Genomic DNA, 57,671 nt, shown 5'->3' on the forward strand with positions numbered 1-57,671 from the left:
TAGAGCGACTTCTTGAGTCACCCGCTCTTCACCTCGAGCTTGTAGCCGACGCCTCTTATGTTCTTAATCAAAGAACCGTCGTCGTCGTCGTCGATTTTTTCCCGCAACTTCTTAATATAAACGTTGACAGTCTTGTCGCTGCCGTAGTAATCGTATCCCCAAACGCGTTCCAGGATTAGATGCGGCGTTAAGACCTGTCCGGGATTCCGCAAGAACAAGACCAGGAGATCGAACTCCTTCGGCGTGAGCGCCAGCGCGCGGTTATCGCGGAAAGCCTGGTGGGCGCGGACATCCAAGGTAAACGGTCCAACCGACAACTCGGGCGGCTCTTTCGCTGGGCTCTCTTTGGCGCCGCGCCGCAGCAAGCCGCGGACGCGGGCGATGACCTCGCGTAAGCTGAAGGGTTTTGTCACATAATCGTCGGCGCCCAGTTCCAGCGCTACGACCTTATCGGTTTCGGTGTCTTTCGCCGACAGCACAAGAATCGGAGTGTCGCCGGACTTTCGGATCTCCCGGCAGATGTCTTCACCTGACAGGCCCGGCAACATAAGGTCAAGAATGACCAGATCCGGCGGGCTCGACTGAAACCGGCTCAAACCCTCATCACCGTCGGCCGCCGTCGCCACCTCGAAACCCTCTTTCTTAAAGGCGTAAGAAAGCGAATCGGCCAGTGACCGCTCATCCTCAATAATCAGAATCTTTTTAGGCATGTGTTAATAATACTTCGTTTCAAGACACATGGCACCCGATGGAAAACCACTCCAGCCCTCCAAAGCGCTGAAGTGCCTCTAAGCAGCCGCACTCTCATTCTCTAGAGAATGAGAGTGCCATAATCTCACAAACTAGAATTATGCACCCTGGTCAACCGACTGTAGTACTACTGCTCTTTGGAGAACGGGAGTGACGTAACGTTAGACTTGCGCAACGAGCCGTGAGTTGGCCCCCTCGCCTAACCTCTCCCCGACGGGGAGAGGGAGACTTCTCGATTCGCTACGCTCATTCGAATAGCAATTTTGCGGTTGGGCGCGTCGCCGCGAGTAAGACTAAGAAAGTAGCTGGCATTTCCCGAGGAAGGCAATAAAAACGATAATTGACCAGGCCCACTATCGTGCCCTGGAGCACGATAGTGTTCCCCTAATAAGTTCGAAGTCAATATTTAGGGTGGCCGGGACAATAATTCAAATCCGCTTGCGCCAATCGTTAGGGCCTGCCTGCCGACAGGCAGGTGGGGTGGGACTCCAATGCCGGAGGCAAGGCGCAGCGGGTGACGTGGTTTTTTTATCGAAGGGAGCATTAAACTTCGATAACCCTCAAACAGGAATCCACTTTTAGCGAGCTATCGGTGAAAAAACGGCGGCAGGACCCGCGCGCACTATCTTACAGCGCTTCCTTGTCGGCGGCGTCCAGGACGTGGTCGATGTATTTCTTGAGGACGGGCGGCAGTCCTGGAATCTCGATGTTCAGGAACCCGCGGGTAATGGCTGACATCGCTTCGTCCTTGGTCAGGCCGCGCGTCTGCAGATACTCGACCTCTTCCTCGGCGATGGGCGAGATGGCGGCTTCGTGGGAGAGCTCGGCTTGCGGCGCCATCTCCGCGGCTAGCGCGGGAATGGCCCAGATCTTGGCCTTGTCGCCGAACAGGATGCCGCGGCAATCCAGGTGCGCCCGGCTCTCGTTGACCTGGCTCAGCAGATCGCCGCGCGCGTATATCTCACTCTCGTCGTAAGCGACGGTGCGGGCGATGGATTCAGCGCTTGTGTTCTTGCCTTTCAAGACAGCACGTGAGCCAACGTCGATGTAGGAATCTTTCTTGCCCGCCAATATGGTATTAAACCGCGCGCGGGAACCGGCGCCATTCAAGTAAGCCGCCGGGAACATCTGAATCGATTTTACCGGTTTCATCAGGATGTAGTTGTTGACGAATGTCGCGCCTTCGTCACAGATTGTCCCGCTGCGCGGCCGGACGTCAAAGGTTTCCGCCCAGTTATGGATCATCGTAAACATCAAACTTGAATTCTTTCTGAGGAAGAACTCGGAAATCCCGATATGCGCGCCGCCCGATACCTCTTCTTGAACCGTACAGCCGGTGATGATCTGGGCTTCGGCGCCCTCGTCCAGAACGACCATGTTGTGAACGTTTTGGCTGACGTTGTTTTCTGACAGCAGCAGGCAAGCCTGAATCGGCGTCTCGACTTTCTGGTTCTTGAAGACATGGATGAAGTAGCCGTGGGTGTGTTTCAGTTCCGCCCGCGCCGTGAATTTATCCTGGTCAAGGGGGACGGCGGTCCACCATAAATCTTGCGCCCACTCGTACTTTTCCAGCGCCTCGGCCGTCGACATGATTTCCAGCTGGCCCTTGTACATCTCCTGCACCTTGTGATAGATGGGCGAGTAGTCAACCTGGAAGTAACTGCCGGAGCGGAACGTTTCCGAAGTGTCGATGCCGGCGTAGAGCGCGGCTTCCTTCATCTGTTTGCTCAAGGATTTTAACGAAGTGACTTCCTGCTTCGCTTGAGGTTCCTCAAAGCGGGCAAAGTCGACGTCCGGGCCGAACTTGGCCGGTTTGTCCTTAACGGTTTCCGCAATCGCGCGCCACTCGGCGCGCTTTTTGGCCAGTCTGTCCTTTACCGACATTTGCGGCACCTCACACACGCTTCATAGCCGTTCTCGCGAATCTCGGTGAACAGGTCCCGCGGATTGCCTTCGCAGACGATCGTGCCATGCATAAAAACATGGCCGAAGTCGGCGTTGACGTACTCTAAAATGTGTCCGGTGTGGGTAACGATGAGGCCGGCTTTTGTCTGCTTGCCGGTCTTGCGGGCTTCCTTTCGCTCCAGGATGTCGGCCATCGCGCCGCCGACAATCGCCATATTATCTAAGTCGACGCCGGACTCCGGCTCGTCGAACATGGCGAAAAGAGGATTCTGGGCCAAGAGCTGTAGCATCTCGCCTCGTTTTGCCTCGCCGCCTGAAAAGCCCTGGTTGATATCCCGGTCCATCATTTCGGTAAGATTCAATTCCGCCGCCAGCCTGTCCGCCGCGGCTTCGTCCTTCTTGCCCATACAGATCTCTACCATCTGGCGCGTTTTTACGCCCCTGACAACCGGCGGACGCTGGAACGTCATACCGATGCCCAGACGCGCGCGCTCGTCGATCGTCGCGCGGGTGATGTCTTTTCCCTTGAAAGTTATTTTCCCGCCGGTTATCTTGTATCGCGGCATGCCCATGATAGCCATCAGCAGCGTCGTCTTGCCGCTGCCGTTCGGACCCAGCAGAGCGTGCACTTCGCCCTCGTTGATCCTCATATTGACCTTGTTGAGAATCGGTTTGCCGCCGATTTTGGCGGACAGGTTCTTGATCTCGAGCACTGGTGTCTCCCGGATTCGCCTATAATTTCTGATTTATTATCTCTTATTTGTTATTTGATGGATAGTGGTGGCCGCTTCACGAGCAGTCGTCGTTGGGGCAAGACATTCACCCGGGCACCTTACTGGGCGAACTTTCGCAGCCGCCCAAAACACCGATCGGCGAGAAGACCTGAGCCAGCTCATCGCTGCCGCATAACGGACACTTTGGTCCTTCCTGCTTCTCTTTCATCGTTGCTCTGATGGTGACCGCTTCGCCGCAGCCGCCGCAGACAAAATCATATTCAGGCATTTTTCCTCCTTGTTAGGCATGAGCCATAAGCCGTGAGCCGCGAGTTGATAAAGTAACTGCAAAGAGCCAAGACACCGAAGCTGCCTCGTGGCTCAAGGCTCGCGCCTCGTGGCTTTCTTATATTTGCGTTAGATAGTAGATTCCGACGGCGATTAAGATAATGCCGCTGGCGATATCGACATATTTCTTGGCCGCTTGGGCCTTCTTTAACCAGGCGTTGGCAAAGCCGGCAAGGGTCCCAAGAAACAATAACGGCAATCCGTGCCCAATCCCAAAAATAAACAGCATCGTCGCGCCATACAAAACATTGCCTTTCTCCAGAACAACCGTCAGCACCGGCATCAAGAACCCGATGCCGCAATTCCCCATAAAAACCGCGCCGAACATGCCGAGGATAAACGCGCCGACGACGCCTTTACGCCTCGTCGGTTTGGGCGCCGCGTTCATGAACGCCGGTAGCCGGATCTGGTAGACGCCCAGGAAATTCAGGCCGATCAAAACAAGCATAATTCCCGCGAACAGAGATATATAGCTCTGCGAAACCGGCAAATTACCGCCTACCAGGGAAACGGCTACACCCATGGCCGTATAAACGAGTGTCATGCCGGCAACAAACGAAGCCGACAAGACAAATCCCTGGCTTTTAGGCGACTCGCCCTTGGCCGTTTCGTGGGCTACGTAGCTGAGAACTATGGGGAACATCGCCCACATACAGGGGCTGAATATTCCTGAGGCGGCGGCCCAGAGAAACGCGCCGGGATAGGTAGCGATAGGTATGCCGCTTAAAGCCTGCTGCCAGGTCATCGGCTACTTCGCCAGCTCTTCCAGCTTCTTGGATAAAACGGTTTTGTCGACTACGCCCTCCAGAGAATCCACAGCATTTCCGTTCTTGTCAAAAAGTATCGTCATCGGCACGAATTGCACGTTGAATTTCTCGGCAACCGGAAGTTCTTTTTCTTCGTCAACAAAGACAGCCATGAAATTGATTTTGCCGTCGTACCGCGGTTTTAGCTCATCGACCAACTGGCCCATCGTGACGCAGGCCGGTCAGTTCGAGGAGCGCAGAAGCAAAAGCGTCGGTTTCCCGTTCTCCAAGGTTTTTTCGATTGCCGGCAGCGACGATCCTGCCGACGTCGAATTCGCTCCGTCTGTCTGATTCGTCCCGATCATCTTGGGGACGACTATAACCGCCGCGATTACGATAACGCTTATGACGATGACTGCTTTCCAAAAGTTGCTCATACCGTATTCTCACATCCTGATTTTCCCCGTAGCTCGTTATGGATTACACTGCAGAACCAGTTCAGTTTCTCGCCGCAAGCGGAATAGAGGATGCTGTTACCTTTCCGCCGACAGACGACCAGGCCGACCAAACGTAAATGACGAAGGTGATGCGAGGTCAACGGCTGCGATAAACCCATGTGCGCGCAGATGTCGCCAACGCTCTTTTCTCCCCCTCCAACCAGGTAAAGATATATGTTGAACCTGTTCGAATCGGACAGATTCTTGAATATCGGCAATAGCGTTTCGGCTTTCATATATAAAGTATATAAATATGTCTTTATATTGTCAACGGCGCGAGGCCCGGTTGCTTTTCGCACAATCAGGAGTAGAATTATAGGTTGATTGTTTTTAGGGGGATTTTCATTGATTGGATCTCTGACCAACGCTATCACCAGTTCCATCTCCGTGTGGGGCTATCCTGCTATATTCGTCCTTATGACTCTCAGTAGTATGTGTATGCCCGTCTCCAGCGAGGTCGTCATCCTTTTCGCCGGTTTTCTGGCTTATCAAGGCCAGCTGGACCTATTCCCCATCATCATTTGGGCAACCGCCGGCAACCTGTTCGGCTCGATAATTTCGTATTATGTCGGCCTATACGGCGGGCGGCCTTTCATCGAGAAATACGGCAAATATGTTTTTGTTAAGAAGCGTGAGATCGACTGGGCGGATCACTGGTTTGACAGATACGGCCACGAAACCGTTTTCTTCGGCCGGATGATCCCGGTTGTCCGCGCCGTCATCAGCGTACCCGCCGGCGTGTCCAGGATGAACATGGGCAAGTTTCTATTATATTCGACCCTGGGCGCCCTGCCCTGGGACACCGGACTGGCTTTCGCCGGCTACGCGCTTGGTTCTCAATGGCACAAGATAACCAAGTATTTCAACGCTGCCACAATAATAGTTGGAGTCATCTTGTTAGCGGCCGTCGCGTACTTTGTTTACGCGCACATAAAGAGGAGAAACGGGCTGCGAAATGGTTGACATTTCGTCACTGACGCCAGGCGAGACTTATAAAGAACTGAATACTTCCCGCCGGGGTATGACATCCGAAGAGGCGGCTAAGAAGCTTAGCGAATACGGTCCCAACGTGCTAATCGCGCAGAAGTCCACGCCCATTTACTACCGTCTGATCGCTCAGTTCACAGACCTCTTTGCCGTCCTTCTGGAAATCGGCAGTCTGATCGCTTTTGTGTCTTATTTCATCGGCCGCGACATATACCAACTTTATGTGGCTATAGCCATTATCATGGTCGTCATCTTAAACGCGATCATCGGCTTTTTCCAGGAATACCGCGCTGAAAAAGCGACCGAGGCCTTAAAGAAACTCGTGCCGGTCTTCGCGCGTGTCGCGCGCGACGGTGAAAGAATACAGATTCCTGCCGAGGAAGTTGTGCCGGGCGACCTACTGGTCCTGGAGGAGGGCGATAATATAGTCGCCGACGCCAGAATCGTCGAGGAATTTGAACTTCGCACAAACAACATGACGCTGACCGGTGAATCCTCTCCAGTAAAGGTCACCTCGGAACCTATCAAAACCGACGGATTGGCCAAGACCGACATTAGAAACCTCATCTTCATGGGCACCAGCGTCGCGACCGGTAACGGCGCTGCCGTCGTCCTTCATACCGGTATGTACACTCAGTTCGGAGAGGTCTTCCGGCTGACCACAACAGCCAAGGAACCGCCTAGCCCGCTAGAGAAACAAGTTGATTTCCTGGCCAAGCGAGTGGCGGTTATAGCCATTATCATCGGTTTCATCCTGTTTGGGGTGGCCTTACAACTGAGCATGGGGTATGTCGAAGCGTTTCTGTTCGCGCTCGGCGTCATGATGGCGCTTGTTCCGCAAGGCTTACCGGCTACCATGTCGGTGTCGTTGGCACTTGCTATTCAGAGGATGGCCAAGTCCAACGTCCTTATTAAGAAGCTTTCCGCTGTTGAAACGCTGGGTTCGACCAATGTTATCTGCACGGATAAAACAGGCACTTTAACAAAAGCTGAAATGACAGTCAAGGAAATGTGGATCAGCCGGCGACGCTTGGAAGTCGGCGGCGTTGGCTACGAACCAATAGGCGTTTTTTCCGAAAACGGGCGCGAGCTATCCGCGCAAGAAGTCCTGGACGCGGGCGGCTTGATGTTTAAAACGGCCATTCTGGCCAGCACGGCCCGTCTGGTCGCGCCGGACGATGAAGTGAAGAATTGGACCATCCTCGGCGACTCGACGGAAGCTTCGCTAATCGTCGCCGCCGCTAAGGCCGGACTAAATCAGGATGAGATCTTGGATGTTCATCCCAAGCTTTACCAATTCCCATTCGAATCGGTTCGCAAGAGGATGTCTTCCATCCATCGTTCGCCAGACAGCCAACAGGTTTTTTCTTATGTTAAGGGCGCCCCCAAGGAAGTCCTCGGCCATTGCGTGAAAATCCTCATAAACGGAAAGATAGAGAAGCTGACCGACGAACTCCGGTCGGAGGTTCTAGAAGCCAATGACGCCTACGCGCGGGAGTCGCTGCGAGTTCTCGCTATGGCCTACCGCGAAATGTCATCCACCGCGCATAAGTTTACCCAGGAAGAAGCCGAGAAAGACTTGGTATTTATCGGCCTGATGGCCATGGCGGATCCGCCGCGTCCCGAAGTAGCCGACGCGGTCACCAAGGCCAAGCGAGCCGGTATTCGGATTATCATGATTACCGGCGACTACGGGCTAACGGCCGAAGCCATTGCCCGCCGTATCGGCATCGTGACCAGAAACCACTGCAGAATCGTTACCGGTATTGAACTGGAAGCGATGTCTGAAGACGAGTTCGCCAAGGTTCTGGAGACCAACTACGAAATCATCTTCGCTAGAGTAGCGCCGGAACAGAAATTACAGATATCTCAAACCTTGCGCGAACAGGGCAATATCGTGGCGATGACCGGCGACGGTGTCAACGACGCCCCCGCCCTCAAGGCGGCTGATATAGGCGTAGCCATGGGAGTGAGCGGCACAGACGTTAGCAAAGAAGCCGCCGTCATGGTTTTGCTTGATGACAGTTTTGCCAGTATCGTAACGGCGATAGAGGAAGGCCGCGGCGTTTACAGCAATATCAAACGGTTCGTGCTCTATATTTTCAGCCACAACCTGTCCGAGCTTAGTCCGTTCTTGTTCGCCTCGTTTTCAGGCATAAACCTGATTCCGATGGGAGTGCTGCAAGTCTTGACTATTGACCTCGGCAGCGATGTTCTGCCGGGACTAGCCTTGGGAACAGAACAGCCCGAACCCGGTATCATGGATCAACCGCCCAGGCCCCGTAATGACCGGCTTATGAACGCTGCGGCCGTCAAACGCCTGCTATTCCTTGGCCTTATCCAGTCTCTCGGATCTGTCGGAGGATTCCTGCTCACTCTCTATCTCGGCGGCTGGCACTGGGGGCAGGCTCTGGACATTAACACCTCGTTGCTTTACCGGCAGGCAGTGACCATGACTCAGGGCGGCGTTGTTGTCGGCCAATTCTTCAATGGATTCGCCATTCGCACGGACAAGGTGTCGGTCTTTAGAATCGGATTGTTCAGCAATCGCAGACTTATCTATGGCGAAATTATCGGCTTAATAATCTTCGCGCTTATCAGTTATGTTCCGCTGTTAAACAATGTCCTGCACACGGGGCCTTTAGGTTTGGTGCATTGGCTGATTCTATTCGGATTTGGGATACTTCTCTTTGTCGCGGAAGAAAGTCGAAAGGCGGTCGCAAGATGGCGAGACAAGAACCAAGTTAGAATAGATAAATGAATGTTCAAACCTTTTCCTTAACTGAAGCCGCCAAGAAAGAAGTTCCGCGCGCTCCGAAAGATGACGTCCTAAAGCTTCTTGAGTCAGAAACATCAGGCTTGGAATCGGACGAAGTCGCGCGCCGTCTGGAAACTTTTGGCTTAAACCAGCTTGCCGAGCTCAAGAAGAAGTCGATTATCCTAAAATTCTTAGAAAACTTCTACCACCTTTTCGCCATCCTTTTGTGGATCGGTGGCGGCATGGCGTTCGTAGCCGACATGCCTCAGCTCGGATATGCGATCTTCGCTGTTATCTTTATCAACGCCATTTTCTCTTTCTGGCAGGAATTCAAGGCCGAGAAAGCCACCGAAGCCCTGAAAAGGATGATGCCGAGTAAGGCCAAGGTGGTCAGAAACGGCGAGGTGCAAGAGATTATGGCCATCGACATCGTCCCCGGCGATATCCTCGTGCTCGAGGAAGGCGACAACATTTCTGCGGACGCCCGTCTAATTGAAGAGTTCGACTTGCGAACGAACAACGCCACTCTTACCGGCGAGTCGGAACCGGTCAGAAAGACCAGCGCTCCGGTTACCGGCGACAAACTGACGCAAACCGAGATCCCCAACCTGGTTTTCGCGGGAACGTCGGTTGCTTATGGCTCGGGGCGGGCGGTTGTCTTCGCCACCGCCATGCACACGGAATTCGGCAAGATCGCCCAGATGACTCAGGCCGTCAAGGAAGAGCCGAGTCCGCTGCAGAAAGAAATGACCAAAGTGACCCGTGTCGTCGCGCTTCTGTCGCTGGGCACAGGGGTATTATTTTTTGTTCTCGGATATTTCGTCGCCGGCTTATCACTCGCCGAAGGATTTTTGTTCTCCATCGGAATCATCGTCGCCCTGGTTCCGGAGGGCCTACTGCCAACCGTAACGTTAGGACTGGCCATGGGCGTCCAAAGAATGGCCAAGCGCCACGCTCTGATCAAGAAACTGTCGTCCGTCGAAACGCTGGGCTGCACCACTGTTATCTGCACCGACAAAACCGGGACCCTGACGCAAAACGAAATGACGGTTCGCGAAATCTGGGTTAACGGGGAGCACATCCATGTAACCGGCGTCGGTTATGAGCCGACCGGTGAATATGCCCACAAAGATCAGAAGCTTACCAAGGAAAAGCTTGAGGCGATTTCGATGCTTATGCGGTCGGCTTCGTTCTGCAATAACGCCAGGCTCATTCCGCCGTCAGACGAATCCAGGGGCTGGACGGTTCTGGGCGATCCCACGGAAGGCGCCTTGCTGGTGGCCGCCCAGAAAGCTGATTTCGACTACTCTCAAGAACTGGCCTCGGCCAAACGCGTATATGAACTCCCGTTTGACTCGGTCAGAAAACGCATGACGACGATTCACATGCATCATAAAATCGGCAAGATCGGCTACGTCAAAGGCGCACCGAAAGAGATACTTGGGCTGTGTACACGGCTTGCCAAACCGGACGGCATCGTCCCGCTTGACGAAAAGACCCGCCGCGCGATCATCGACCAGAACGATGCCTTCGCCAAAGAGGGATTGCGGGTCCTGGCCATGGCCTACAAGGAAATCCCTAAAGGAATGAAAGAATTCTCCCCCGAGACGACCGAGAAAGAGCTGGTTTTTGTCGGCCTAATGGCCATGATGGATCCGCCTCGTGAAGAGGTCGCCAAGGCCGTCGAGCAGTGCGCCACAGCGGGTATTAAGGTCATCATGGTTACCGGCGATTATGGTTTGACGGCGGAGTCGATCGCCCGCCGTATCGGCATCGTTAAAGGCGCCGGCGCGAGAATCGTGACCGGGAACGAACTGGAAGGCATGGACGAACAACAATTAATAGATGAGCTTAACAAACCGAATATCCTGTTCGCCAGGGTATCGCCTGAACACAAGATGAAAATCGCCAGAGCGCTTAAGGACATGGGCCATGTCGTAGCCATGACCGGCGACGGCGTTAACGACGCTCCCGCCTTAAAGATGGCCGATATCGGAGTGGCCATGGGCATCAGCGGAACCGACGTAGCCAAAGAAGCGGCCGAGATGATCCTGACAGATGACAACTTCGCGAGCATCGTCCACGCGATCGAGGAAGGCAGGGCGGTCTACGACAACATCCGGCGGTTTGTCATCTACATCTTTACCAGCAATTTTCCGGAGCTTGTGCCGTTTCTTTTGTTCGTTCTCTTCAAGATCCCCCTGCCTTTAACTATAATGCAGATACTGGCCATCGACCTCGGTACGGATATGCTGCCGGCTCTCGCTCTTGGCACGGAAGCGCCGGAGCCCGGGGTCATGACGCGGCCGCCCCGCGACCGCAACGAGCGATTGTTGAAAGCGCCCGTTTTGGCTAAGGCGTATCTCTTCCTCGGTCCGATACAATCCGTCGCGGCGATGTCAGCTTTCTACTTTATGTACCTCATGAACGGCTGGCGGCCGGGGATGGCCATGGCGGCTTCCGGTTTGGTTTATGTTAAAGCCACCACCATGACACACGCGGCGGTTGTGACAACGCAGATCGGCAACGGTTTTGCCCAACGCACGAACAGGGAGTCCATCTTTAAAGTCGGCTTCTTTTCCAACAAGTTTCTGCTTTGGGGTATCCTGGGCGAGTGCATCGGCATATTCGTATTGATCTATGTGCAACCCTTCCAGCGCATTTTTGAACATGGCCCGCTTGGCCTTGTCGACTGGATATTCCTGTTTTCTCTGGCGCCTTTACTATTGATCGCCGACGAAATCCGTAAATACTTCATACGGCGAAGCCTTCGGATGAAAGATAAATCATCTAACCCAGCTTCGTAGTTGGCGCGCGATGATTCTTGTATAATGAAAGCAGCCTGCCTTCGGCAGGCAGGTTCTACCATAAGGAGCGACTGATGAAGATAATTATTGCCGGTTGCGGAAGAGTCGGCGCCACTCTAGCGAAAAAGCTCTCTCTGGAAGGCCACGACGTCAGCGTCGTGGATAAGAATCCCGACGCGTTCGAGAGGTTGGGAAAGACCTTTAAGGGTCAAACCGTCAAGGGAATGGTTTTCGACGGCGAAGCGTTGAAGAACGCCGGTATCGAGAGAGCCGACGCGTTTCTCGCCGTTACCAGTGGAGACAACTCAAACGTCGTGTCCGCGACGATCGCGAAAGACGTCTACCGCGTGCCGACTGTCGTCGCGCGAATTTACGACCCGAGGCGAGCCGAAATCTACCGGCGCTTTGGCATTCCGACCGTCGCCAGCGTTACCTGGGCAGCCAACGAAATATTGACTTTCCTTACTTATACCAGCATGATCCGCGATATCTCGCTTGGCGACGGAGAAGTGCAGGTTACCAAGACAACGATACCGCCCAGACTGGTCGGACGGACAGTCGGTGAGCTAACAGTCCCTGGAGAAATAAGCGTTGTCGCGATAATCCGGAACGGAAAAGCCTTGATTCCCGGACCGGGAGACATATTCAAAGAACATGACATTATTGAAATCGCCGTTCTGACTACATCCATGTCACGGCTTAAGAAGATGCTGACCCCTTAGGGGCTATAAGGAGATAACATGTATGTTGTCATAGTAGGCGGAGGCAAAGTAGGTTCTTATCTGGCCAAGATGCTCACGGACACGGGCTACGAGGTCACCCTGGTCGAAGAGCGCAAGGAACAGGTCGTGAAAATCCGCGAGGACATGCCGGAGCTAAATGTCATCCTTGGCGACGGTTGCGAACCATATATCCTTGATGAATCGCGCGTCTTGAAAGCCGACGCCGTCGTCGCGGTAACCGGTCACGACGAGGACAATATCGTAGTATGCATGCTGGCCAAACTCGAGTATGAGGTCCCCAATACCATCGCCAGAATCAACAACCCCAAAAACGAATGGCTGTTCCGCGAATCCTTCGGCGTCGACGTAGCGCTCTCAAACACCCACATGATCGCCAAACTGCTGCAGGAAGAAATCGCCCTTGGCGACATCGTTACGTTATTAAAGCTGCGAAAAGGCGACGTAAGCCTGGTAGAAGTCACGCTAGCGGACGACAGCGCGGCTGTCGGACAAGCCGTAAAAGACTTGTCGCTACCCGCTGAAGTCGTACTGGTCACAGTTATTCACGGCAACGAGCTTATCTTGCCAAAGGGCACTACGGTGCTGCAAGCCGGCGACGAGATTCTTGCGGTCACGACCGGGACGGGCGAAGCGGCTCTGCAAAAAACTCTGGGTTCATCCAAATAAGTCGATGGCCCGTTCTCGGGACACCATCTTCGGGCAAAAAAAGAACGTCTTCTGGCTGGGCTTAACCAGCCTCTTCACCGATATCTCATCCGAAATGGTCTATCCTATCGTGCCCATCTTCGCGACGACCGTTTTGGGCGCGCCGGTCACATTCGTCGGCCTGGTCGAGGGAATCGCCGAGTCGACCGCCAGCTTGCTTAAGGTTTTCTCCGGATGGCTGTCGGACAGGCTGAACGGACGTAAGAAGTTGACCGTTGCCGGCTACGCTCTGTCCGCCTTAGGGAAACCCATTCTGATCTTCTCCACGGCTGTTTGGCAGATCCTCGCGTATCGATTCGTCGACAGGGCCGGCAAAGGCATCCGGACGGCTCCCAGAGACGCGTTGATCGCCGATTCCAGCGATTGCGACAACTACGGCAAATCCTTCGGCTTCCACCGGACGATGGATACCATCGGGGCAATGCTAGGCCCGACACTCGCGTTCCTGCTGCTGCCTGTTTTCGCCGCGCATTCAACGTCCAAAGGCTATCGGGAACTGTTTATGCTGGCGGTTGTACCGGCCGTCATCGGCGTTATCATTATCTTCGCGTTTGTTAAGGAGAAACGGATTGCCGTCCCGTCCGATTGCCTAGAGCCGCCGGCGGCGCCCAAAATCAGCCTCAAGCCGTTTAACCGGCGCTTCAAACTTTTTCTATTGGTTGTCCTTGTGTTCACTTTGGGCAACTCCAGCGACGCGTTTTTGATTTTGCGCGCCAGGAATGTCGGTCTGGCTGTAGTTCTGATTCCCCTGGCCTATCTGCTTTTCAACACGGTGAACGCCGCCCTGGCCACGCCGGCCGGCATCATATCCGACAGGTTGGGGCGATTCTGGGTGATGGCGCTGGGGTTTCTTGTTTTTGCCGGCGTCTACCTCGGATTCGCGCTGGCCGACAGCCAGAGCATTATTTGGCTTATGTTCGCGCTATACGGATTCTACTACGCGTTTACGGAAAGCATACTCAAGGCTTATACCGCCGACTTGGTGCCGGCGAACCTTCGCGGCACCGCGTACGGTCTTCTCAATATGACCATGGGTATGGCGCTGCTTCCCGCCAGCCTTTTTGCCGGCTGGTTATGGGTTAATGTCAGCGTCCGGGCGCCGTTTTTCTACGGGGCCGGTATGGCCGCGCTGGCTTTGCTTCTCCTCCTTATCTTTTTGCCTCGCGGGCGGCAGAACGCCGCCGGGACAATCTGACTCTTATTTATTGTCTTATTTACTTATGACCTCTATAATGGTAAAAATCACTTTTGTAATGTCCTGTTTCACCTTGTCCGGGTTCTTGTGTTTGAGGAGGTAAGTGCATGGATTTATCCACGGTAATTCTGTTGGTTGCCATTCTGGCTTCGTTCGTCGCCATTGGCTACGGAGGGCTACTGATTTATGTGATTATGAAGCACCCGGACGGAGACGACGCGATGCGGCGGATCGCCAAGGCTATCCAGGACGGCGCTCGCGCTTACCTTAACCGCCAGTACACGACGGTTGCCATTGTCGCGGTTGCACTGGCGATTCTGCTTATTGCTATCAGCTGGCAGACTAGTGTCGCCTTCCTGGTCGGCGCCATAGCGTCGGCTCTGGCCGGTTATGTCGGCATGAATGTTTCGGTGCGAGCTAATGTAAGGACGGCTGAAGCCGCCAGGAAAGGGTTAAGCCCGGCGCTACGGATGGCTTTTCACGGCGGCACCGTGACCGGCCTGATGGTCGTCGGCTTGGGGCTTCTGGTTGTCACCGTCGTCTATTGGATCTTCGGGGACGTGAAGGTACTTGTCGGTTTAGGTTTTGGCGGCAGCCTTATTTCCGTGTTCGCTCGGTTGGGCGGCGGCATTTATACGAAAGCAGCCGACGTCGGCGCCGATATCGTCGGTAAAGTCGAAGCGGGGATCCCCGAGGACGACCCTCGTAATCCAGCCGTTATCGCCGACAACGTAGGCGACAACGTCGGGGACTGCGCAGGTATGGCGGCCGACTTGTTCGAAACCTACGTGGTTACCGCCATCGCGGCGATGCTGCTGGGTGAGATTATCTTCGGCAAGGGAAACGCTGTAATCTACCCGCTGGCGCTGGGCAGCTTGGCAATTTTCGCCAGTATCATCGGCACTTTCTTCGTCCGTGCGAAAGAAGGCGGCAGCATAATGGGAGCCCTATATAAGGGTTTGATAGCGGCCGGCGCGTTAGCGGCCATCGGCTTCTATCCGATAACCGCTTACCTTATGAAAGGCCTAACGGCGGCCGGCCAGGCGGTCGACCCGCTGAGGTTATATGGCTGCTCGCTTGTTGGCCTGGCTGTAACGGGCGGGATTGTCGTAGTGACCGAGTATTACACCGCGACCAGGTTCAGCCCGGTTAAGAAAATCGCCGCGGCCTCGACGACCGGTGCGGGCACCAACATCATCGAGGGTCTGGCGATCGGCATGCAGTCGACCGGTTTCCCGGTCTTCTTTATTATCGTCGGTATTGCCGTCGCCTATGTGTTAGGCGACGGGTTGTATGGCGTGGCGGTCGCCGCCATGGCTATGCTATCCATGAGCGGTATCATCGTCGCCATCGATTCTTACGGGCCGATCACCGATAACGCCGGCGGAATCGCCGAAATGGCGAACATGCCGGAGAGCGTTCGCGCCGTCACCGATCCGCTGGACGCGGTCGGTAACACGACCAAGGCGGTGACCAAGGGTTACGCTATCGGCTCAGCGGCTCTGGCAGCCATGGTCCTGTTCGTTTCGTACACCCAGGAGCTGCCGGCCAGTATGGCCGTTAAGTTCGACCTGAGCGACCCCCGCATCCTTATCGGATTGTTCATCGGCGGCCTCCTGCCTTACATCTTCGCCTCACTCTGCATGGAGGCGGTCGGTAAAGCCGCGGGCGGCGTCGTCGACGAGGTCAGACGGCAGTTCAGAGAGATTCCCGGCATCATGGAAGGAACCGGACAACCGGATTACGCCAGGACGGTAGATATCGTAACCAAGGCGGCCATCCGTCAGATGGTCGCGCCGGCTTTGATTCCTGTCGGTACGCCGATCCTGGTCGGTTTTATCTTAGGTCCGGAAGCTTTGGGCGGCGTCCTGGTCGGCAGCATCGTCGTCGGTTTCTTCATGGCCGTGGCCATGACCAGTGGCGGCGGCGCTTGGGATAACGCCAAGAAATACATTGAGGACGGCAACTTCGGCGGCAAAGGCAGCGACGCCCACGCCGCGGCCGTCACCGGCGACACGGTCGGCGATCCGTATAAGGATACGGCCGGCCCGGCCATCAACCCGATGATCAAGGTGACCAACATCGTCGCCCTGCTCATCGCCCCGCTGCTGGCCCATTATGGCAGCCTGCTGGGAGGATTCTTTAAGTAAACCCTTTAATGCATAAGTCATAAATACGTTTTTCTTGAAGATGAAAGAGTAAAGAACCCGCCTTATAATCAGGCGGGTTCTTTCTTTACAGAAGGTGTAGGTCGTGGCCCTTTGAGTTTCTTGCCGACAATAACTTGAATCTCTTTGCCTGTATAGTTATCCCGTCTTTCTAGTAAATCAGCTTTTATACGCGCTAGTGTGCGGTCAATTAATAGAAGTGCGCGATTCTCCTCATCATCAACCGGATAATACTCGAAAAACTCCGCCGCCGGGATATTTTTTTGAATTGGCTTAAAACGCTTGGGTGTCATGCCTATTTCTCCAACAACTTTATTGTATTCTCTATACTCTGATTTCCTAAAACGGATCGTCAATGCCGGTAAGACATGTCCACGGTAACGCATAAATACGGTCCGCTAACCGTCTAACCTCACTACCGGTATAGGCGACGAGGCCCAATATAACGCGCTTATCCTGTTCCATCAGCATTCTTAAGCCTTTTGTGTCGTTGTATCCAAGATTATCTGTAAGCTTTGCCTCAATCCCTATGGCTTTACGGCCAGTCTCTAAAATAAAGTCGACGTCTGCGCCGGATGTCGTCCTCCAACCGAAGATTTCTATTCTCGGCGTTGTTAGACTTGCTAGAACTCTTAGATGCATATAGAGCATCGTCTCAAAAAGGAATCCCACCTCTCTCGATCCGCGCAAAGAATCAATATCATTAATCCCGCACAAGTAAGATGCCAGACCTGGATCAAGCCAGTAGGCTTTCGGGGATTTTTTCAGCCTAGATGTCTTATTGCTAAAGTATGCTTGAACCCGGGTGATAAGGTTACTTGTTTCAAGAAGATTTAAATATCTGTGAATCGTCGGCTGACTAATACCGACATCGCTCGCGATTTCAGTCTGGTTTACAAGATGTCCGCTGCGTAAAGCCAATGCCTGCATGAAACGACGAAAGTCAGGCAGAGAATCGACTTGTGATAACTGCCTAAGATCTCTTTCCAGGTAAGTCGTTGCATAGCTTTCCCAAAAACCAGTAAAAGCGGTCTGGTTGGTCAGTTTTAGCAATCCGGGCATGAACCCGCGCAGTATTAAAGGTAAAGGGTCTTCGGACCTTACTTCCTTCTGTCGGAGCGTTTCCCCCGCGAAAAGCCGGTCAAGAAAAACAGGAGCTGGCTTGCTGCGCTCCTCGCCCAATGTCATCGGATTCAACTGCAGGTAACGAACGCGTCCTGCTAAACTTTCACTAACGTTTTGCATTAGCAGCAAATTGGCGGATCCGGTAAGCATGAATCTTTGTGGCTCGAGTGAACTATCGACTGCTAGCTTGATTGCCAACAAGATATCAGGGGAGCGTTGAACCTCATCGATTACACTGGTAGGATCGTCAGCCCAGATTGTCTGCGGCGATTTGGAAGCTAAATCCTGCACGGCTAAATCATCAAGAGTATGGAAAGGCCAATCTTTAAAAGGTGCTTCACTTCGGAGTAGAGTAGTTTTTCCGACTTGACGTGCTCCGGTAAGGATTACAACCGGCGCTTCCCTTGAAATCAGCCTAATCATAGGAGTAATCCATCTATTTCTGTAATATAATTCAGGTTGTGAATGATATTCATTCATATCTTGAATTATACTCATCTCTGATGGTGTGTCAAGTGTAAAAAGATCGAGCGCCCTCTTCGGCGAGTCTAGACTGAGGGTGGGTGGAGCCTCGACCCTGGGTTTCCTTTTTTATCCTTTATGTAGATGTAACCGCCCTGATGAGATTGCCGCATCGCTCTGCTCCACGCAATGACAGCTTTTAATAATATGGTCGAGCATGCAGACAAACCACGTCCGAGCGGAGAGCATTGTTCGCTCGCCGTGGCGACCTGAACGTGGGGTCAGGCCCTATCACAAAAGAAGAAAGGGCCTGACCCCAAGGCACTAACGATGGTAGGCCACGAGCAGCATGCGAGTCTATTGCATAAGAAAGAGCCGCCCCAACTGGGGCGGCTCTTTTAATCCTCGAACTATTTGTGCTCTATCTGTTAGATGTGTTTGCCGCTTTCTTTGGCCTTGTCGCCGGTTTCGTCGGCAACCCAGCGGTCGCCCAGCGATTCCATAACGACCGGCAGCGTCGTGTACTCCATGTCGTCCAGCGGCAGCCTATGCGGCTCGAACGGGCCGTGAGCTTTCAGGTAGTCGGCCATCTCGTTGGCGATCTGACGAGCCCGGTCGTAGCTGACATCCGCGAACATATCCCTCGGGCCGATCAGTCTGCCGTCTTTGAGCTGGAAGCCCAGCGCGACAACGCGAGGCGGTCCGTCGAAACGCGTCGGATGGTCTTGCGTCATGCTGACCGGCATCAAAGGACCGTGGTGCGAACCGCGCATCCAGCCCGCCACAAGATGCGGGAAGGCGAACGGATTCAGAACCTCGCCGACGGCCGGCAGGCCGCTCTGGCAGCGAACCGCCATGACCGGATCGTCTTTGCCGACGTATTTGCCGGCGATGAAGCTTAAGCGCTGCGTCGATGTAACCGCTGCCAGCTCGCCCGTCCTCTTGTCAAAGACGTGCTTGATGACAAAACGGCCCGGGGCGCCGATGAAGGCCAGCAACTGATAGACTTCCGAGGGCGTGTCAAAGATGATTTTCTTCGCCTCGACCAGGTCGTCTACCTGGAGGTTGAAGCCCTGATACATGTTGGCGTCGATAACCAGTCCGGCCGTGTTGAACGGATCGCAGAACATCTTATAAAGCGGCATGTTCCAGGCGCCCGGCTCGGTCTTGTCGGCCAAAAAAACGATGATCGGCTCGCTCTGACGTTCCTCGAAAACCATCTCCGCGTAGCCGGGGCCCATGCCCCTTAGGTTCCCGGAAAACGCGTCGGACAAGATGTCCTGTCCCGCACCATAGAGTCCGAGGTTGTGCGCTAAATCCGTCATGTCCTTAAAGGCATCCCAGGTAAACTTGTGAATCTCCTTATCCTCGATACCTCTCTTGTGCGTTAGGATAAACGCGTGGTCGTCGCCGCAATGTCCGACGAAGTAATCGATGACCAATCCGGCTTTCTTGGCTTTCGCGGCGTGTTCCTCGGCTTTCTCGTGCATCTCCGGATGAACAGCGGAGTGGCCGACCCAACCGCCGACATCGGCCTTGATGATACTTAGGGTAATCTTTTCACCCATACGTGTTACCTCCTTTTAATCAAAAAGCTTATTCATTGTATCCTAGTGGCGCGGTAAATCTCAAGGTGCGAGTGTGTGGCGCGAAACACCAGTTGAAGTATATAGTATTCCTTATGTGGTACACCAAAGACTTAAAGGCTGTTACGGCCGAATTGAATACTTCTCTTGATGGGCTGACATCCGCCGAGGCGGCCGCCCGGTTGTTTAAGTACGGGCCGAACGAGCTAAAAGAGAAAGCCGCCAAGACGCCTATCGAAATGATTACGGACCAGTTCAAGGACTTCATGATCTTGGTCTTGTTGGCCGCGGCCTTGATTTCGGGTTTTGTCGGCGAGGCGACCGATACAATCGCCATTATCGTTATCGTCCTTTTAAACGCCGTCATCGGATTCTTCCAGGAATACCGGGCGGAAAAGGCTATCGCGGCTCTGAAACAAATGGCCGCGCCGGACGCCGTCGCTTTGCGCGACGGGTCCCCGGTCGTCGTTCCGTCCAAGACTTTGGTTCCGGGGGACGTTGTTGTTCTGGAGGCGGGAGGCATTGTCCCGGCCGACCTAAGATTGACGGAAGCGGCTCAGCTTAAGATTGAAGAGGCCACCCTGACCGGGGAATCAGTGCCGGCTGAGAAGAATACGGACTCTATAGCCGCCGCGGATTGCCCGTTGGGCGACCGCTTGAACATGGCTTTCAAAGGGACGATCGTCACCTATGGGCGGGGCGCCGGCATTGTCGTTGCCACCGGTCACGCGACCGAGCTTGGCAAGATCGCCGACTTAATCCAGGAGGAAGAAGGCGTAAAAACGCCTTTGCAGAAGCGCCTGGCGAGATTCGGTCGAAACCTGGCCGTCCTGGTCCTTATCATATGCGGGGTCGTTTTCGCGATGGGCATGCTGCGTGGCGAAGAGCCGGTCTTGATGCTGCTGACAGCCATCTCTTTAGCCGTCGCGGCCATTCCGGAAGCTCTGCCGGCTCTTGTCACAGTCGCCCTGGCCCTCGGCGCCCGACAACTTGTTAAACACAACGCCCTGATAAGAACCTTGCCGGCTGTGGAAACACTGGGGTCTGTTACGTATATCTGCACAGATAAAACCGGCACGCTAACCATGAACAGGATGATTGTCGAGGAATTATACGTTGACGGGCGTTTGATAAAACCGGGCGAGCTTACCCTTGGTGACCGCAACGTGCCCCACCTGAAAGCCGTCTTACAGGCGATGGCGTTGTCGAATGACGCAAGAGCCGACGCTGACGGACGATTGCTGGGCGACCCCACGGAAACCGCCTTGTATGAGTTCGCCGCCGCGAACGGTTCGGCAAAACCGGGTTTGGAGGAGTCTTATCCTCGCGTCGGGGAGCTGCCGTTCGACTCCGAACGCAAACTCATGACCACGTTTCATAAATGGGAGGGAGGGAAAACCGTCTCCTTCACCAAAGGGGCGGCCGAATCCGTCTTCTCCAACACAACGGAAGTCTTAACAAAAGAAGGCTTGGAGCCGTTTGACAGCGCGGCTTTCGATAAGGTCGGTGATAAGATGGCCGCCGACGGTTTGCGGGTTCTGGCTATCGCCATGCGGTTATGGGACGGTGTCCCTTCCGACATGTCGCCGGAAAGAGCCGAGGCCGGGCTAACGCTTCTCGGTCTGGTCGGCATCATGGATCCGCCGCGCGAGGAGGCTAAAGCAGCTGTTGCGCTATGCCATCAGGCGGGCATCCGACCGGTTATGATTACGGGTGACCATCCTCTGACGGCGGCGGCTATCGCCCAGCGGCTCGGCATCCTGGAAGCCCATGAGAAGGTCATGACAGGAGCGGAGCTAGCCGAACTCTCGCTGGAAGACTTCGAGCAGGCTGTGGAGTATATAACCGTATACGCGCGAGTCGCGCCGGAGCAAAAACTTAAAATCGTAAGGGCGCTTCAAGATCGTGGTCAATACGTCGCCATGACCGGCGACGGTGTAAACGACGCTCCGGCATTGAAACGGGCAGACATTGGCGTGGCTATGGGAATAACAGGCACGGATGTCGCCAAGGAATCCTCGGCGATGATTCTCCTGGACGACAATTTCGCGACCATCGTTGAAGCGGTCAAGGAAGGCCGTCAGATATTCGACAATATCCGGAAATTCATTAAGTATATTATGACCAGCAACTCCGGGGAGATATGGACCATCTTCCTGGCGCCTTTCTTCGGGCTGCCCATACCCTTGCTGCCGATTCATATCCTCTGGATAAACCTGGTGACGGACGGATTGCCGGGCATCGCTTTGGCGGTAGAGCCGCCTGAGAAAGACGTTATGAACCGGCCTCCGCGGCATCCTCAGGAGAGCATCTTTGCCCATGGTCTCGGAACACATCTTGTCTGGGTGGGCCTGCTGATGGGCCTGATTTGTATATTCACCCAGGCCTATTTCTTAAAGGCTGCCGGCTGGCACTGGCAGACAATGGTTTTTACGGTTCTATGCTTGAGCCAGATGGGCCACGTCATGGCTATCCGCTCTGAGAAGGAATCGCTTTTTAAACAAGGATTGATTTCCAACAAACCGCTCTTGGGCGCTTTCGCCTTAACGTTTGTCCTGCAGATGGCAACCATATATGTGCCGTTTTTGAATCCGATCTTTAAGACGCAACCTCTCTCATTGGTGGAGTTGGGCGTCACCCTGGCGCTGTCGTCTCTCGTCTTCATCGCGGTCGAAATCGAGAAAACCGTCAGAAGGCTGCGCGACGCTTAGGCCTCCGATTCGCGCATGTTGGCAACAAATAACGGATCATATGTTCGCATGGCAGTCCGTGCAAACGCCGCGCTGTGACCGGCGTAGAAGAGTGCTGCCCAAAGGCAGCGCCCCGCGCTCGGACACGTCCATGGCGGCCTGAGCGCTCATAACCGCGTCCGTCCCGTGCGCCCTGTGGCATGTTAAGCACGACATCGTATCTTGGGCCTCATTCGCCGTCGGATGGTTAAGCGGCAAATCTGTCGTCAGGTCATACCGTAGCGCGTTCACCGGACTTATTACCCCGGATATCATCGAGTCCGTGTTATGGCGGTGGCGCTTGACGTTGCCGGAAACGTCGCCGGCGTCATAAGGCGTCGTGTCCTCGCGTGTCGTGTAGCGGGTATGGCAGGCGGCGCACCAGTCATCCTGTCCGCTTTTATAATTCATGGTATATCCCTGGGTGTCAGATCTGTCGAGGTCGAAATCTTTGTCCGTATAGGCCCTATAGGCGTTAGGATCCGCCGAATGAGTTGTTTCCGTGCCATCCGTCCAGGGACCGTTCCACGTAACCGGCCTATCGGTCGAGACTCCATTAGGCCTGAGCCTAAGCAGTCTATACTGTGTCGACTTAAATCTATCCGGGTGTGGGTCGTGACAGGACACGCATTCCAGAGTGATATAAGCACTGAGTCCAGTATTCGGATCCGCGCCGTACGGAATCGCGCGAACTCCCAGATCGTGCTTTGAAGTCGTGGGGGACGAGTTCTGGATGTAGTTGAATCCGCCGCCCAATAGATTCATGTTGCTGTCTCCCCATACACGGTATCCGGGTGAATTAGCCTTGGCGACGTATTTGCCGTTCATAACGTCAGTGTTTGCCCCGGCACCGCCTTCATGACATGTCTCACATTTACTTGAGCCCGACACATCTATTAAGAGGTTGCTAAGCGTAGCGGTGTGCGCCCTATGGCACGTGGCGCAAGCATCGGGCTCACTTACAAAATGGGCGGTATTATGGCAAGAGCCGCAAATAGCGCGAGAGCCTTCCCATGAACCGTCAAGTCTTTGAATGTCCCTTAAGTTCATCCCATCGCTACCCGCAGGCAGTGAACCCCGGGTCGCCAGCAAAGCGGCGCCCGTCATATGAGTCGAGCTTCCATGGGCTTTGTGGCAGGTTAAACAAGTCAGCAGGTCGTCAGGCGTCCGCCCGTTTCCTGTTACATCCTCTAGCGGCAAAGTGGTTTCCAAATTGTACTCGACGCCGTTAATAGCGACCCGGCCGGTAATCGTCGTGTCTATAGAATGCCTGTGGCGCGAAACCGCTCCCAGGGTATCGCCTGCGTTGAAAACATCGCCGCTCTTGTAAGCGCTGGCTGTCCCGGGTGCGCCCGGTGTCCAGGTAGCGTAGTAATGTGTGTGACAGGCCGCGCACCAGGCCGCGATGCCGCTCTGATAGTTTTTTGTATATCCGGTCATCAGGGTCGTCCCGCCGAAGTTGCGCTCCGCGTAAGCCTGGTGTACACCGCCCCTGACGGTTTGGGCATCATCCGTCCACGGTCCGTTCCAGGGAACGGAAATGTCTACCGGATTGTCACCGGGCCTCTGCCGGAGCAACCTATAGTTCGGTCCGTCATGAGGTGTGTGACACGACACGCAGTCAAGCTTGTAAGAGCTGGCGCCGCCATAGGCGGTTTCCGTAATTTCCAGTTTGTGGCTTCCGGTTACGGGATTAACCTGTCCGGTGTACTCGAAACCTCCACCCAACAGATTGCCTCCCATAAGACCTGAACCTAGATTACCCTTCTGCCGGTCATAATAGACGCCTTCGCGAACAGCCGTATCGGCGCCCTGGCCTTTGGCGTGGCAGGAAAAGCAAAACTCACTCATCGGGGCCAGCGGTAAAAGCTTGTTGGTCCGGGAATCGTGTATTCTGTGACAAGATCTACATTTGTCCGTATCTGAGGAAAAATCGCTATGGGGGTTAGCGGCTTGAGCCGGGTGCGGCAACAATAACGCCCAACCGAACGTCAAGACGATGATAAGCATCGAGTACCGCAAAGCTAATCCGCCTCCATGAGAGCAACAACTCATGATTCATGACCTGTCCCTCTTGGAAGTTTACCACGCTTAACGTCACCGTATACCTAGTAATGCACCGAGACCGGGGTGCCGACGGACGCCCAGCCGTAGACGAACTCCGCGTCGCTAACAGAAATGTTTACACAGCCGTGGCTTCTTACGTTCCCGAAGTCATTATGCCAGTAAGCACCGTGGATAGAGTAGTTGCCGTTAAACCACATGACATAAGGCACGTCCGGAATATCGTAGGGTTCGGCTGCGCCTTGAGCCGAACTCATCGCCGCCACCCAGTTCATGCTGTAAATCCGGTAGTTGCCGGTCGGGGTGCTGTAGCCGGACTTGCCGCTGGAAACCAAACAGGTATAGACCGGCGTGCCGCCCTCCAGCAAGGTTAGTCTTTGCTCACTCAGATTAATGTCGATCTTTTTATAAACGCCGGTGGTAAAGCCGGTGGAAATATCGGCATCCGCGTAGCCGCCGGCAGCGCCGCGCAGTCCTTCCGGCCCGCCCTTTAAGCGAACCGTTACCGGCGTTTCGAAATCCCACGGCGTCGAAGGAACGAACATAAGCTTATTGTGAGCCACCCAGTTAAAGGAACCGGGTACGGCAGGCTCCGTCGAAAACAGGTTGGCGGCCATGGCTTTATTAATAATGGTGTCATTGAAAGTCACGATGATTCCTGTCGAGCGGCTGACTTCCGTCGCGCCGTTAGCCGGTTCGATAGCCGGCGCAAGAGGCGCCGCCGTGGCAAGAACGGTTTGAACCCCGGGGTTGCGTATCTTCATCCGATAACCGTTGAGGCCGGTCGCGCCGGTAATCTTCAGCTGATACGCCTGGCCTTGCCGGAAATCGACAAACTCGATCCGAGAGACTCTGGCCGCGTTATCGGTTTTAACGTTAACCGCGACAGCCGGTTCGATCGTGTACGTAAATTCCTTTATCGGAATATTCCACTTTATCTCCGCGGGTTTATCTATCGAGGCGATCAGGCCGCCGGAAGGAATATCCGGCTGGGGCGTCTCCGGGGTGGAGAAGACAAGCTTGCTGATTACCCTGGTATTCCGCCGGTTTGTCTCGACCATATAGACTTCATACACGGTGTCGGTATCGAGTTCGCGCCGTCCGTTGATTTCCAGATACGAGTCTCGGCTGATTAAGGCGCGCACCGGATTCCCGTTGGCGGTAACCTCAAACCTCTCGAGTTTCGTCCCGAAGCCCGTCAACCGCAGCCGAATACCGGTCTTTGGATTTATGTTTGTCGAGCCGGCCACCGGCGTCGCGGTGACTCCGGGGTCAATAAGGGAGCAAGCGGTTAGGGGTAGGAGGAAAAGGAAGAGAAGAATGATTATTGATCTTCTGGGCACGATTATGATTCACCACGCACGAGATTAGCCGACAGTTCTTGTTTCCGACCTACAGGGCACGATTCTAGCCGGAGCGAAAGCTGCGTCTGAGTTCCTGCGATTCGATTTAATCGGTCGAATCCCAGGATGACTGTTCGCATGATAGGTCCCCAGGATGACGCTTTTTGCACTTTTCTGGAAGCAGGGGTCAGACCCCTGCGCCTCACGAAAGGGGTCTGACCCCATAGGTTTCGCATTAATAATGCGAGAACACAGGGGTGCCGAGAGGGGCCCAGTTATATATCCATTCGGCGTCGGCGACACGCACGTTGACGCAACCGTGACTGCGCGGATAGCCGTATTCGCTGCTCCAATAACATCCGTGAATAGCCTGACCGCCCGAGAACCAGTTAACGAACGGTACGTCTAAAACTTCATAGGGTTCCGGATCGCCCGGACCACTGCGCATATCCACATACCGGTCTTTGGCATAGATCCGGAAGTCGCCGGTGCGTGTCCGGTAACCGGCTTTCCCTGTTGCCACCACGGTTTCAAATACCAGGACGCCATCCTCATAGGCATAGAGCTTCTGCTCGGATAGATTTAGATCGATCATCTTTTGCGCCATGGTGGTGAACGTGTTGGTGACGGTTCTGTCTATATAGCTCCCCGAAGCTCCGGAAGGTCCGGCCGGACCGCCTTTTAGCCTAACGGTAACCGGTATTTCATAAGACCATTTCGTGGACGGTGTAAAGACCGCTTGGGTGGTTGAAAGCCATTTCAGTGCGCCCGGAACGGGCGGATCGATAAGTAACGCGGTGTTCAGGCAATCCGGATTAACGACTTCTTCGCTGAAGTTCAGGGTGATTTCGCTCTGGTTGGCCACCCTCGTGCTGCCGGCGGCCGGCGTGACGTCCACTTTCAGCGGAATCGGTGTAATGATTGTTTGCTTATAACCCGAGGCTGCCGGCTTTAATCGCCGCCCGTTAACCCCCCAAGCGTCGGTAATCGTCAGGTCGAAGGTTTGGCCTTGTTCGTAGTTAACAATCCGGATGATGCCGGTTTTGCCGTCGGCCAACATCCATAATCTGCTTTGCATGCCGGACGGCAAACTATATGTGAAACCGGTTATCGGAGTGTTCCACTTGATGGTAATGCCCTCGTCAAAACGCATGACAACCGGTTCGGCGGACAAAATGGGAGCCGGATCGATCGCGGGCGCGGAATCTTGGGCTAGAGCCGGCGGCATGAATATCACCGCGGCCAAAACCATAAAGGCAATAATGGTTGAAATCAGAAATAAACGTTTTGTCACAATATATTAATTCTAAGGCCTGCGACCAGGCATTTCAAGGATTACTTAGGATTAAGAAAAATCTCTGTGCCGCAGTAGGGGCATTTTACGACGCCTTTACCGGCCAACTCCAGTTGTCCGCCGCAATTCGGACATTTGTTTTGCGGCATATCTTTGGCTTCTTGCGACTGCAGAACCCCGCCTTTCCAGTCCACATATCCTGTGAATAAACGCTTACCGACCAAATCATAGATGTAGTGGGCAACCTGGTCGGTTGTTAAACCGGTTTCGATGGCGATGTCCGACAGTTTGACCTTGCCGCGCGTCTCGATCATGTTCAGTATAAGCTTTTCCTTCTCCACCTGGATCTGCTCTTCCTGTTCCTTGGCCCCGCCAATCATCATATAAATCCCAATACCGCCGGCGATCAATCCGATCAATATAGCGGGTCCCTCGCAAATCATGAAGCCTCCGCCGGTGAGTTTCCCGTTCATGAGGTTGGGCAAGAGCATAAGCCCCGGGACTACCGCCAGCGCCAGGCCGAAAACGACCAACAATATCCCTATGGTCTTACCACCCACCGGAACCGCCTCCTCCGCCGCCGCCGCCGCTGAATCCGCCGCCGCCGCCGCTGAATCCGCCGCCGCCGCTTGAAGAACTCGGCTGAGACGTCAAAGTGCTAGCGACATCATTTAAAGTAGTGGTGAAACTGTCGTTCATTGAATTCAAATCAAATCCGCCCAAACCCGCGCCGCCGGTCGGCATAGCCTCGCCGGGATGGTCTTTGTTCCAGGTATTCTGAGCCCAATCACGATCAGGGTAACCAGGGTACCAGTAGGGCGCAAACCAGATAGGCGGTATGATCTCTTTGGCATCGAACGACGCAGTGAACACCGATTCCAGCTGGAAGGCAACCGCATATGGAATATACCGCTCGAAGATCTCTTGCGCGTTACCGGCCTTGCCGTATTTCTGGATGTTGGCCAGATAGTTTCGGAAAGCCCACCACTTGGCTCTTTCCTCGGCACCCTTGGCCGTTTTCCGCGGCATTAGGTACCCGAAAATCATAACAATGACAGCCGCAACAACGACGGCGCCGGGCGGCGAGAAGATAATTATGTTGGTCAGCGTCTCTGAAGCTCCGGTAAAGTAGTCGCTTATTACTCCGATCGTGCAGCAAGCCAGGAGGCCTCCCAGAAGCAGCATGAGCCCGCCCGCCCCGTAGTAACGGCGGCGGGCGGCGGACGGAGCCAGGCCGTAAAAGCCCATTTTACAGGCTTCTTCCCCCATCATCTTTTGGATATTCGGAATCTTTTTATAGAAAACGTTTTTGAATGACGATAGCTCGGCCGTCTGCTGCCCCCCGAAAAGGTCGGCGATGAGCTGTTGTTCGTACGGCCGAAGGTCACCCTGGTCGCCCAGCCACTGGAACAGGGTGTCTCCCGGTTTGTCCCAGAATTTAAGGTAGCCCCGGCGGGCCAGATCGACCAGCGTCGCGTTGATGTCTTTCGTCGCCGTCTCCTCGAAAAGAACCTCGCTGACCACGGCGGGCGGCGCGTCGCCCGGCGGCTCGGTCAGGTATTCGGCGACCGCCGGCACCTCTTGTTCCCGGCCGAACTTATACCAGATCAGGAGCATCGCCAGGAAGACGATAACGACCAACATCACACTGAAAGCGATTGAGGCGATCATCCCCCAGCGGACGCGGGCTTGCAGGGCTTCGTTCTTCTGCTGTTGAGCCAGCAAGACAGGATTAACGGTCAAATAACCCTTGGGGAAGCGGATGCCCGCCCAGAACTTAGTGTTCGGACCAAGGTTCTTCCCGGAATATACGACCGTTCGCTTATCGGTCTGTTCCATTGACGGCGAGTCGCCGTCCGCGTTAAGCCCTATGTCGTCTTTCTTTAAAGTGATGTCTTTGGGCAGATGAACCGTCACTTTGACGGAATCTATCGGCTGCTCGCGAACCTCGGAGACGGCCTTCCATTCCAGTTTGTCCGCGTCGTCGTAATAATAAAAGCCACCGTCAACCTTGTATTTTAGGGTGAAGTTCTTGGCTTCGTCCTTCGCGCGGAACGACCATAAGACCTCCATATAATCACCGGAGTATTTGTAGTCGGTATACGTGAAGAGGCCGGGCTCGTTGACGATACCCTTGATGACCGCCCCTGCTTTGTATGGAACGCCGTTTTCGGAGACCTCAAAGTCGCTAAATCCGAGGACATTGTCTCCGTAATAGAGGTTGCGGTAACGGCCTGTATATTCTCCGGCGATTTGTTCGTCGTAGGTTTCAGCTACGTCAAGCGTAGAATTCTCGTTGACGACTACGTCAACGTTCCACTCTTTGTAGCGGAACGACTTTTCCTCGGCCAGGGCAGCGGGAGAAGCCGAGGCATAGAGCATAGTGCAGAGAGCTGAGAGCAGAAGTATAAATAAAATTGTCTTGGCTGTTCTGCGCATAAAGGCTCCCGTGTTTCTTGTTTCTTCAAATTCCCCGCCCTTGAGGGGCGGGGGCTAGGGGGCGGGTGGTTCTTGCCGCGCAAGCGGCACCCTCACCTTAATCCTCTCTCCTCAAGGGAGAGGAAAATCGTTTTTGGTTCTTGTTGCTTCTCGACCCTTCGACAAGCTCAGGGCAGGTTCTTTCGAACCGGCCGCTCATTCACTCGAAGAATATTAGTTAGGGGTCAGACCCATTCGTCTATGGCAAGGGGTCTGACCCCTTTTCCACAGATACTGTTCTTGTTTTATTATTCTCGGTTTATGGTTTCCTGTTTTCGTTCTTGTTCTTGCTCTTGGCTAAATTATTCGATCTTCGTGCCGCAGTCGGGGCAGAACTTGGAGCTGGCCGGCAGCTCTTTCTTGCATTTGGGACATTTGGTGGTCGCCGCCAGGTTGGCGCCGCATTCCGGACAGAATTTGGAGTCCGCCGGGATGTCCGCTTTGCATTCGGGGCACCTGACTTTCGGCTGAGCCCCCTGTTGCATGGCCTGTCCCATCATCTGGGGCATCATCATACCCAAACCGGCGCCCATGCCTAAGCCCATGCCGGCGGTCGCGGTCTCGCCCGCGCCGCCTCCGGCGCCGCCCGGCTGCTGGGCGATGTCGCCCATCGCCCGGGCCGCCTTGAATTGCATATACTGGGCCATGCCGCCGACGGCTTCCATGCCGCTTCGCTCGTCAATGACCTTTTGGACTTCGTCGGGCGGGGTAATGGCGTTGATAATGAAGTCGACGGTTTCGATCCCATACTGGGCGAAGTCGTCTTTAATCTTCGCTTTCAGGCCGGCATCCAGCTCGTCATAATATCTCGGCAGGTCGAGAAGCGTTTCTAAGGTGCTGCCCAGCAGATCCTGCAGCCTGCCCACGATGAACGACCTAAGGAAGTCCTCGATCTGCGTTGTCTGAAAGATACCCTGGGTGCCGACTATTTTGTTCACAAACAGCTGGGCGTCCGTTATCTGCACGCTGAACATCCCGTGCGCCCGCAGGCGGATCATTTTAAACTCGCTGTCCCGGAAAGCGATCGGCTCGGCGGTGCCCCACTTCAAGTTGGTAAAGACCTGACGCCCGACGAAGTACACCTCGGCGCGGAACGGGCTGTCGCCGAAAATCGGGCTGGCGACCAATTTGGTTAAAACGGGCAGGTTCTGTGTCGTCAGCGTATGCCGGCCGGCGTCAAAGACGTCGACCGCTTTGCCATCGCGGAAGAAAACCGCCCATTGATTCTCCCTGACGACCAACTGGGCTCCCCACTTGATGTCGGCCGATCCTTGCTCGGGAAACCGGTGGCACATGGACTCCCCGGTCGGATCCAGAAACTCGATAAGTTCGATTATCGCCATTTATTGCACCCCCATCATGACTTGCTCGCGTTTGGTAAAACGCTGATCCAATCCGTCAATCAACATGTCCAGTTCAAGGAGGCGTTCGACGAACGAGTCCTCGTCGTCGTGAAGCTCCCCGACTTTGTTCCCGATTGCCTTGACCTGTTCGCCCAGCGAGAGATCGAATTCATACATCCGGTCAAGTTCCTCTTCCTCTATTTTGGCCGCGTCAAAGAAACCTGACACCCCATAGTCCGCCAGACGAATCCGATCCGCCGCAGTGCGCAGTTTGCGTACAGCGCGATCGAGGTCCTCCAGGTTGTCCAGTTTGTTGGATTTGGTAATAGTAAGGGCCAGGGACTCAAGCTTGTCTTGCTGGGCCTTTAGTTCACCATAGAGGATTTCTCGGTTCATTCTGTCCGCGTCGCGCCGTTTTTCCAGCTGCTGATAGCGGTGGTAGCCGGGAATCAGCCCAACCAGCCGCTCCAGCACCCGGCGCCGGGACTCGATGCGTTCCTGAAAATCAGGCATATGAGCCTCCTTAAGCAGGGGTTACGTGGAAATAAGTTTAGCACGCGTGAGCGTATCTGCCTATGCCTTGGGCCTGACAATAGCGATAATGGTAAAGGCAAGATAGATGACGGTGCCGAGAATTACTCCGAGTACTAAAAGGGTTTTAGCCGTGCTCTCGCTATACGTAAAGAGAAGTAGCGTTAATCCGGGCAGGACAATGAACACGGACACGAAGTAGATGACTGTCCGGCGGAGCATATGCACGTCGCCGATTTTGAACCACCAGACCATGATGATCATGAAGCCGAACAAGACCGCGACCATGGCCCAAAATACAAGCAATCTAAGAATGTCTGATGTCACGCTACCGCCTTGTTAGCTGCCGAATTGTGATTTAAAGCACCAAGTCTTCAAAATATTATCATTGTTTCTAAGAATAATAAAGGACATTTTTTGACACGTGTTCTTGGCATATGCTATAAGTTAAACATCATTTTTACTATGTCTGAAGGGGGGTGATGTGGTCATGTTAGCAATGCTTCTTCTGCAATCAAGTGCCGACCAAGCTGCCAGCGATGCCGCGGCCAGTGCCCTCTGCGGAGGTTTCGGCCTTATCTACCTGGTTTGCTGGGGTCTGGTAGCCTTAATCGCCATCGCCCTCTTCGTTTTCTGGATTCTTATGTTGATCGACTGTTTCCAGAGAGACGAGTCGGAGTTCCCGAATTCCACCGGCAATTCTAAGACCATTTGGCTTGTTGTTCTGCTGGCGTCGTGGCTCCTGAGCATGAGCTGGCTGGCGGCCCTCATTTACTACTTCATGGTCAAACGCGCCATGCCTAGAGGACAGTCAAAACCGCCGGCTCCGCCGGAAGCACCGGCTGCGTAATATTACCTGATTTACGACAAAATAAAAAGAGCGGAGAGACAAGAAACTCTCCGCTCTTTTTTGTTGCTCTTTACGCCGCGGGTGGCGGAGGCGTATTGGCCTTCCGCGAACCGGCCGTCCTCTTCACTATGAAGAAATAAAAGAGAGCGGCCCAACCCTGAAGCAAGATCAAGAGAAGTATCCACATCGACTTGTTGTCGTTCGGATACTCCGCCTTCTCCCGCATCGCCGCGTCGTACATCATAAACAGATTGAAAATCCCCAAAAAGATAAAAAATAGAATCATCAATCCGTAGCAGCACCAGAATAGCATCATGCCGCCCAGAACCGACGCCCCCGCAGCGGCGCTGGCGTCATCGGACGACGTCTGCGCCATGGCGGTCCCGGCTCCAACGAGATTCAAAAAGGCCGTTATAGCCAAAGCTAGAACTGCTCTAGTAGGTCTACGCATACAGCGCGCTCCTCCTATATCTTTGCTTGGCTCTTGGCCATCCCGGCGATCAGCGGTACCTCAAAGTACTCGCCTTTATATGCCTTAAGGGCATACATGATCTGCATTATGAAGATGATGAACCAGGCGATGCCGAAAGTCACCATCGACAAAATGATCGAAGCGAGACCGAGGAAAAACGCTTGCCAGGCCATAAACCTAAGCCACGGGTCGTTCTTGCCCTGATCCAGGAACGCGAAAATGATTCCCAGCCAACCAAGCAGAAAAGCGATCAGTGCCAACACTTTGTTGCCTTCTTCCTTAGGTGCTAACATTGCGGCTTGCTCCATTCTTACCACCTCCCATGTGTCGAGTTTTAATTGATATTTTACTTACTGGCCCGATCCCGGCTCAGACGGAGGCAGGGGCGGGGTTTCTTCAGTCGCCGCGGGCGGCGGGGGCGGAGGTGTTCCGCTAACCGCTCCGCTTGAATATTCTTTCGGCCGGACGATTAGATATATGATCAGCCCTACCCAGCTAAAGAAGATCCACAACAGCACCCAGAGGATGGCCGAAGTGTCCCGTTTTGAGGCGTCCTTGTAAATCCAGACCGCCACCCAAATGTAGATAATCAAGCCGACGACCAGTGCCAGCAAGTAGCAAATAATCATGATTATGCCGACGGTCGCTCCGGCCGCGTCCCCGCTACTTGTAACGGTGATATCGTCCGCCGCCAGCGCGGGCGTCATGAGAAGCAGGGAAGCCAGCCCGGCCAGAAGGGTGATGAGTCCGGTCTTTGGCAATGTTTTCATACAGCTCACCTCCTCCCTTCCGTAAAAGTCAGATTTAGACGTTCCTTTCAGCAATATCCCCGATGAAGGGAAGTTTATATCGTTCACCCTGAAAGGCTTTGACCATGAGTAGAATCCAGACTATGACGCTGCCGATCCAGTAGGCGAAACTTAAAAACATCGCCAGTATATTGGGAATAAAGGGAATATTAATTGAGTTGAGTAGTGTATTTATGATGATTAGCAAGACTCCAGCTAAAAAAAGTGCGATACCGAACAATATCGATTGCACGGCGTGAAAGCGTACGTATTTGTTGTCTTTCTCGATTATGTAGAATATAAGGCCGGTTACCGATGTAAACAGGTAGCTTAATAGAGCCGCGGTGTTCTGCTCAAGACCCGTCGAAGTCTTTTCCGACACCGGCGAGCCAAGCTGTGGTTCAGTCACGCAGTTCACCTCCTTCGTCAGGGGGCATAAACAGTTGAGACAATCATACCGATAGCCTCACCTGTTGTAAACCTGTTAAGCGCCTAGCGACCGCTGACGACGACTCCCTTAACAGCGACCGTCGGCGACCCGTAAGACGCGCCCATCGGAACAAACCTTAAGTCTGAACCGACAGCCGAAACGTTCCTTAGTATCTCCGCGCATGAAGAAGCAATGGTGATTTCTCTAACAGGACCCGACAGTCTGCCTTTCAAGATCCGTAGTCCGAATGCGCCCGCGGAGAACTGTCCGGTCACGGCGTTAACGCCCGCGTGCAGACCCTGAAGCCCCATGACCAAGAGACCGTTTTCGGTGGCTTCGATAATCTTGTCTTTGCCCAGGTTGCCCGGTTCTATAAATAGATTGGTCGGGCCGGTTGCGGGCGGCATCCTGAACGAGCCCCGCCCGCCGCTGCCGGTGGCTTTTACGCCGGCCTTCCTGGCCGCGTATGAATTATAAAGCAGGGTTTTAAGTTTGCCTTCCTCAATAACCGCAGTCGTTTGCGTTCGAACGCCTTCATCGTCAAACGGCGCGCTGCCCAAGCCCCCGGTCAACCGCCCGTCGTCGATTATGTTGAAAATCGGCGGGGCGACGTTCTTGCCGACCAGCGCGGCCAGAAACGAACGGCCTTTCTGGGCCGCTTCGGCGTTTAACGCGGGCGAGATCGCCGTTAAGACCTGGATGAAGACAATGGGGTCAAAAACGGCCGTCACGGTCGCCGGCTTCATCGATTTGCCGCCCAGCATGACAATCGCCCGCTCAGCCGCCTCGCGTCCCGCGGCGGCCGCGTCCAGCTCTCTTAAGCTGTGTCCGGCGTCATATGAGAATCCGGTCTGCACATCGTTGTTTTCTTGAGCCAGCGCGTCAATATAGCCATAAGCGGTCTGACGGCGGTACTCCGCGACAAAACCCGCGCTGTTGGCCAGCGCGACGGTCGCGTCTTCCTCGGCGTAACTGACGGATTCGCAGCCGGTGATACGATGGTCATAGTTCTTAGCGGTTTCCTCCATGGCCAGCGCGAAGTCGATTTTTTCCGCGGTCGTCGCTATGGCAAAATCCGGGCTGGTCAGCCCGAGCTCTTCCTTGTCAACCGGCTTTTCGTAGGCTGGCAGGCCGTTGAACTCGTCAGCATCGGAAGAAGCTGCGTTGGCATAGGCTAGACGGGCCGCTTTAGCCAAACCCGCTTCGCTTAAATCCGTCGTGTAAGCATAGCCCATACGTTTGTCCCGGAACGCTCGCAGGCCGGCCCCGCCGGTCTCCGCCCGCTCAAAAACCTCGGGTTCGCCGTTGAATATATCTATAGACAACTTGCGGCCCCATGTCAGGTAAGCTTCCGCTTCGTCCGCGCCCGCCTTCCTGGCTTCCGCCGCGGCCGTTTCAGCCAGTCTTGTGAGCTCGCTCATCAGCCGGTTCCCCCGACAGTCAATTCCTTTATCCGCAGCGACGGCTGGCCGGTTCCGGCCGGAACGCTTTGGCCGGCTTTGCCGCACATGCCAGCGTCGAAATCCAGATCCCCGCCGACTAGGTCGATGTCAAATAACGTTCGTGGGCCGTTGCCGACCAGGACCGCCCCTTTGACGGGTTTGGCCACCTGGCCGTTGGCAATCAGATAGCCTTCGGTAACCCCGAATACGTAATCTCCGTTGGCCGGATTGACCTCTCCGCCGCCCAGCGATTTGGCGTAGAAACCGCGTTTTAGGCCGGACAGCATGTCCTCGAACGAAGCCGCGCCGGGCTTGATATAAGTGTTAGTCATTCTAGGAACAGGGATGTGGCGGAAAGACTGGCGGCGCCCGTTAGGCGTAGTCGGCACGCCTGCCAGACGGGCGTTAAACTTGTCGTACAGGAATCCTTTCAGAACGCCCTCTTCGATAAGGGAGTTGGCAACCGCGGGCGTCCCTTCGTCGTCAAAACCGAACGATCCCCATCGATGGGGAAGGCTGGGGTCGTCGGCAGCCGAAACAACGTCGGCAGCCACTTTCTGCCCGGTCTTACCGGCGAAAACAGAGGCGCCTTTGCGGATAGCGTCCGCTTCCAAGCCGTGCCCACACGCTTCGTGAAACAGCACCCCGCCCGTGCCGTTGCCCAGGACTACCGGCATGTTGCCCGCCGGCGCCGGAATAGCGTCCAACAACATTAAAGCCCGTCCGGCGGCCAGTCGCCCGATTTTCTCCGGACTCTCCGTTTCAAAAAGTTCGAATCCTCCGGAAATACCCGGCGCTTCATATCCCGATTCGACGCGATCGCTCCGCTTGGCGACCGCCAGTACGAAGATCCTTGTGAGAACGCGCTTGTCGGCGGCGTAGGCGCCGTCAGACGAGGCGATAACGACCTCCTGTACGCTGTCGGCCAAACTGACCGTCGCTTGGATGATCTCTCCGCCCGCCTCGCGCGCGGCCGCGTCGGCCCGCCTCGCGATACCCGCTTTAAAATCCTGGCTGACCTTTGAGGGTTCGATTTTCGCGAGATTCGCGTTCCCGGAAGCAAGATTGTTGAGCGGGATTATTACGTTCCGGGGTTCCGCGCCGGCGCGCGCTCCGACCGCTTCCGCTAAAGCCGCGGCCGCTTCCAAAACGCTGGCAGGGGTCAGGATGTCCGTATAAACATAATAGGTGGAGGCGCCGCTGATGACGCGAAGACCGGCCCCGGCGTCATGGCCGGCTGTAAAGGATTCTATCTTACCGTCTTCAAGCTTGAGTTTGTCGGTGGACTTTCGCTCGACAAAGATATCCGCGAAATCGCCGCCGCGCTTGAGCGCTTCCGCCAGCGCGCGGTTGATCACGTCGCGGTCAATCATAGCGGTTTGGGACCAGTTTATGAGGCTTCGGCTTCAGCGCTGTATTTGGCAAGCTCTTCTTTGAGCTCGTCCATTTTCTGCCGGACGCGTCTTTCCTGCAAGCCAAGCGCGCCTTCGATCTTTGTGGCCGCGTCACCCAGGCTGTCTTTCGCCTGCTCCAGAATATTGGTGGCCGAGTCTTTCAGGTCGCCGGCCGCTGTCGCGATCTGTTTGCGGGTTTCTTCCCCGGATTGCGGGGCAAACAATATAGCCAAAGTGACGCCGATGGCGGCTCCGCTGAAAACTCCCCAACCGAATTCTTTCGCGCCCATTTCTACCTCCTGTCAGACTTCGACTTCATAGGTCATCAAGTATAGCATCGCCGGCACCAGGTACAAAAAAATCATCGCCATGGCGACCACGCCGGAATCATTGAACAACAGCGCCGCGACACAGGCGCTTAACCCGCCGACCATTGTCGGTTTAAAATACGGGTATCTACAGACTACCAATTTTAGCAGATTACGCAGGCCATAAAAAGCTAAACCCAACGCCGTCGCCGAGGCAATGTTAACCCAGTTCCAGAAGGCGTATTGAACAAGCTTGATGTTCATGGCCACTTTACGGTCGATAATCGTGACCAGCGGCGCGGAACCCTCAGCTTGGATCTGGCTGGCCAGGCGCCCGATGTGAGATCCGGCGGCCGCGCCCTGTCCAAGGTCGTACAGGACAAAAGCGGCCACGGCAGCGGCTCCGCCGACGGCCAGGATCGCCAAATCACGAATCTTATAGCCGCCTCTGACGTACCCCAACGACATCAAGCCGAATCCGAGTATGGCAGCCAGGAAACCGCCGAATTCCGCGCCCAGTTGCGGCGCGCCGACCATTGCCGTGGCGATAAGCATGAGGCTTACCGCGACGATTTTTTTGACCGTCCCGGCCTCCCCGTCTTGCCAGCTCATGATATAGAAAAGGCCCAAGGTGAGACCGCCGATAAGGACCCCGACATATTCGTTGCCGAGGCCATAGAAGCGGGCGCCGACGACCACCGAATAACTTAGCAAAGAATCCTGGGCTAAGCTTCCGCCCACGGCCAGGTCGATCAACAGCGTCGCGGCAACGCTCAGGCCTACTATCCCCATAGCTTCGACCGGCGTTCTGGCTCGCCAGTAAACCAGCGCGGCGATAGCGGCTGTGCCGGCGACAATTTCCAGGAGTACCAGGGTTGTCGAGCTGTAGCTGAGCAGCGGAAGCAGGAGAACGACCAGCGGAATTACCGGTACCGACAATAGGAGCCACCGGATTTTGGCCGCCTTGGATCTAAACCGTTTGGGCAGCAGGAGCGCCATAAAGAGAATCAAAACCATGATGTCCCAGTAGGCGATGCCTCTCAGCACCGGATTCATCAGGTTTCTTATGGTCACCCAGCGTTCGCTGATGTCCACGGCCTTCGCCAGCGCTTCGTCGCCGGTTCCGGCAGTGAAAACAGGCCGTCCCGTAAACGCGGACGGTTGCTTGACGCCGAAGTGATTGAGAATCGTCGGCGCTATATCAATGTTTATAATAGCGGCGTCCCGCCTGGTGCTGGCTGAAGTCAAAAGACCGCGGCCGACGATGCCCGGACCGGCCATGACGACGGGGGTAACGATCCTGTTGGCCTTAACGTCCAACGCTGACGGCGTGGGCGTTACTACAATAACCAGGTCGTATTTCAAGTCTACGGAGTCCAGGATGCGGCCCAGGAACTCGTCGGCGCGAACCAAAGATTTTTTTATCAGCGTGCCTTCACGGCCGCCAGTGATGAAATCGCTTTCTTCCCGGATCCTGGTCGTATCGCCCCATTCAACCGCTACTACGTCCACTTTGCCGGAGGCGGCGGCAAAAGCGGCAAAAAGTTTGTCCGGGTCTGTGCGCCGTCCGGACGGGGCGCCGGCGTCCCTCATCGTTACATCGCGATCGAGCACGCCGTAATCGACCGTGCCTTGGCCGTTCATAAGGATGTCTATGGCGCTCCGGTTGTAGGCTTCCGAGTCGTCCGCGTTGCCGACCACGGCGGTTTTCAGCCCCGCGGCTTTAAGGGCGTCTCCCAACGCTCCGGGAACCGCGTCGGTCTGTTCGGTTATGTTCGCCTCAATAAGAGCGCCGATAGAAAGGTTGGCGGCTTGGGGATAGGAGAATGTCCGCCCGGTGCGTTCATTAAAAATGTCCGCGGCGTTCCGGCCTTCGACAGACTCCCTGGCGCCGAATCCTTCCAGGACGACCATGGTGCTTGTAGAGGTCGCGCTGGTCTTTAAGCCGATCGCCTTGTTGCCGGCGCCGATTGAAAGATATTGGGCTAAAGGATCGCCGGGCACCTGGCTGCGAACGCTGGCCAAACCAACGCCGCCGTTCTTGATGAGATCTTCCAGGTGGGGCATGCCAGCCGCTTCCATCTCTTTCAGATTAACCTGGTCAACGACGAAGATGACGACTTTACCGGCCTTTGGCGCGGCCAAGGCGGGCGCCGGAGTAAGTGACGAGGCGGCTATGGCAAACAGCGTCGCCGCGGCCGCCAGCCGGGCGCCAAACCGTTTAACTTTTCTTGGTAATGGCTTCATAGATCCGCTCGAGATCGTCGATAGTCGAAAACTCGATGTCGATCTTGCCTTTTTTCCGTCCCAAGTGGACTTTTATCGGGGCCTGCAGGAATTCGGAAAGCTTTTCCGCCAGGGCTGTCAGACCTTTTGGCTGCAACGGTTTGCGCCGCTGGGGCTCGCTGGCGATACCCTTGCGCCAGCGCCTGATGATATCCTCGATCTGGCGGACCGACAGGTCTTCCCTGACAATCCGGCGCGCCAGTTTGCCCTGGAAGGAATCTCCCTGCAAGGCCAGGAGGCTTCTGGCGTGGCCTGAAGTAATGTCTCCGCTGACAACCAGGCGCTGTATCTCGGGCGGCAGCTGCAGCAATCTCAGGGTGTTGGCTACGGTTGCCCTGTCTTTGCCGACGCGTTTGGCGATGTCGTTCTGGCTGATGTCAAAATCGTCGATTAGTTGACGGTAGGCTAGCGCTTCCTCGATCGCGTTCAGGTTCTCTCTTTGAATGTTTTCAACCAACGCCATCTCCAGAGATTCGGTATTGGTGGAAGTCCTGATGATGGCCGGGATTGTTTTTAGACCCGCTTTTTGGCAGGCCCGCCAGCGCCGCTCGCCGACCACCAGCTCGTAGACCTCTCCTGAAGGTCTGACCATGATCGGTTGGACGATGCCCAACTCCTTGATCGAAGCGACCAGTTCTTCCAAAGCCTGGTCGTCCATTTGTTTACGCGGCTGGTGGGGGTTCGGGACGATCTGGTCGATCGCGACATCTTTCAGATTGAGCGAGGCGGGTTGCTCCATCTTGACGATGGCGGCCTCCTTTGGCTGCTCGGCAGTCTTGGCCGCCGCGTCTTCAGTGACCTCTACCTGTGGTTCCTCTTCCGGCGTTTCTTGTTGTCCGGGCTCGGCTCCTCCTGTCGGAATCAGCGCCGATAGTCCCCGGCCTAGTCCTCTCTTAGCCATGTCTCATCACTTCCTCCGCTAACTCCTTATAGGCAACGGCTCCTCGCGACAGCGCGTCGTAGTTCGCGATCGGCTGCCCGAAACTGGGGGCCTCGCTTAACCGCACGCTTCTCGGGATAACCGTCATATAGACCTGCCCGGGGAAGTGGGTTCGCACTTCCGCCACCACCTCTTGGGCGATCTTTGTTCTGGCGTCAAACATCGTCAACAGCAATCCGGCCAACTTGAGGTCCGGATTCAGGTATTTCTTGACCTCGTTTATGCTCTCAAGCAACTGCGTTAAGCCCTCCAGCGCGAAGTATTCGCATTGCACCGGAATGACCAGCTCTTCCGCCGCCGTCAACGCGTTGACCGTCAAAAGACCTAGACTAGGCGGGCAATCTATGATGACATAGCTGAATTTGCCTTTCAGAGAGGAAACTATCTCGCGCATACGAGTCTCTCGGCTCATGACGTTGACTAGTTCAACTTGGGCGCCGACCAGTCGGAAACACGACGGGGCCAAATACAGGTGCTCGATACCCGCCGGCCGGATGATCGCGTCGATTTCCGCCCTTTTCATGAGCACTTCGTATACGCAGGTCTCCAGCGCATTCGGATCGATCCCCAGCCCGCTGGTTGCGTTGCCTTGGGGATCGAGATCTATCAACAATGTTTTATAACCGCTTAAGGCCAGGTAGGCCGCCAGATTGATGGATGTTGTCGTCTTGCCGACGCCGCCTTTTTGGTTGGCGACTACAATAACGCGTGTCGTTTCAACGGGCCTTCCCGGGGTACCGGGCGAGGCTCCGTTCGCCGCATTTGGCGCGTCCGCTTCGCCGTTTCCCCCCGGTGATCTGCCATGCAAACGCCCCAAACGCCCGCCGTCGACCGGCGCGGCCGGTTTGGTCGCGTCATGAACACCCACGTGCGTTATGTGTTCTTCGTTTTTCTTGTTTCTTCTGAATAAAGCCATTCCTAGCTCCCCGTCAAAGGACGTTTCAGGGGTACGCCGCACCGCCGAGGATATCTGGCGGGCGTCGGCCCGGTTTTTTCTATTTCCACTAAATAACGCTCAGCCGACACGAGCGGCACATCTACCTTGGTCACCGCTTTGAGCAGGCCGTTCAGCTCGGTTATCGCGAAGCCGGCCGAATCTGATTCCTCCGCCGCTTTTGGCCCGCGTTGAGCGACAAACGTCCCGCCTGACCTTAGAAAAGGCAGGGCGTATTCAACCAACGTCGGCAATGGCGCGACCGCTCGCGCGACAACACAGTCGTATCCCTCGCGCAGGGATTGATCGCGTCCGGCGTCTTCCGCCCTGGCGCAAACAACCTCCGCGTTCCTCAAGCCGAGCCGGGCAATGACCTCCCGGACGAAAGCCGAACGCTTAACCGACGAATCGAGCAAGGTTACAGACATATCGGGACGGGCGATGGCCAGCGGCAAACCAGGCAATCCCGCTCCCGAGCCGACATCTATCGTTCGAAGACAATTCTCCGGTATCGCAATCAGACAACTTAGGCTGTCCAGAAGATGGTGCGACAGCAACGTTTCGGCGTCTGGGGCCCCGACTAAATTGGCTCTCTTGTTGCCCTCCAGAAGCGCGGCAGCAAATATGTCAAATAATTCCAGTTGTTTTTGGCTGAGTAAAAGCCCAAAAACGCTTGCCCCTTTTTTCAGTTTTTCAAGGTCTAGTGTCATCATCTGTATTGATGCGCTCAAGATGCACCATGAGCAGGGATATGTCCGCGGGAGACACGCCTGAAACCCGGGCGGCCTGGCCGAGCGAACGCGGGCTTACGCGATTCAGCCTCTCTCTTGCTTCAAAGGATAACCCACTTAATTGATGGTAGTCAAGGTCGTCCGGCAGCCTCTTGCCCTCCAATCGACGATGCTTGGAGACCCGGTCGAGCTCCCTTTTGACATAGCCCGAATACTTGATGCCGACCTCTGACGTGACCCTTACGTCGTCCTCATATTCGCTGATGAAAGGACAAAACGGCACTAAATCGGCCAGCGTGACGCCGGGCCGCTTCAGAAGCGTCTCGGCGGCCACTGCTTGCTTGATCGGACCTCCGCCGCGCTGTTCCAACATCCCGTTGAGCCCCGGAGAAGGAGAGACGCGGACCTTTAGCAAGGCCTCTTCCAGCTCTTTGATCTCGGCTTCCCGACGCCTGAACCTGGCCCGCCGTTCGGGCGTGACCAGGCCGGCTTTCTCGCCCAAGGGGGTCAAGCGGAGGTCGGCGTTGTCGCTGCGCAGCATCAGACGAAACTCGGCTCGCGAGGTATAGACGCGATACGGTTCGGCTACGCCTTTGGTCACCAAGTCGTCGATCAGTACGCCAATATAGGCCTCGTCCCGACCGATAATCAGGGGTTCCTCAGCCCGGGCACACCGGGCTGCGTTGAGTCCGGCCAACAGACCTTGGGCGGCTGCTTCCTCGTAACCGGTCGTGCCGTTGACCTGCCCGGCTGTAAACAAACCGCGAACCGCCTTGACCTCCAGAGCAGACGTCAGTTGATCGGGTAAAACATAGTCGTAGGCGACCGCGTAGCCGGGTCGGGCGATAACAGCCCGCTCAAGCCCCGGGACCGTCCTGACGATGCCCGTCTGGATCTCGGCGGGCATGGCCGTCGTCAGACCCTGTAGATACATCTCCTCGGAATCCAAACCCTCGGGTTCGACGAAGACCGGATGGGTCGCCTTGTCGGGAAAGTTCAGTACCTTTCTGTCTATGGACGGGCAGTTCCGGGGTCCGTGCTCGGTAACGGCCCCCGATTTTATCGGCGAAAACTCGATGTTTTGCCTGATAAACTCGTGTGTTCCGGGCGTCGTATGGGTTAAGTGGCAAGGAATCTGCAAAGGCTGGACAGCCGGCGAAAGAAACGAAAAGTGGAGCGGCTCGGCGCTTCCCGGCTCGATTTTCATCGCCGCGAAATCGACCGATTTGCGGAACACGCGGGGCGGCGTAGCGGTTTGAAACCGCCCCAGGTCAAGTCCTGCCCGGCGTAGCGAGTCGCCCAGCTTCTCGGCCGGCGCCTCGCCCGTTCGTCCGCCGGGTTCCGTTTGGTCTCCCATGATAAGCCGGCCGTGAAGAAACGTCCCGGCCGTAACCACAACCGCCTTGGCGATCAGGCGGTCTCCGTTTGATAGCACCAGGCTATGAACGCGGTTGGTCCCGACAATCAGCTCGGCCGCTTCGCCCTCGATCAACGTTAACCCGGCGGCGGCCTCCAAAAGGCGCCTCATGCCGGCTGCGTAGAGTGCCTTATCAGCCTGGGCGCGAAGCGCCTGAACAGCCGGTCCTTTGCTGCCATTCAGCTTCTTGATCTGCAGTGACGTCTGGTCGATCAACAAGCCCATGGCGCCGCCAAGGGCGTCTATCTCCCGGACAAGTTGCCCCTTGCCGATGCCGCCGATAGAGGGGTTACAGGGCATGAGGGCGATGTGGCCCAACGACAGGGTGATCAAGGCTGTTCGCGCACCCGTTTTAGCTGCCGCTAAGGCTGCTTCACATCCGGCGTGGCCTGCGCCAATAACGACCACATCATAGTTGTTCGGGCTTCCGTTTTTCATCATGCTCCAGGGCGTTTCACGTGAAACGCCTTTATCGAGGGACGACTAAAACTATACCAAACGGGCGTTTCGCAGGCAAAAACAAGGACGCGCAAGCGTATCTTTATGGGGTTGCCCGTGCCGTATAAGTTAGGTCGGCGGACCGTTGTTTTTGGCTGATGGCAGGAGTTGGCCACAATGCTAGCTGGAAGCATAAGTAATGACCACAGGAATCGCTGTCATATTATTACTGCTAAAACCAGCAACTATTATTGCCAATACTTGGAATGAAAAACGACAAGAATTAACAGGCTCTACCACGGGGGGCTAGCGGCTGTTTTTTCTTGCCCACTAAGCACGACTCCGATCTACCAAACACGATTAGGGTTTTGCCCGACTTCTTTTGATGACTGTTTCAGGTCGTGTTCCCGCTCCACCACGCACGTGAATTAGCCGGTAAAGTAAGCGGCGTGTCAGTTCCCTGCCTGCCGGCAGGCAGGCTGCGGCGGATTTGCGGGGCGCCCCAGGATGACTGTTCTTATATCAGCTCCGAAAAACCATGCCTTAAAAGAGTCATCCTAAGGAGGCGCGTTAGCGCCGACGAGGGAACTGAGACGAGGCTTTCAAATCCAGGAGGAATCGTGTTTGGTGGATCGGAAAATAATCCTCGCTTCTGTTCGTGGAAAGGTGCGTTTGGGTCTAAGCCGCGGGCGGAGTTGTTGCGCGCCCCCTTGAGCTTTAGGGGTCGGTTCCCTCCTAACAGACGTGAGCTGATTTTCGCGCTCTGTGAGCGAAGCTTATAACCGGATTCCCATAGCACGCGAGAAGCAGTCATCTCTTCCTGTCCTTGATCTACTAGGCACGATTTTAGCTGGAGTGAAGGTTCTTGCTCCACCACGCACGTGAATTAGCCGGTAAAGTAAGCGGCGTGTCAGTTCCTGCGATTCGACAAAATACATCGAATCCCAGGATGACTGTTCGTGGTGGCCGACGGCAGGACCCGCGGCGGCTAACAGACGTGAGCTATTTTCCGATGCAGAATTCGGCGAAGATCCGGTTTAGGACTTCGTCGTCGACGGAGGTTCCCGTTATTTCGCCGAGGGCCGCCAAGGCGTCTCGTATTTCCGCGGACGCGAATTCTTCCGACAATCCTTCGCGTATCTCAGAGACGGCGCGACGAACAGACGTGAGGGCTCGGCGCAGCGCGTCGGCATGCCTGGCGTTGGAAACAAGAATGTCGTCGGTTGACAACACTCGGCCCGAAAAGACGGCTTCGCCAAACGCGGCCTCCAGTCTTTCGACGCCCTCGCCCGTCGCGGCTGATACGCGGACGACAATCCGGCCGGGGGCGGACACAGACTTTGCGGTCGCTTCGACATGCTTGGCGGAAGCAAGGTCGTTTTTGTTTACCGCTACGATAGTAGGCTTCCCCGAAGTTCCCTTTAATATAGTGTGGTCCTCCGGAAGCGCGCCCTGCGAAGCGTCGACCACTACCAGAATAAGATCGGCGGCGGCCAATGATTTGTGAGACAGCGCGACCCCGATGGCTTCGACCTCATCCGTCTCGTCGCGAATGCCGGCGGTGTCCGCCACAACAAACGGCACGCCGTTTATGCTTACGGTTTCCTCAATAATATCCCGGGTAGTTCCGGGAACAGACGTGACGATTGCCCGGTCTCTTTTTAGAAGCGCGTTTAGAAGCGAAGACTTGCCGACGTTCGGCCGGCCGACAATCACTAAACGGACGCCGTTTCTCAATATCTCTCCGTCGTGCGCAGTAGCGATCAGCTTGGCGATTCTTTCCGCGCACTTTTCAGCGTCTTTCCGGAGCTTTCCGCGCAACGGCGGCTCGATGTCTTCGTCTGAAAAATCAACCGCCGCTTCCAGACAGGCCCTCGTGTCGAGGAGCGCCCGGCTTATGGACGTGACTGTTTCTGAGAGGCCGCCCTCGAGCTGGCGTACGGCCAATCTCGCCGCCTTATCCGTCCGGGCTCGGATCGTGTCTATGACCGCCTCGGCCTGAGCCAAATCGATGCGGCCGTTTATAAAGGCTCTCTTGGTAAACTCTCCCGGTTCTGCCAGACGGGCGCCGGCCTCAAGGACCGCTTCTAGCGCGCGTCTAAGCGGCGCCGGCCCGCCGTGACAATTAATCTCGACCACGTCTTCGCGCGTATAGCTCTTGGGCGCCTTCATCACCGAGGCGAGGGCCTCATCAATTTCTTCGCCGGCGCGATCAATGATCCTGCCGTATGACATCTTGTAGCCAACCCTGTCCCGCAGGCGCTTTCCGTCCGTAGACAACCAGACGCTATCCGCGATGGCGATGGCCTTCGGGCCACTCAAGCGGACAATGCCGATGCCGGCTTCGCCCTGCGCTGTCGCTATGGCGGCAATAGTATCGCTTACCTTCATGCCTTGATTATAGTCTAATGGGGTTGGTTCGTGAAATGTCTGATTGTGGTATTTCGCGCCTTTGGTTTAATTTCACGTAATGGGGGCCCGAGCAGCTAAAAAGGGCGTTTCACGTGAAACAGTTTTAAGCGGTGTTTTTGTCGCTTGGGGAAATGATGATAAACCGGTACGGCTCCTCGCCGCAGCTTGTTGTTTTAATGTCCTCGCGTTCTGCCAGCGCGCAGTGCACGATCCGCCGCTCGTACGAATTCATCGGCTCCAGGGATATCTCTCTGTCTTCATCTAGGGCCTGCTCGGCGGTCTTAAGCGCGCACTTCTCGAGGCCGGCAAGCCGTTTCTCACGATATCCGGCGGCGTCTATAACGACCCTGTGCCACTCCTCCGTGTTGTGATTAACGGCTACGTTGAGCAGGCACTGCAGGGCGTTTAGCGTCTTTCCTCGCCCCCCTATCAAAACACTAAGATCTTCCCCCTCGATGTCTGCCCGCAGGGCGTCCTCGTCCTCGCTCACAGTCACGTCGGCCGATATGTCCATCAGCTCTAGCGTTTTGTTCAAAAGCTCCTGAAGCGTATCAGTTTTTCTTGCCACGGCCAGCCTTCTTCTGTTTAGGTTTGGGCTTGTTCTTCGGCGGCGAGATCCCCTTGTCCGAAGTCGCGCCCGCCGTTTGGCCCACCGGCCTTGGGCGAGTGTCCAGATACTTGTTGTCTATCCACTGCTGCAGAATCATGGCGGCGTTGAACACCGTCCAGTAAATCAGGACTCCGGCAGGCAGGCTAAAGGAGATGACGCCGATGATGACCGGCATAAAGGCCATCATTTTGGCCTGCGAGGGATCGGTCATGGTTTGTTTCTGAGACAAGAATTGCGTCCCGACGATCAGGATGACCAGCACGTAGTAGGGCCAGGCCTGGGCTACATCGCTGCCAAAATTGCTGGCCGCCTTGCTCAGGTCAACTATCGGGCCGAAGCCCTGGCCCTTAAACAGCGGCTGCCGGAGAAGCGTAAAGAGAGCGAAAAAGATGGGCATCTGCAAAAGAATCGGCAGACATCCCCCGAACGGGCTCACTTTGTGTTCCTTGTACAGGGCCATTTGGGCCTGCGCGAGTTTCTCCCGGTCGCCCTTATGCTTCTCCTGCAGCTCCTTGAGCAGCGGCTGAACCCTTTGGACGTCCTTCATGGCCCGCGTCTGCTTAAAGGTCAAGGGGATTAATACGATGCGCACCGTTAACGTCAGCAGGATTATCGACCAGCCCCAGCTATTGACGTAACCATAGAAGAAGTCGAGAACGAGGTGGAGCACATCGACAATGGGCTGCAGTATTTGTGTCATCTAGCTTGTCCGCCTTTGCTTGACCGGATCGTAACCGCTCTGTCCCCAAGGATTGCAGCGGGTGATCCTCTTAGCCGCCAGCCAGCCTCCGCGCCAGGCCCCGTACTTCCTAATGGCCTCCGCCGCATAATTTGAGCAAGACGGCGTAAACCTGCAGGACGGGCGCAGCATCTTTCCCAAAGTCAGCTGATACGTCTTGATTAGCGCCAAGAGAACCGTTCTCATGATCCGGTCTCCTTGATTATAAGTTCGGCGGCCTCGTCCAGGAGCGCCGCTAGTTCACTTACCAATATTTGGTAATTTGCTTTTGCCGCCGGCGCCCTCGCGATGATTACGACATCGGCGCCGGCTATCTTTCGGCCGGCCCTGGCAGCGAACGCCTCACTCAGCCTTCGCCGAGTCCTGTTTCTGACCACGGCCGCGCCTACCTTGCGGCTGACCGACAGGCCCAAGCGGCCGCTGCCCTGTTCCGGCAAAACATAAATGACCAAATGCCGCCCGGCAACAGATAAGCCTCGGCCATAGACCCGTTTAAAGTCGGATGAAGAACGAAGGCGTGCTGTCCTGGGCAGCATAATAACCCGCGAGGGCTATACTGAAAGTCTCTCGCGCTGCTTCCTGCGACGGCCCCTGATCACGTCACGGCCGCCGGCTGTGCTCATTCTTTTCCGAAAGCCGTGCGTTCTGGCGCGCGGCTTTGTTTTCGGTTGATATGTTCTTTTCATAGCATAGGTATTATACGGGGCGGGGTTGTGGGTGTCAATTTGGCGATATATAATGATTTTCCGCCCGTTCATTTAAGGGCCTTCCCGGCGCGAACACCTGTTCTGCTTTCGCCGGCGGCTGAACGGGCCGGCGGAAGGGCAGAGGCCGGTTTTTCAAGCCACCAGCAGGTTTAGGTGGACTACCCGGAAGAAGCGCCGAGAGTTTTCCACCGCTGTGGAAAGTCCTGTGGACAAGAGGACGATTTGCCAGGCGGGAAGATGCCACCAAGCGGATTTTCGGAGCTATCGACGACTTGCCGGACGACGTTCTCCGACTAACTTTATTAACAGGCTGTGGAATATCTGTGTTCCGGGAGGGCGTTTGCGAAATCCGCTCACGGGCCGGATGAAAGATGCCGGTCCGCCAGAAAACAAAGAAGAAAACGCCGGCCCGATGGTCCGTGTCGCTGTTTATGACAACCTTTCCTCTTTGCCTCGCGTGGTCGAGTTAACGGGCCGCGACTGCCGTGAATTTGTCGACCTCATGGCCAACAAGACCTACGAGCTCTCTCAGGCCAAAGGGGGGCGGATCCCGTTTACGGTCATCCGCGAAGTCGTTGAGAACCTGGTTCATGCTTACTTCGAGGAGGCCGTTGTGACGATTCTCAACGACGGCAACACCATAAAGGTTTCCGACCAGGGGCCAGGCATCCGAGACAAAGAGGCCGCTTTCTCTCCCGGCTTCAGCACGGCGACGCGAGAGATGAAGGGCGTCATCCGCGGGGTGGGCTCCGGCTTGCCCGTTGCCAGGGAAATGATTGAGGTCGCCGGCGGTAAAATTACGGTTGAGGACAATTTAAGCCGCGGCGCCGTCGTCACCCTGTCGTTGGGGCCCATGCCGGCCGAGCCCGAGCGGGCGCCGAAGCCCATTGTCGAGGAGAAAGAGGTTCCGGAGGCGGCGCTTACCGACCGCCAGAAGCGCGTGCTTTTCCTGGTCACCGAGCTCGGCGCGCTGGGCCCGTCAAGAATCGCGAACGAGCTGGGGATATCTTTGAGCAGCGCTCACCGGGACCTGGTTTTCCTGGAGGGGCTGGGCCTGATAGAAATGACCGCCCACGGCAAGCGCGCGTTAAGCGCCCTTGGCGTAGATTATTTAGAACACATGGAGGGATAGGGTTTTGGCGACCGAGCTCGACGCTGTTTGGGAAAAATCTCTTGACCGTATCAAGTCGCGGCTTCCCGCCGTGGCTTTTAATACCTGGTTCAAAAACACCGTGCCCGTGGCCATCCACGAAGGCAGTTTTGTTATCTCCACCCCCAATAAGTTCACTAAGGAGTGGATCGAGGCTCGCCACCTCGGCTTGATCAAGAACGTTCTTCAAGAGACAATGGGGGCGGATGGGGCGGATCTTGATGTTAGGGTTACGGTCCGCCGCGACCAACCCGCCGCCGGAGGCCAATCCTCGCAGGTCGGGCAGTCGGCAGCCGCTCGGGCGGATGACGGCTCAGGCGGACAGCCCGTGGCGGTGGCCGAGCGGCGCGCCGCGCCCCGAGTCGGCCCCTCCGGCCAGTTCAACCCGCGCTATGTTTTTGACACCTTCGTGGTCGGGGACTCCAACCGGTTTGCTCACGCCGCCTCTATCGCCGTGGCCGAGAAGCCGGCCGTGGCCTATAATCCCCTCTTCGTATACGGCGGCTCCGGGCTTGGTAAGACGCACCTCCTTCACGCCATCGGCGTTTACGGCAGCTCGCTCTTCCCGGACATGAGCGTGCGCTATGTTACCGGCGAGACTTTTACCAACGAGCTTATCCAGTCGATCATGAACAAAACGCCGCTGCCCTTCCGTAAGAAATATCGCGACGTCGACCTGCTCTTAATCGATGACATTCAATTCATCATAGGAAAAGAAGGAACCCAAGAGGAGTTCTTCCACACTTTTAATACCCTTTATGAGGCGCACAAACAGATCGTTGTCTCTAGCGACCGCCCGCCAAAAGAAATGCCCACCCTGGAGGAGCGGCTACGCAGCCGGTTTGAGTGGGGCCTTATCGTCGACATCCAGCCGCCGAACCTTGAAACGAGGATCGCTATTTTACACAAAAAGGCCGTTATGTCGGGCGTCGACGTGAGCGACGAGGTGCTTCGCTTTATCGCGGGGAAAAGACAACTTAACGTAAGGGAGCTTGAGGGAACACTGACCCGCGTTGCCGCCTTCGCGGATCTAACCAACAGCGAGGTGGACGTGGCGCTGGCCAAAGATATCCTTAAGGATATTCTCCCCGAGGCCAGACCTCGCAAGATTTCCATCAGGATGATTATAAACGAAACCTCGAAGTACTTTGGGGTGTCCGCGGCCGACATTACTGGCTGCAGCCGCTTACGTCAGATTGTTTATCCTCGTCAGGTGGCCATGTATTTAACCAGAGAGCTAACCGACCATTCGCTGCCAAAGATTGGCGAGGATTTCGGCGGGCGTGACCACACAACGGTTATGCACTCTATTAATAAGGTCGGCGCGGCCGTTAAGAAAAGCCCTGAAACAAAAGCGCAGGTACAGGAATTAAATAACAGAATTCAACAGAAGGATTCTTAATAAAGGCCGTTTTATTTCTTCTTTGTTTTTTTGTGGAGAAAAAAGACAAATTGTCAACATCTTTTACATAGGCGCTTTTCATTGTAGACTTAGTGGTTGTTGGGGTTGTTAACATTTCAACAGGACCTACTATTACTACTAATTATTTATATAGTTAGCAGAAAAGTACTTTCTCTGTGATAAAACAAGGAGAGATTTTATGAAACTTCACTGTGACCGGGAGAAACTTTTAGAAGCCATGCAAACATGCCAACGCGCTATCTCGGGAAAAAGTATGCTCCCGATTCTAAGCGGCATTCTTTTTAAAACGGAAAACAACAGTCTTGTGTTAAGCGCGACGGATCTTGAAATCAGCATAAGAACAGAAGTCGAGGTTGAAGCGAAGGAACAAGGCAACATGGTTATCCCGGCCAGGCTGGTAATGGACATCTTAAATAGCCTGGAGAATGAAAAAGTAGAATTTGTGTCAACCGGAGAGACGGGGCCGATGGAAATCATGGCCGGAGACAGTAAATTTTCTTTAAGCATTCAACAGGAAGAAGATTTTCCGAAGATTCCTGAAGCCGGAGAAAAACCATCCTGTGAGATAGCGGGAGCAGAATTTACCAGGGCAACCAGAGAGGTTGTAAAAGCAGCGTCAAGAGACGAGAGCAAACCGGTTCTGACCGGCGTTCTTGTTGAGATAACCAAAGACATGCTGAAAATGGTGGCAACAGACAGCTATCGCCTGGCGGTCTACGAAACAAAGATAAGCGACGGACCAACAGACACGATAAACATCATTGTGCCGGCTCGCAGCCTACGGGAGTTAAACAGGATTCTGTCAGCGGCGGAAAGCAAGCGCGTGTCGGTGAGCCTGACGGAAAATCAGGTTATTTTTAAAGCCGGCAGCGTGGAGATGATTTCACGGCTGATAGACGGGGAGTTTCCCAACCACAAACAGATCATTCCCGAAGGATATGAGAAAATAATCAAGATGGATAAGAATAAAGCGCTAGGGAGCATAAAGCGAGTCGCCATCCTGGCCCAAAACAACGCGCCCATTAAGATGACGGCCACCAATAACACGATAGTGGTTTCCGCCAGCACCCAAGACGTCGGCGAAGCGATAGAAAGATTCGAGGCGGAATATTCGGGAGAAGAGGTAAAAATCGCCTTCAACCCGGACTATCTGCTGGACGGCATATCCAGCGTAGAAGAAGACGCCTTTGCCCTGGAAATAACAGACCCCCTAAAGCCAGCCATGATTAAGCCAGTCGAGGACAAGACCTTTCAGTACCTTATTATGCCGGTGCGCCTGACCTAATCGTTGTGAACTTCTGGCAAAGCGCAATCCTCGGATTAATACAAGGGCTGACCGAGTTTCTCCCCGTCAGCAGCTCCGCCCACCTGGTCATTGCGCCGCACGTGTTGGGCTGGGCCCAACCTTCGGTTTTTTTCGACGTTGTGCTACACGCGGGGACACTTTTGGCCGCGATTTTATATTTCCGCCGCGATCTCGCCCCCATGATTACCAAACAATCTCGAACACTCCGCGACAAAGACGGCCGCATAAACACGCTTTGGCTCTTACTGCTGGCAACCATCCCGGCCGCCGGACTGGGATTTATTTTTAAGAGCGGCCTTGAAAGCTATTTTGACAATCCGGCCGCGGCGGCCACCCTTCTTATCGTTACGGGATTTATCATGACGGCGGCGGACCTCTTGGGCAGACAAAAGAAAAAGATGGAAGAGACGTCGCCGGCCGCCGCTTTACTAATAGGCGCTTTTCAGGCGCTGGCGATCCTGCCGGGCATTTCGCGCTCCGGAGCGACCATCTCGGCCGGAATGTTTGCCGGCCTGAAGAGAGAGGACGCCACCAGGTTCGCGTTCCTGCTTTCTGTTCCCATAATTGCCGGGACGGCTATTTATAAGACCAAAGACGTTATTGAGGCCGGCGGGGCCGCGGCGCAGCTCCTGGCCAGTCTGCCAGGCGCCCTGGTGGCAGCAACCGCGGGCTACTTGGCGATCCGCTTTATGTTGAAATATTTGGCGGGCCACCGGCTGACCGTTTTCGCCGTATATTGCTGGGCGGCCGGTGGCCTGTTTCTGTTGACACGCTAAAGACGCCACGCCTATACTGGCATAAGACAAATAAATACCTCGTTAGGTGAGGCTCCAGCACAAGAATAAGCCATTGCCCAGAAACGTCCAAAGACGCCAACGGGTACACCAGATATTACCGGCTTAAGGTTTTATCTAAGATGGCTGTCCAGGCAACAACGAAGGACTACGGTGTGCTGTGCCAAAGCTCTACGAGAGGGGAAGCGCATCAGACAGATAAAGATACGGTAGATACACGCGGGCCTTCCCCCAAAGGGGAGGCTTTTATGTTTTACGCCAGCAAACTGCAAAAAAATACCGCCATCGACCCGCTGGGCACGCACTCCGGCAGCCTGGTCGACCTGGTCGTCTCCCTCAAAGACAAATACCCGCCCGTAACGGGCATCGTTCTAAAGACGTCCAAGCGCGGGGAGGTTGTCATACCGTGGGAAGCGCTGCGAGGCTTCGAGGAATCACGCGTTCTGCTGGCCGGCAAGCTCTCCGACATAAAGTCCCGGGCGATTAAGAAAGACGAAATACGCCTCATCAGAGATGTTCTGGACAAACAAATCGTCGACACGGAAGGACGCAAGGTAATCCGCGTGCAAGACATCCAGCTGGCGCGCGTGGACCGCAAAGTAAGAGTCATAGCCGTTGACGTTAGCGGCCGGGCGATTCTGCGGCGTCTGGGCGTCGGGCGAATCAGCGACATGGTGCCGTCCCGCATCGCCCCCGGACACAACTATATCGACTGGGCCAACGTCGACCTGATCGGGAGCGGCGTGGACGCCGTGAAGCTAAAGGTCGCCCACGATAAATTGTCCCTGCTTCACCCCGCGGACATCGCCGATATCGTCAACGAGCTGTCGCCGGACGATCGGGTCGCCCTCTTGGAGTCGCTGGCCAAAGAGGTCGCCGCCGACACGGTCGAGGAAATGACGCCGGAGCACCAGGCCGGGGCTTTGACCGATATGGCGCCGCGGAAGGCCGCCGAAATCCTCAAGGAAATGGAGCCGGACGACGCCGCCGACCTGCTGGCCGACCTCCCGGACGAAAAAGCGGCCGAGCTTTTGAGCATCATAAAAAAAGAAGAGGCGGACGAGCTGCGTGAACTATTAAGCCACGCCGAAGACTCGGCCGGCGGCATCATGACGACGGAATTCATCGCCCTTCCGGAGAAGCTCACAATACAGCAGGCCATCGAGCACATGCGGAAAATGGAGCCGGACGCGGAGACGATTTATTACGCGTACGTCGTGGACAAAGACGAAAAGCTAAAGGGCGTGCTCAGCTTAAGGAAAATGATTGTCAGCAAGCCGGACATGAAAATCAAGGACCTAATGGAGGCCAACCCTGTGGCCGTAAATGTTAAAGACGACCAGAAGGAAGCGGCCAAGGTAATCGCCAAGTATAACCTGCTGGCCGTGCCGGTCGTCGACGACGAAGGCCGCCTGGAGGGGATTGTGACCGTGGACGACGCCATCGACGTGGTCATCCCGACCGCCTGGAAGAAAAGGTTCTCGCACATCTGATGGACAAAGAAGGGCCCGGCCGATGTTTAAGAAAATACGCAAGCCGAACTGGAAAACAATCGCGCTCTTCCTGGCCGTCATCGGCCCGGGCATCATCACCGCCAACGTCGACAACGACGCCGGCGGCATCGCCACCTATTCGATAGCAGGCGCCACTTACGGATATAAACTGCTCTGGGCCATGGTCCCCATCGCTATCGCCCTGATCGTCGTCCAGGAAACAGCCTCCCGGTTAGGCGTGGTCACGGGCAAGGGCTTCGCCGATTTGATTCGGGAGCACTACGGGATCCGGATTACCTTCTTTGTCATGATGACGCTCCTTTTTGTGAACCTGGCCAACACGATGGCGGAGTTCGCCGGCTGGGCGGCGGCGATGGAGATCTTTGGCGTCACAAAGTATATTTCGGTGCCGATCGCGGCCGCTGTGGTCTGGTTGCTTGTGGTCAAGGGGACATATCGGGCGGTAGAAAAGATTTTTCTGATATTCGCGACGATTTATCTAACCTATATTGTTTCCGGTTTTATGGCCCACCCCGATTGGGGGATGGCGGTCAAGAACACACTGATTCCGACCATCCAGCCGACAACCGGCTTTTTGATAGCGCTGATCGCCGTGGTCGGCACGACCATAGCTCCCTGGATGCAGTTTTATCTCCAGTCCGCCGTGGTCGAAAAGGGCATAAAAATCGACCAGTATAAGGCGACGAGAATCGACGTTGTGGTCGGCTGTTTGTTCGCCAACGTCGTGGCCTACTTCATCGTTATCGCCTGTGCCGCGACGCTCTATAAAAACGGCGTCATGGTAAATTCCGCGAAAGACGCCGCGCTGGCGCTCGCGCCGCTGGCCGGCAAATACGCCACCATCCTGTTTGCCGTCGGCTTAGCCAACGCCAGCCTGTTTGCCGCCTCGATCCTGCCCTTATCCACGGCTTACTCCGTGTCGGAAGGAATGGGCTGGGAGGGCGGCGTCAACACGACGTTTAAAACCGCCCCCCACTTCAACTGGATCTACACGGGCTTGATAGTCATCGGCGCGGCCACGGTGCTCATTCCCGGCGTGCCCCTACTCGGCATTCTATATATGTCGCAATTCTTAAACGGCCTTCTGCTGCCGGTCACTATGATTTTCGCGGTCCTCCTGGTCAACAAGAAAGAGTTGATGGGAGAGCACGTGAATGGAAAGATATATAATGTAATCGGTTGGACGTCGGCGGCCGCGGTCGTTGCGTTGTCGCTGATGTTAGCTGTCACGACGATTGCTCCGAACCTTTTCGGGTAGCGCCAAGCCGAAAGCAACGGACCACAATAAATATTCTTCGAGCGAGCGCAGCGAGTCGAGAAGCAACAATACGGAGGCGCGCAACATGCACGAAGCGATTCTGTACGACAAGATGGACGGCGGAAAAGTTAATTGCCGGGTGTGTCCGCGGCTGTGCGTGGTCGCCGACGGGAAAACCGGCTATTGCTGCGTGCGGGGCAACCGCGAAGGGTCTTTCTATTCCCTGACCTACGGCAAGATCACCAGCGCGGCAATCGACCCCATCGAGAAGAAACCTCTGTTTCACTTCCATCCGGGAACCCGCGTCTTCTCCGTCGGCTCAGCGGGCTGCAATCTGCGCTGCGCCCACTGTCAGAACTGGGAGATTGCCCACGACAAACCGGGGGAGGATGATTTAGCCCGCATGGCCGGCTTGTCCCCAGAAGCCGCGATCGCCGCGGCTCTGGAAAACGGGTGCGCCGGCATCGCCTGGACATATAACGAGCCGACGATTTGGCTGGAGTACACCATCGACACCGCCAAGCTGGCCAAGGAAGCCGGCCTATATACGGTTTACGTAACTAACGGATACGCGACCCTGGACGCCGTCGACGCTATCGGACCGGTCTTGGGCGCTTACCGCGTCGACGTAAAGGGTTTTACCGACGAACTGTATTTGAAACTCGCCAACGCCAGGAACTGGCGGACAATACTGGCGGCCGCTGAGCGCGCCAAGAAAAAATGGGCTTGCCATGTTGAAATCGTGACCAACGTCATACCCACCATGAACGATGACGACGCGCAGCTGAAAGATATCGCCGAGTGGATCCGCGACGCGCTGGGACCGGAGACGCCCTGGCACGTTACTCGGTTCATGCCCTATCTGGAGCTGTCGCACTTGCCGCCGACACCGGTCGCTACGCTTGAACGAGCGCGAGCCATCGGCCAAGGGGCCGGGTTGAGGTTCGTTTACATAGGGAATGTTCCCGGGCATGAAGGAGAAAACACCTTCTGTCCCAAATGTGGCGCTGTCGCGATTGAAAGAAGCGGATATACAACATCGTTAAAAGGGATTGCCGAAAGCGGCAACTGCGCTGAATGCGGCGAGCCGCTCGGGTTCGTCCAGTAGCTTAAGCGGATTTCGCGCGTCTTAAGCTTTCCGGCAGTTTCATGCCGACCCAGCCTAGTGTTTTCCCTAGTATTTTAGCAAGTTGCGACGAGGGCATTGACACTCGTTATCATAGGCGTATCCTGTAGTCAGAAGATGCAGAACGTAAGACAAAAACCCAAATTTAATATGGAGGGGTTCGCATCTGCGGACACCAAGGACGCAATGATCCGCGACCTGAAAAGGTGGTCACCGAGGTCGCGGGGAGCCAGTGTGAAACCGGCCGGCTTGGCCGGTTTTGTTGTTTATGGGGTGTGAAATTTGGCACATAGGGTGACGATTAAATTTGCACTTAAAGTTGGGAAACCAAGGGGGCGCTACCAATGAGTAATTCAACCAGAGCAGGCTGGCTGACAAAGTTGTCAAGAGGCGGTCGGACGAGGGCTTTTATGAACTCGGTCCGGCTGCTGCTTATTTTCTCGATGGTCCTTTGGAACATGGGGCCGACCATAGCGGTGGCGGCTGATGAGCTTACGCCGGGGACACCCCCGGCGGCTGAACAACCTGTGGCAACGGACACGGCGGCGACAACGACGCCGACCATAACCGCTCTGGCCGCCGAACAGCCGCCGGCCGAGACGCCGCAAACCCCCTTTGCGAGCGCGCAGGCCGAGCCGACCACCACCCTGACAGAAGCAATTGTCTATACCCCCTCGATCCAAACCGACAAGCCAAGTTATCAAGCAGGCCAGTCTGTTGTCATCACCGGCTCCGGATTTAAGCCGGGGGAGCAGGTTTCTGTTGTTATAACAAAATCCAGCGGAGAAGCTGCGCAAGACCGGACCGTATCGGCGGACGGCGGCGGCGCTATTTATGAAACCTACTTAGTGCCGGCCGACGGTACCGCCAGCTATCGCTATGGCATAACCGCCACGGGTCTTGAATCCGGCGGAGTCGCGACGGC

The 57,671-nt window shown here is 55.4% G+C and carries 55 protein-coding genes and 1 riboswitch (2 of these 56 cut by a window edge); of the genes, 17 read left to right on the forward strand and 38 right to left on the reverse strand.

All coding sequences use genetic code 11. The features are described from left to right. From WC891_03255 to WC891_03295, 9 genes are all read right to left on the reverse strand, one after another. Window positions 1-21, reverse strand: partial view of an ATP-binding protein gene (locus WC891_03255; protein MFA5866965.1) — the beginning only. The gene continues 1,158 nt to the left of window position 1, outside the view; the window shows 21 of its 1,179 coding nt (coding positions 1-21); it begins with the start codon at window positions 19-21; its stop codon lies beyond the left edge, outside the window. Next, complete coding sequence (locus WC891_03260; GenBank protein ID MFA5866966.1) at window positions 18-710, reverse strand: response regulator transcription factor; 693 nt, start codon at window positions 708-710, stop codon at window positions 18-20. The genes WC891_03255 and WC891_03260 overlap by 4 nt, the downstream gene beginning before the upstream one ends. Window positions 711-1,377: 667 nt before the next feature. Then, a complete protein-coding gene (locus WC891_03265; protein ID MFA5866967.1) occupies window positions 1,378-2,634 on the reverse strand; it encodes a SufD family Fe-S cluster assembly protein in 1,257 nt (418 codons plus the stop codon). Beyond that, window positions 2,625-3,368 (reverse strand): ABC transporter ATP-binding protein, encoded by a 744-nt coding sequence (locus tag WC891_03270; GenBank protein ID MFA5866968.1) that lies wholly within the window; start codon window positions 3,366-3,368, stop codon window positions 2,625-2,627. Before WC891_03270 ends, WC891_03265 begins: the two co-directional genes overlap by 10 nt. Window positions 3,369-3,474: 106 nt before the next feature. Further along, a complete protein-coding gene (locus WC891_03275) occupies window positions 3,475-3,657 on the reverse strand; it encodes an FmdB family zinc ribbon protein (GenBank protein MFA5866969.1) in 183 nt (60 codons plus the stop codon). Between the two features lie 117 nt (window positions 3,658-3,774). Continuing rightward, the gene (locus WC891_03280) at window positions 3,775-4,461 is read right to left on the reverse strand and encodes a cytochrome c biogenesis protein CcdA (GenBank protein ID MFA5866970.1); all 687 of its coding nucleotides are present in this window, start codon (window positions 4,459-4,461) and stop codon (window positions 3,775-3,777) included. Window positions 4,462-4,464: 3 nt separating this feature from the next. Continuing rightward, entirely contained in the window at window positions 4,465-4,689 is a 225-nt protein-coding gene (locus WC891_03285) for a thioredoxin domain-containing protein (GenBank protein ID MFA5866971.1), read from the reverse strand. Between the two features lie 15 nt (window positions 4,690-4,704). Then, the gene (locus WC891_03290; protein MFA5866972.1) at window positions 4,705-4,899 is read right to left on the reverse strand and encodes a hypothetical protein; all 195 of its coding nucleotides are present in this window, start codon (window positions 4,897-4,899) and stop codon (window positions 4,705-4,707) included. Continuing rightward, on the reverse strand, window positions 4,896-5,195 hold the full coding sequence (locus tag WC891_03295) for a metalloregulator ArsR/SmtB family transcription factor (GenBank protein ID MFA5866973.1): 300 nt from the start codon (window positions 5,193-5,195) through the stop codon (window positions 4,896-4,898). The genes WC891_03290 and WC891_03295 overlap by 4 nt, the downstream gene beginning before the upstream one ends. 109 nt (window positions 5,196-5,304) lie before the next feature. Between WC891_03295 and WC891_03300 the strand changes: the two genes are divergently transcribed. The 7 genes from WC891_03300 to WC891_03330 all read left to right on the forward strand — a co-directional run bounded on the left by WC891_03300 (window position 5,305) and on the right by WC891_03330 (window position 16,304). Beyond that, the gene (locus WC891_03300; protein ID MFA5866974.1) at window positions 5,305-5,922 is read left to right on the forward strand and encodes a DedA family protein; all 618 of its coding nucleotides are present in this window, start codon (window positions 5,305-5,307) and stop codon (window positions 5,920-5,922) included. After that, on the forward strand, window positions 5,915-8,707 hold the full coding sequence (locus WC891_03305; protein MFA5866975.1) for a cation-transporting P-type ATPase: 2,793 nt from the start codon (window positions 5,915-5,917) through the stop codon (window positions 8,705-8,707). Before WC891_03300 ends, WC891_03305 begins: the two co-directional genes overlap by 8 nt. Next, a complete protein-coding gene (locus WC891_03310; protein MFA5866976.1) occupies window positions 8,704-11,511 on the forward strand; it encodes a cation-transporting P-type ATPase in 2,808 nt (935 codons plus the stop codon). The genes WC891_03305 and WC891_03310 overlap by 4 nt, the downstream gene beginning before the upstream one ends. A 74-nt stretch (window positions 11,512-11,585) precedes the next feature. Continuing rightward, on the forward strand, window positions 11,586-12,233 hold the full coding sequence (locus WC891_03315; GenBank protein ID MFA5866977.1) for an NAD-binding protein: 648 nt from the start codon (window positions 11,586-11,588) through the stop codon (window positions 12,231-12,233). A gap of 18 nt (window positions 12,234-12,251) precedes the next feature. After that, a complete protein-coding gene (locus WC891_03320; GenBank protein MFA5866978.1) occupies window positions 12,252-12,920 on the forward strand; it encodes a TrkA family potassium uptake protein in 669 nt (222 codons plus the stop codon). A 4-nt stretch (window positions 12,921-12,924) separates the two neighbouring features. Beyond that, entirely contained in the window at window positions 12,925-14,154 is a 1,230-nt protein-coding gene (locus tag WC891_03325) for an MFS transporter (GenBank protein ID MFA5866979.1), read from the forward strand. 107 nt (window positions 14,155-14,261) lie between these two features. Further along, window positions 14,262-16,304 (forward strand): sodium-translocating pyrophosphatase, encoded by a 2,043-nt coding sequence (locus WC891_03330; protein ID MFA5866980.1) that lies wholly within the window; start codon window positions 14,262-14,264, stop codon window positions 16,302-16,304. Window positions 16,305-16,372: 68 nt separating this feature from the next. On the opposite strand, the gene WC891_03335 is transcribed toward WC891_03330, so the two are convergent. From WC891_03335 to fbp, 3 genes are all read right to left on the reverse strand, one after another. Further along, window positions 16,373-16,615, reverse strand: a complete 243-nt coding sequence (locus tag WC891_03335) for a hypothetical protein (GenBank protein MFA5866981.1) — start codon at window positions 16,613-16,615, stop codon at window positions 16,373-16,375. A gap of 46 nt (window positions 16,616-16,661) precedes the next feature. Beyond that, window positions 16,662-17,927, reverse strand: coding sequence for an ATP-binding protein (locus WC891_03340; GenBank protein MFA5866982.1), 1,266 nt, complete (start codon window positions 17,925-17,927; stop codon window positions 16,662-16,664). Between the two features lie 410 nt (window positions 17,928-18,337). Next, window positions 18,338-19,477, reverse strand: coding sequence for a fructose-1,6-bisphosphate aldolase/phosphatase (gene fbp / locus WC891_03345; protein MFA5866983.1), 1,140 nt, complete (start codon window positions 19,475-19,477; stop codon window positions 18,338-18,340). A gap of 113 nt (window positions 19,478-19,590) precedes the next feature. On the opposite strand from fbp, the gene WC891_03350 reads away from it, so the two are divergent. After that, complete coding sequence (locus WC891_03350) at window positions 19,591-22,206, forward strand: cation-translocating P-type ATPase (protein ID MFA5866984.1); 2,616 nt, start codon at window positions 19,591-19,593, stop codon at window positions 22,204-22,206. 36 nt (window positions 22,207-22,242) lie between these two features. On the opposite strand, the gene WC891_03355 is transcribed toward WC891_03350, so the two are convergent. From WC891_03355 to WC891_03390, 8 genes are all read right to left on the reverse strand, one after another. Beyond that, window positions 22,243-24,246, reverse strand: a complete 2,004-nt coding sequence (locus WC891_03355) for a cytochrome c3 family protein (protein ID MFA5866985.1) — start codon at window positions 24,244-24,246, stop codon at window positions 22,243-22,245. A gap of 86 nt (window positions 24,247-24,332) precedes the next feature. Beyond that, window positions 24,333-25,631 (reverse strand): L,D-transpeptidase, encoded by a 1,299-nt coding sequence (locus tag WC891_03360; GenBank protein ID MFA5866986.1) that lies wholly within the window; start codon window positions 25,629-25,631, stop codon window positions 24,333-24,335. 235 nt (window positions 25,632-25,866) lie between these two features. Further along, window positions 25,867-26,925 carry a L,D-transpeptidase family protein gene (locus WC891_03365; GenBank protein ID MFA5866987.1) on the reverse strand — a complete coding sequence of 353 codons (1,059 nt, stop codon included), beginning with the start codon at window positions 26,923-26,925 and terminating at the stop codon, window positions 25,867-25,869. Window positions 26,926-26,966: 41 nt separating this feature from the next. Next, complete coding sequence (locus WC891_03370; GenBank protein MFA5866988.1) at window positions 26,967-27,485, reverse strand: hypothetical protein; 519 nt, start codon at window positions 27,483-27,485, stop codon at window positions 26,967-26,969. Next, a complete protein-coding gene (locus WC891_03375; protein ID MFA5866989.1) occupies window positions 27,475-29,364 on the reverse strand; it encodes a DUF2207 domain-containing protein in 1,890 nt (629 codons plus the stop codon). Before WC891_03375 ends, WC891_03370 begins: the two co-directional genes overlap by 11 nt. 341 nt (window positions 29,365-29,705) lie before the next feature. Beyond that, the gene (locus WC891_03380; GenBank protein ID MFA5866990.1) at window positions 29,706-30,746 is read right to left on the reverse strand and encodes an SPFH domain-containing protein; all 1,041 of its coding nucleotides are present in this window, start codon (window positions 30,744-30,746) and stop codon (window positions 29,706-29,708) included. Further along, window positions 30,747-31,259 (reverse strand): hypothetical protein, encoded by a 513-nt coding sequence (locus WC891_03385; protein ID MFA5866991.1) that lies wholly within the window; start codon window positions 31,257-31,259, stop codon window positions 30,747-30,749. 60 nt (window positions 31,260-31,319) lie between these two features. Further along, window positions 31,320-31,604 (reverse strand): hypothetical protein, encoded by a 285-nt coding sequence (locus WC891_03390; GenBank protein ID MFA5866992.1) that lies wholly within the window; start codon window positions 31,602-31,604, stop codon window positions 31,320-31,322. A 157-nt stretch (window positions 31,605-31,761) separates the two neighbouring features. Between WC891_03390 and WC891_03395 the strand changes: the two genes are divergently transcribed. After that, entirely contained in the window at window positions 31,762-32,127 is a 366-nt protein-coding gene (locus tag WC891_03395) for a hypothetical protein (protein ID MFA5866993.1), read from the forward strand. 70 nt (window positions 32,128-32,197) lie between these two features. Here WC891_03395 and WC891_03400 read toward each other — a convergent pair whose 3' ends face one another. From WC891_03400 to rpmH, 18 genes are all read right to left on the reverse strand, one after another. Beyond that, complete coding sequence (locus WC891_03400; protein ID MFA5866994.1) at window positions 32,198-32,530, reverse strand: hypothetical protein; 333 nt, start codon at window positions 32,528-32,530, stop codon at window positions 32,198-32,200. Between the two features lie 62 nt (window positions 32,531-32,592). After that, window positions 32,593-32,907 carry a hypothetical protein gene (locus WC891_03405; GenBank protein ID MFA5866995.1) on the reverse strand — a complete coding sequence of 105 codons (315 nt, stop codon included), beginning with the start codon at window positions 32,905-32,907 and terminating at the stop codon, window positions 32,593-32,595. Between the two features lie 42 nt (window positions 32,908-32,949). Continuing rightward, complete coding sequence (locus WC891_03410; GenBank protein ID MFA5866996.1) at window positions 32,950-33,369, reverse strand: PLDc N-terminal domain-containing protein; 420 nt, start codon at window positions 33,367-33,369, stop codon at window positions 32,950-32,952. A gap of 34 nt (window positions 33,370-33,403) precedes the next feature. Continuing rightward, the gene (locus tag WC891_03415; GenBank protein ID MFA5866997.1) at window positions 33,404-33,796 is read right to left on the reverse strand and encodes a DUF4870 domain-containing protein; all 393 of its coding nucleotides are present in this window, start codon (window positions 33,794-33,796) and stop codon (window positions 33,404-33,406) included. An 83-nt stretch (window positions 33,797-33,879) separates the two neighbouring features. Next, on the reverse strand, window positions 33,880-35,238 hold the full coding sequence (locus tag WC891_03420; protein MFA5866998.1) for a TldD/PmbA family protein: 1,359 nt from the start codon (window positions 35,236-35,238) through the stop codon (window positions 33,880-33,882). Next, a complete protein-coding gene (locus WC891_03425) occupies window positions 35,238-36,632 on the reverse strand; it encodes a TldD/PmbA family protein (protein ID MFA5866999.1) in 1,395 nt (464 codons plus the stop codon). Before WC891_03425 ends, WC891_03420 begins: the two co-directional genes overlap by 1 nt. A gap of 17 nt (window positions 36,633-36,649) precedes the next feature. Beyond that, on the reverse strand, window positions 36,650-36,943 hold the full coding sequence (locus WC891_03430) for a YtxH domain-containing protein (GenBank protein ID MFA5867000.1): 294 nt from the start codon (window positions 36,941-36,943) through the stop codon (window positions 36,650-36,652). A 12-nt stretch (window positions 36,944-36,955) separates the two neighbouring features. Further along, a complete protein-coding gene (locus WC891_03435) occupies window positions 36,956-39,208 on the reverse strand; it encodes a hypothetical protein (protein ID MFA5867001.1) in 2,253 nt (750 codons plus the stop codon). Continuing rightward, entirely contained in the window at window positions 39,183-40,148 is a 966-nt protein-coding gene (locus WC891_03440; protein MFA5867002.1) for a ParB/RepB/Spo0J family partition protein, read from the reverse strand. The genes WC891_03435 and WC891_03440 overlap by 26 nt, the downstream gene beginning before the upstream one ends. Further along, a complete protein-coding gene (locus WC891_03445) occupies window positions 40,141-40,890 on the reverse strand; it encodes an AAA family ATPase (GenBank protein ID MFA5867003.1) in 750 nt (249 codons plus the stop codon). Before WC891_03445 ends, WC891_03440 begins: the two co-directional genes overlap by 8 nt. Window positions 40,891-41,105: 215 nt before the next feature. Continuing rightward, the gene (gene rsmG, locus WC891_03450; protein MFA5867004.1) at window positions 41,106-41,834 is read right to left on the reverse strand and encodes a 16S rRNA (guanine(527)-N(7))-methyltransferase RsmG; all 729 of its coding nucleotides are present in this window, start codon (window positions 41,832-41,834) and stop codon (window positions 41,106-41,108) included. Next, on the reverse strand, window positions 41,815-43,710 hold the full coding sequence (gene mnmG / locus WC891_03455; protein ID MFA5867005.1) for a tRNA uridine-5-carboxymethylaminomethyl(34) synthesis enzyme MnmG: 1,896 nt from the start codon (window positions 43,708-43,710) through the stop codon (window positions 41,815-41,817). The genes rsmG and mnmG overlap by 20 nt, the downstream gene beginning before the upstream one ends. Window positions 43,711-44,709: 999 nt before the next feature. Then, on the reverse strand, window positions 44,710-46,098 hold the full coding sequence (gene mnmE, locus WC891_03460) for a tRNA uridine-5-carboxymethylaminomethyl(34) synthesis GTPase MnmE (GenBank protein ID MFA5867006.1): 1,389 nt from the start codon (window positions 46,096-46,098) through the stop codon (window positions 44,710-44,712). 124 nt (window positions 46,099-46,222) lie between these two features. Next, complete coding sequence (gene jag, locus WC891_03465) at window positions 46,223-46,687, reverse strand: RNA-binding cell elongation regulator Jag/EloR (GenBank protein MFA5867007.1); 465 nt, start codon at window positions 46,685-46,687, stop codon at window positions 46,223-46,225. Further along, window positions 46,671-47,429 (reverse strand): YidC/Oxa1 family membrane protein insertase, encoded by a 759-nt coding sequence (locus WC891_03470; protein MFA5867008.1) that lies wholly within the window; start codon window positions 47,427-47,429, stop codon window positions 46,671-46,673. The genes jag and WC891_03470 overlap by 17 nt, the downstream gene beginning before the upstream one ends. Beyond that, window positions 47,430-47,654, reverse strand: coding sequence for a membrane protein insertion efficiency factor YidD (gene yidD, locus WC891_03475; protein MFA5867009.1), 225 nt, complete (start codon window positions 47,652-47,654; stop codon window positions 47,430-47,432). Beyond that, a complete protein-coding gene (rnpA, locus tag WC891_03480) occupies window positions 47,651-48,004 on the reverse strand; it encodes a ribonuclease P protein component (protein ID MFA5867010.1) in 354 nt (117 codons plus the stop codon). The genes yidD and rnpA overlap by 4 nt, the downstream gene beginning before the upstream one ends. Before the next feature lie 15 nt (window positions 48,005-48,019). Then, window positions 48,020-48,154: a 50S ribosomal protein L34 gene (rpmH, locus tag WC891_03485; protein MFA5867011.1), complete on the reverse strand. Its 135-nt coding sequence runs from the start codon at window positions 48,152-48,154 to the stop codon at window positions 48,020-48,022. 361 nt (window positions 48,155-48,515) lie between these two features. Between rpmH and WC891_03490 the strand changes: the two genes are divergently transcribed. From WC891_03490 to WC891_03525, 8 genes are all read left to right on the forward strand, one after another. Continuing rightward, the gene (locus WC891_03490; protein MFA5867012.1) at window positions 48,516-49,307 is read left to right on the forward strand and encodes an ATP-binding protein; all 792 of its coding nucleotides are present in this window, start codon (window positions 48,516-48,518) and stop codon (window positions 49,305-49,307) included. 4 nt (window positions 49,308-49,311) lie between these two features. Continuing rightward, window positions 49,312-50,727 carry a chromosomal replication initiator protein DnaA gene (gene dnaA, locus WC891_03495; GenBank protein MFA5867013.1) on the forward strand — a complete coding sequence of 472 codons (1,416 nt, stop codon included), beginning with the start codon at window positions 49,312-49,314 and terminating at the stop codon, window positions 50,725-50,727. 199 nt (window positions 50,728-50,926) lie between these two features. After that, window positions 50,927-52,033, forward strand: a complete 1,107-nt coding sequence (gene dnaN / locus WC891_03500) for a DNA polymerase III subunit beta (GenBank protein MFA5867014.1) — start codon at window positions 50,927-50,929, stop codon at window positions 52,031-52,033. Between the two features lie 5 nt (window positions 52,034-52,038). Next, on the forward strand, window positions 52,039-52,830 hold the full coding sequence (locus tag WC891_03505) for an undecaprenyl-diphosphate phosphatase (protein ID MFA5867015.1): 792 nt from the start codon (window positions 52,039-52,041) through the stop codon (window positions 52,828-52,830). A gap of 31 nt (window positions 52,831-52,861) precedes the next feature. Beyond that, window positions 52,862-53,037: riboswitch (M-box (ykoK) riboswitch) on the forward strand. Window positions 53,038-53,096: 59 nt separating this feature from the next. Beyond that, the gene (locus WC891_03510) at window positions 53,097-54,341 is read left to right on the forward strand and encodes a CBS domain-containing protein (protein MFA5867016.1); all 1,245 of its coding nucleotides are present in this window, start codon (window positions 53,097-53,099) and stop codon (window positions 54,339-54,341) included. Between the two features lie 22 nt (window positions 54,342-54,363). Beyond that, window positions 54,364-55,620, forward strand: coding sequence for an Nramp family divalent metal transporter (locus tag WC891_03515; GenBank protein MFA5867017.1), 1,257 nt, complete (start codon window positions 54,364-54,366; stop codon window positions 55,618-55,620). 85 nt (window positions 55,621-55,705) lie between these two features. Beyond that, window positions 55,706-56,728, forward strand: a complete 1,023-nt coding sequence (gene amrS / locus WC891_03520) for an AmmeMemoRadiSam system radical SAM enzyme (protein MFA5867018.1) — start codon at window positions 55,706-55,708, stop codon at window positions 56,726-56,728. 362 nt (window positions 56,729-57,090) lie between these two features. Next, on the forward strand, window positions 57,091-57,671 hold the start of the coding sequence (locus tag WC891_03525) for an SdrD B-like domain-containing protein (protein MFA5867019.1). It continues 6,868 nt past the right edge of the window; 581 of the gene's 7,449 nt are visible here — the first part of the coding sequence; it begins with the start codon at window positions 57,091-57,093; its stop codon lies beyond the right edge, outside the window.

It is taken from the genome of Actinomycetota bacterium (genome assembly GCA_041658625.1).
Classification (GTDB): Bacteria; Actinomycetota; JAHEXW01; order JAHEXW01; family JAHEXW01; genus JBAZZW01.

Bases quoted from the DNA above. Each gene is read 5' to 3' on its own strand.
- WC891_03260 (MFA5866966.1), bottom strand. From the start codon at position 710: ATGCCTAAAAAGATTCTGATTATTGAGGATGAGCGGTCACTGGCCGAT.
- WC891_03265 (MFA5866967.1), bottom strand. From the start codon at position 2,634: ATGTCGGTAAAGGACAGACTGGCCAAAAAGCGCGCCGAGTGGCGCGCG.
- WC891_03275 (MFA5866969.1), bottom strand. From the start codon at position 3,657: ATGCCTGAATATGATTTTGTCTGCGGCGGCTGCGGCGAAGCGGTCACC.
- WC891_03280 (MFA5866970.1), bottom strand. From the start codon at position 4,461: ATGACCTGGCAGCAGGCTTTAAGCGGCATACCTATCGCTACCTATCCC.
- WC891_03285 (MFA5866971.1), bottom strand. From the start codon at position 4,689: ATGGGCCAGTTGGTCGATGAGCTAAAACCGCGGTACGACGGCAAAATC.
- WC891_03290 (MFA5866972.1), bottom strand. From the start codon at position 4,899: ATGAGCAACTTTTGGAAAGCAGTCATCGTCATAAGCGTTATCGTAATC.
- WC891_03295 (MFA5866973.1), bottom strand. From the start codon at position 5,195: ATGAAAGCCGAAACGCTATTGCCGATATTCAAGAATCTGTCCGATTCG.
- WC891_03305 (MFA5866975.1), top strand. From the start codon at position 5,915: ATGGTTGACATTTCGTCACTGACGCCAGGCGAGACTTATAAAGAACTG.
- WC891_03310 (MFA5866976.1), top strand. From the start codon at position 8,704: ATGAATGTTCAAACCTTTTCCTTAACTGAAGCCGCCAAGAAAGAAGTT.
- WC891_03315 (MFA5866977.1), top strand. From the start codon at position 11,586: ATGAAGATAATTATTGCCGGTTGCGGAAGAGTCGGCGCCACTCTAGCG.
- WC891_03320 (MFA5866978.1), top strand. From the start codon at position 12,252: ATGTATGTTGTCATAGTAGGCGGAGGCAAAGTAGGTTCTTATCTGGCC.
- WC891_03325 (MFA5866979.1), top strand. From the start codon at position 12,925: ATGGCCCGTTCTCGGGACACCATCTTCGGGCAAAAAAAGAACGTCTTC.
- WC891_03330 (MFA5866980.1), top strand. From the start codon at position 14,262: ATGGATTTATCCACGGTAATTCTGTTGGTTGCCATTCTGGCTTCGTTC.
- WC891_03335 (MFA5866981.1), bottom strand. From the start codon at position 16,615: ATGACACCCAAGCGTTTTAAGCCAATTCAAAAAAATATCCCGGCGGCG.
- WC891_03340 (MFA5866982.1), bottom strand. From the start codon at position 17,927: ATGAATGAATATCATTCACAACCTGAATTATATTACAGAAATAGATGG.
- fbp (MFA5866983.1), bottom strand. From the start codon at position 19,477: ATGGGTGAAAAGATTACCCTAAGTATCATCAAGGCCGATGTCGGCGGT.
- WC891_03350 (MFA5866984.1), top strand. From the start codon at position 19,591: ATGTGGTACACCAAAGACTTAAAGGCTGTTACGGCCGAATTGAATACT.
- WC891_03375 (MFA5866989.1), bottom strand. From the start codon at position 29,364: ATGCGCAGAACAGCCAAGACAATTTTATTTATACTTCTGCTCTCAGCT.
- WC891_03380 (MFA5866990.1), bottom strand. From the start codon at position 30,746: ATGGCGATAATCGAACTTATCGAGTTTCTGGATCCGACCGGGGAGTCC.
- WC891_03385 (MFA5866991.1), bottom strand. From the start codon at position 31,259: ATGCCTGATTTTCAGGAACGCATCGAGTCCCGGCGCCGGGTGCTGGAG.
- WC891_03405 (MFA5866995.1), bottom strand. From the start codon at position 32,907: ATGGAGCAAGCCGCAATGTTAGCACCTAAGGAAGAAGGCAACAAAGTG.
- WC891_03410 (MFA5866996.1), bottom strand. From the start codon at position 33,369: ATGAAAACATTGCCAAAGACCGGACTCATCACCCTTCTGGCCGGGCTG.
- WC891_03420 (MFA5866998.1), bottom strand. From the start codon at position 35,238: ATGAGCGAGCTCACAAGACTGGCTGAAACGGCCGCGGCGGAAGCCAGG.
- WC891_03425 (MFA5866999.1), bottom strand. From the start codon at position 36,632: ATGATTGACCGCGACGTGATCAACCGCGCGCTGGCGGAAGCGCTCAAG.
- WC891_03430 (MFA5867000.1), bottom strand. From the start codon at position 36,943: ATGGGCGCGAAAGAATTCGGTTGGGGAGTTTTCAGCGGAGCCGCCATC.
- WC891_03435 (MFA5867001.1), bottom strand. From the start codon at position 39,208: ATGAAGCCATTACCAAGAAAAGTTAAACGGTTTGGCGCCCGGCTGGCG.
- WC891_03440 (MFA5867002.1), bottom strand. From the start codon at position 40,148: ATGGCTAAGAGAGGACTAGGCCGGGGACTATCGGCGCTGATTCCGACA.
- rsmG (MFA5867004.1), bottom strand. From the start codon at position 41,834: ATGATGACACTAGACCTTGAAAAACTGAAAAAAGGGGCAAGCGTTTTT.
- mnmG (MFA5867005.1), bottom strand. From the start codon at position 43,710: ATGATGAAAAACGGAAGCCCGAACAACTATGATGTGGTCGTTATTGGC.
- mnmE (MFA5867006.1), bottom strand. From the start codon at position 46,098: ATGAAGGTAAGCGATACTATTGCCGCCATAGCGACAGCGCAGGGCGAA.
- WC891_03470 (MFA5867008.1), bottom strand. From the start codon at position 47,429: ATGACACAAATACTGCAGCCCATTGTCGATGTGCTCCACCTCGTTCTC.
- yidD (MFA5867009.1), bottom strand. From the start codon at position 47,654: ATGAGAACGGTTCTCTTGGCGCTAATCAAGACGTATCAGCTGACTTTG.
- rnpA (MFA5867010.1), bottom strand. From the start codon at position 48,004: ATGCTGCCCAGGACAGCACGCCTTCGTTCTTCATCCGACTTTAAACGG.
- rpmH (MFA5867011.1), bottom strand. From the start codon at position 48,154: ATGAAAAGAACATATCAACCGAAAACAAAGCCGCGCGCCAGAACGCAC.
- dnaN (MFA5867014.1), top strand. From the start codon at position 50,927: ATGAAACTTCACTGTGACCGGGAGAAACTTTTAGAAGCCATGCAAACA.
- WC891_03510 (MFA5867016.1), top strand. From the start codon at position 53,097: ATGTTTTACGCCAGCAAACTGCAAAAAAATACCGCCATCGACCCGCTG.
- WC891_03515 (MFA5867017.1), top strand. From the start codon at position 54,364: ATGTTTAAGAAAATACGCAAGCCGAACTGGAAAACAATCGCGCTCTTC.
- amrS (MFA5867018.1), top strand. From the start codon at position 55,706: ATGCACGAAGCGATTCTGTACGACAAGATGGACGGCGGAAAAGTTAAT.